The sequence below is a fragment of the Streptomyces sp. NPDC031274 genome (genome assembly GCF_055570235.1).
In genome coordinates, this window is sequence record NZ_JBVIHP010000011.1 from 1 (window position 1) to 57,671 (window position 57,671).

The 57,671-nt window shown below is 70.5% G+C and carries 48 protein-coding genes and 1 pseudogene (1 of these 49 running past the window's edge); 18 read left to right on the forward strand and 31 right to left on the reverse strand.

The features are described from left to right. Positions 1-656 precede the first annotated feature (656 nt). The gene (gene trpS, locus ACZ5CR_RS18835) at positions 657-1,667 is read left to right on the forward strand and encodes a tryptophan--tRNA ligase (protein WP_468858838.1); all 1,011 of its coding nucleotides are present in this window, start codon (positions 657-659) and stop codon (positions 1,665-1,667) included. Positions 1,668-1,720: 53 nt separating this feature from the next. Here the strand turns inward: trpS and proC are convergent, their stop codons facing one another. From proC to ACZ5CR_RS18860, 5 genes and pseudogenes are all read right to left on the reverse strand, one after another. Continuing rightward, positions 1,721-2,533, reverse strand: coding sequence for a pyrroline-5-carboxylate reductase (gene proC / locus ACZ5CR_RS18840; RefSeq protein WP_468858841.1), 813 nt, complete (start codon positions 2,531-2,533; stop codon positions 1,721-1,723). A gap of 90 nt (positions 2,534-2,623) precedes the next feature. Beyond that, positions 2,624-3,361 carry an ABC transporter permease gene (locus tag ACZ5CR_RS18845; RefSeq protein ID WP_468858843.1) on the reverse strand — a complete coding sequence of 246 codons (738 nt, stop codon included), beginning with the start codon at positions 3,359-3,361 and terminating at the stop codon, positions 2,624-2,626. Further along, positions 3,358-4,185 carry an ABC transporter ATP-binding protein gene (locus ACZ5CR_RS18850; protein ID WP_468858845.1) on the reverse strand — a complete coding sequence of 276 codons (828 nt, stop codon included), beginning with the start codon at positions 4,183-4,185 and terminating at the stop codon, positions 3,358-3,360. The genes ACZ5CR_RS18845 and ACZ5CR_RS18850 overlap by 4 nt, the downstream gene beginning before the upstream one ends. A gap of 147 nt (positions 4,186-4,332) precedes the next feature. Beyond that, positions 4,333-4,473: pseudogene (locus tag ACZ5CR_RS18855) on the reverse strand (SAM-dependent methyltransferase); the annotation flags it as partial. A gap of 68 nt (positions 4,474-4,541) precedes the next feature. Then, positions 4,542-5,081, reverse strand: a complete 540-nt coding sequence (locus ACZ5CR_RS18860; RefSeq protein ID WP_468858847.1) for an EamA/RhaT family transporter — start codon at positions 5,079-5,081, stop codon at positions 4,542-4,544. 221 nt (positions 5,082-5,302) lie between these two features. Between ACZ5CR_RS18860 and ACZ5CR_RS18865 the strand changes: the two genes are divergently transcribed. Further along, complete coding sequence (locus ACZ5CR_RS18865) at positions 5,303-7,600, forward strand: serine/threonine-protein kinase (protein ID WP_468858849.1); 2,298 nt, start codon at positions 5,303-5,305, stop codon at positions 7,598-7,600. A gap of 82 nt (positions 7,601-7,682) precedes the next feature. Here ACZ5CR_RS18865 and ACZ5CR_RS18870 read toward each other — a convergent pair whose 3' ends face one another. The 5 genes from ACZ5CR_RS18870 to ACZ5CR_RS18890 form a co-directional block, all read right to left on the reverse strand. Then, positions 7,683-7,976, reverse strand: a complete 294-nt coding sequence (locus ACZ5CR_RS18870; protein WP_468858852.1) for an SH3 domain-containing protein — start codon at positions 7,974-7,976, stop codon at positions 7,683-7,685. A 286-nt stretch (positions 7,977-8,262) separates the two neighbouring features. Further along, on the reverse strand, positions 8,263-10,116 hold the full coding sequence (ilvD, locus tag ACZ5CR_RS18875; protein ID WP_468858854.1) for a dihydroxy-acid dehydratase: 1,854 nt from the start codon (positions 10,114-10,116) through the stop codon (positions 8,263-8,265). A 166-nt stretch (positions 10,117-10,282) separates the two neighbouring features. Beyond that, complete coding sequence (locus ACZ5CR_RS18880) at positions 10,283-10,963, reverse strand: TetR/AcrR family transcriptional regulator (RefSeq protein WP_468858857.1); 681 nt, start codon at positions 10,961-10,963, stop codon at positions 10,283-10,285. Beyond that, positions 10,960-11,784: a sugar phosphate isomerase/epimerase family protein gene (locus ACZ5CR_RS18885; protein WP_468858860.1), complete on the reverse strand. Its 825-nt coding sequence runs from the start codon at positions 11,782-11,784 to the stop codon at positions 10,960-10,962. Before ACZ5CR_RS18885 ends, ACZ5CR_RS18880 begins: the two co-directional genes overlap by 4 nt. 180 nt (positions 11,785-11,964) lie before the next feature. After that, the gene (locus tag ACZ5CR_RS18890; RefSeq protein ID WP_468858862.1) at positions 11,965-12,897 is read right to left on the reverse strand and encodes a Ppx/GppA family phosphatase; all 933 of its coding nucleotides are present in this window, start codon (positions 12,895-12,897) and stop codon (positions 11,965-11,967) included. 71 nt (positions 12,898-12,968) lie between these two features. On the opposite strand from ACZ5CR_RS18890, the gene ACZ5CR_RS18895 reads away from it, so the two are divergent. Continuing rightward, complete coding sequence (locus ACZ5CR_RS18895) at positions 12,969-13,820, forward strand: DUF3109 family protein (RefSeq protein ID WP_468858864.1); 852 nt, start codon at positions 12,969-12,971, stop codon at positions 13,818-13,820. A 193-nt stretch (positions 13,821-14,013) separates the two neighbouring features. On the opposite strand, the gene ACZ5CR_RS18900 is transcribed toward ACZ5CR_RS18895, so the two are convergent. Further along, the gene (locus tag ACZ5CR_RS18900; protein ID WP_468858866.1) at positions 14,014-15,840 is read right to left on the reverse strand and encodes a BACON domain-containing protein; all 1,827 of its coding nucleotides are present in this window, start codon (positions 15,838-15,840) and stop codon (positions 14,014-14,016) included. Positions 15,841-16,107: 267 nt separating this feature from the next. On the opposite strand from ACZ5CR_RS18900, the gene radA reads away from it, so the two are divergent. Beyond that, on the forward strand, positions 16,108-17,517 hold the full coding sequence (radA, locus tag ACZ5CR_RS18905) for a DNA repair protein RadA (protein WP_389901612.1): 1,410 nt from the start codon (positions 16,108-16,110) through the stop codon (positions 17,515-17,517). A 79-nt stretch (positions 17,518-17,596) separates the two neighbouring features. After that, complete coding sequence (disA, locus tag ACZ5CR_RS18910) at positions 17,597-18,721, forward strand: DNA integrity scanning diadenylate cyclase DisA (protein WP_468858868.1); 1,125 nt, start codon at positions 17,597-17,599, stop codon at positions 18,719-18,721. A gap of 148 nt (positions 18,722-18,869) precedes the next feature. On the opposite strand, the gene ACZ5CR_RS18915 is transcribed toward disA, so the two are convergent. Continuing rightward, positions 18,870-19,694 (reverse strand): hypothetical protein, encoded by an 825-nt coding sequence (locus tag ACZ5CR_RS18915; RefSeq protein WP_468858869.1) that lies wholly within the window; start codon positions 19,692-19,694, stop codon positions 18,870-18,872. Positions 19,695-19,879: 185 nt separating this feature from the next. On the opposite strand from ACZ5CR_RS18915, the gene ACZ5CR_RS18920 reads away from it, so the two are divergent. Next, on the forward strand, positions 19,880-20,533 hold the full coding sequence (locus ACZ5CR_RS18920; protein ID WP_468858872.1) for a phosphatase PAP2 family protein: 654 nt from the start codon (positions 19,880-19,882) through the stop codon (positions 20,531-20,533). Between the two features lie 92 nt (positions 20,534-20,625). Here the strand turns inward: ACZ5CR_RS18920 and ACZ5CR_RS18925 are convergent, their stop codons facing one another. Together ACZ5CR_RS18925 and ACZ5CR_RS18930 are read right to left on the reverse strand one after the other, a co-directional pair. Then, positions 20,626-21,279, reverse strand: coding sequence for a response regulator transcription factor (locus ACZ5CR_RS18925; protein ID WP_389901618.1), 654 nt, complete (start codon positions 21,277-21,279; stop codon positions 20,626-20,628). Between the two features lie 76 nt (positions 21,280-21,355). Next, positions 21,356-22,999, reverse strand: coding sequence for a sensor histidine kinase (locus ACZ5CR_RS18930; RefSeq protein ID WP_468858876.1), 1,644 nt, complete (start codon positions 22,997-22,999; stop codon positions 21,356-21,358). A gap of 324 nt (positions 23,000-23,323) precedes the next feature. Here ACZ5CR_RS18930 and ACZ5CR_RS18935 point away from each other — a divergent pair, with 324 nt between their 5' ends. The 5 genes from ACZ5CR_RS18935 to cseC all read left to right on the forward strand — a co-directional run bounded on the left by ACZ5CR_RS18935 (position 23,324) and on the right by cseC (position 28,061). Further along, positions 23,324-24,256, forward strand: coding sequence for an HhH-GPD family protein (locus ACZ5CR_RS18935; RefSeq protein WP_468858879.1), 933 nt, complete (start codon positions 23,324-23,326; stop codon positions 24,254-24,256). A 281-nt stretch (positions 24,257-24,537) separates the two neighbouring features. Continuing rightward, a complete protein-coding gene (locus ACZ5CR_RS18940; protein WP_389901622.1) occupies positions 24,538-25,086 on the forward strand; it encodes a SigE family RNA polymerase sigma factor in 549 nt (182 codons plus the stop codon). Between the two features lie 20 nt (positions 25,087-25,106). Beyond that, positions 25,107-25,727 carry a hypothetical protein gene (locus ACZ5CR_RS18945; protein ID WP_389901624.1) on the forward strand — a complete coding sequence of 207 codons (621 nt, stop codon included), beginning with the start codon at positions 25,107-25,109 and terminating at the stop codon, positions 25,725-25,727. A 9-nt stretch (positions 25,728-25,736) separates the two neighbouring features. After that, on the forward strand, positions 25,737-26,450 hold the full coding sequence (gene cseB / locus ACZ5CR_RS18950; protein ID WP_468858882.1) for a two-component system response regulator CseB: 714 nt from the start codon (positions 25,737-25,739) through the stop codon (positions 26,448-26,450). A gap of 186 nt (positions 26,451-26,636) precedes the next feature. Next, positions 26,637-28,061: a two-component system sensor histidine kinase CseC gene (cseC, locus tag ACZ5CR_RS18955; protein ID WP_468859209.1), complete on the forward strand. Its 1,425-nt coding sequence runs from the start codon at positions 26,637-26,639 to the stop codon at positions 28,059-28,061. Positions 28,062-28,213: 152 nt separating this feature from the next. Here cseC and ACZ5CR_RS18960 read toward each other — a convergent pair whose 3' ends face one another. Continuing rightward, positions 28,214-29,824: an MDR family MFS transporter gene (locus ACZ5CR_RS18960; RefSeq protein ID WP_468859211.1), complete on the reverse strand. Its 1,611-nt coding sequence runs from the start codon at positions 29,822-29,824 to the stop codon at positions 28,214-28,216. Positions 29,825-30,143: 319 nt separating this feature from the next. Here ACZ5CR_RS18960 and ACZ5CR_RS18965 point away from each other — a divergent pair, with 319 nt between their 5' ends. After that, a complete protein-coding gene (locus tag ACZ5CR_RS18965; protein WP_468858884.1) occupies positions 30,144-30,755 on the forward strand; it encodes a TetR/AcrR family transcriptional regulator in 612 nt (203 codons plus the stop codon). Positions 30,756-30,809: 54 nt separating this feature from the next. On the opposite strand, the gene ACZ5CR_RS18970 is transcribed toward ACZ5CR_RS18965, so the two are convergent. Beyond that, positions 30,810-31,472, reverse strand: a complete 663-nt coding sequence (locus ACZ5CR_RS18970) for a M23 family metallopeptidase (RefSeq protein WP_468858886.1) — start codon at positions 31,470-31,472, stop codon at positions 30,810-30,812. A 473-nt stretch (positions 31,473-31,945) separates the two neighbouring features. Between ACZ5CR_RS18970 and ACZ5CR_RS18975 the strand changes: the two genes are divergently transcribed. From ACZ5CR_RS18975 to ACZ5CR_RS18985, 3 genes are all read left to right on the forward strand, one after another. Beyond that, entirely contained in the window at positions 31,946-35,167 is a 3,222-nt protein-coding gene (locus ACZ5CR_RS18975; protein ID WP_468858889.1) for an NACHT domain-containing protein, read from the forward strand. An 18-nt stretch (positions 35,168-35,185) separates the two neighbouring features. Next, on the forward strand, positions 35,186-38,266 hold the full coding sequence (locus ACZ5CR_RS18980) for an NACHT domain-containing protein (protein ID WP_468858892.1): 3,081 nt from the start codon (positions 35,186-35,188) through the stop codon (positions 38,264-38,266). Positions 38,267-38,450: 184 nt separating this feature from the next. After that, the gene (locus tag ACZ5CR_RS18985; protein WP_468858894.1) at positions 38,451-41,015 is read left to right on the forward strand and encodes an NACHT domain-containing protein; all 2,565 of its coding nucleotides are present in this window, start codon (positions 38,451-38,453) and stop codon (positions 41,013-41,015) included. Between the two features lie 143 nt (positions 41,016-41,158). Here the strand turns inward: ACZ5CR_RS18985 and ACZ5CR_RS18990 are convergent, their stop codons facing one another. Continuing rightward, positions 41,159-43,687: an ATP-dependent Clp protease ATP-binding subunit gene (locus ACZ5CR_RS18990; RefSeq protein WP_468858897.1), complete on the reverse strand. Its 2,529-nt coding sequence runs from the start codon at positions 43,685-43,687 to the stop codon at positions 41,159-41,161. A 441-nt stretch (positions 43,688-44,128) separates the two neighbouring features. On the opposite strand from ACZ5CR_RS18990, the gene ACZ5CR_RS18995 reads away from it, so the two are divergent. Further along, positions 44,129-44,722, forward strand: coding sequence for an SCO3374 family protein (locus ACZ5CR_RS18995; RefSeq protein ID WP_468858900.1), 594 nt, complete (start codon positions 44,129-44,131; stop codon positions 44,720-44,722). Here ACZ5CR_RS18995 and ACZ5CR_RS19000 read toward each other — a convergent pair. The 11 genes from ACZ5CR_RS19000 to ACZ5CR_RS19050 form a co-directional block, all read right to left on the reverse strand. After that, positions 44,701-45,039 carry a histone-like nucleoid-structuring protein Lsr2 gene (locus tag ACZ5CR_RS19000; RefSeq protein ID WP_351171837.1) on the reverse strand — a complete coding sequence of 113 codons (339 nt, stop codon included), beginning with the start codon at positions 45,037-45,039 and terminating at the stop codon, positions 44,701-44,703. The genes ACZ5CR_RS18995 and ACZ5CR_RS19000 overlap by 22 nt on opposite strands. Positions 45,040-45,262: 223 nt before the next feature. Next, positions 45,263-45,796 carry an amino-acid N-acetyltransferase gene (locus ACZ5CR_RS19005; RefSeq protein ID WP_383267731.1) on the reverse strand — a complete coding sequence of 178 codons (534 nt, stop codon included), beginning with the start codon at positions 45,794-45,796 and terminating at the stop codon, positions 45,263-45,265. A gap of 9 nt (positions 45,797-45,805) precedes the next feature. Beyond that, positions 45,806-46,330, reverse strand: a complete 525-nt coding sequence (locus ACZ5CR_RS19010; protein WP_468858904.1) for a BlaI/MecI/CopY family transcriptional regulator — start codon at positions 46,328-46,330, stop codon at positions 45,806-45,808. 168 nt (positions 46,331-46,498) lie between these two features. Next, positions 46,499-46,669: a hypothetical protein gene (locus ACZ5CR_RS19015; RefSeq protein WP_365858810.1), complete on the reverse strand. Its 171-nt coding sequence runs from the start codon at positions 46,667-46,669 to the stop codon at positions 46,499-46,501. 14 nt (positions 46,670-46,683) lie between these two features. Continuing rightward, positions 46,684-47,334 (reverse strand): serine/threonine-protein kinase, encoded by a 651-nt coding sequence (locus tag ACZ5CR_RS19020; protein ID WP_468858908.1) that lies wholly within the window; start codon positions 47,332-47,334, stop codon positions 46,684-46,686. Between the two features lie 110 nt (positions 47,335-47,444). Continuing rightward, positions 47,445-47,879: a hypothetical protein gene (locus tag ACZ5CR_RS19025; RefSeq protein WP_468858911.1), complete on the reverse strand. Its 435-nt coding sequence runs from the start codon at positions 47,877-47,879 to the stop codon at positions 47,445-47,447. A gap of 138 nt (positions 47,880-48,017) precedes the next feature. Beyond that, positions 48,018-48,824: a type III pantothenate kinase gene (locus ACZ5CR_RS19030; RefSeq protein ID WP_468858914.1), complete on the reverse strand. Its 807-nt coding sequence runs from the start codon at positions 48,822-48,824 to the stop codon at positions 48,018-48,020. 7 nt (positions 48,825-48,831) lie between these two features. Further along, positions 48,832-49,866, reverse strand: coding sequence for a carboxylating nicotinate-nucleotide diphosphorylase (nadC, locus tag ACZ5CR_RS19035; RefSeq protein ID WP_468858916.1), 1,035 nt, complete (start codon positions 49,864-49,866; stop codon positions 48,832-48,834). 2 nt (positions 49,867-49,868) lie between these two features. Continuing rightward, positions 49,869-51,692, reverse strand: coding sequence for an L-aspartate oxidase (locus tag ACZ5CR_RS19040; protein WP_468858919.1), 1,824 nt, complete (start codon positions 51,690-51,692; stop codon positions 49,869-49,871). Then, a complete protein-coding gene (gene panC / locus ACZ5CR_RS19045; RefSeq protein WP_468858922.1) occupies positions 51,689-52,690 on the reverse strand; it encodes a pantoate--beta-alanine ligase in 1,002 nt (333 codons plus the stop codon). The genes ACZ5CR_RS19040 and panC overlap by 4 nt, the downstream gene beginning before the upstream one ends. Then, positions 52,687-53,622, reverse strand: a complete 936-nt coding sequence (locus ACZ5CR_RS19050) for a Rossmann-like and DUF2520 domain-containing protein (RefSeq protein ID WP_468858925.1) — start codon at positions 53,620-53,622, stop codon at positions 52,687-52,689. The genes panC and ACZ5CR_RS19050 overlap by 4 nt, the downstream gene beginning before the upstream one ends. A gap of 147 nt (positions 53,623-53,769) precedes the next feature. Here ACZ5CR_RS19050 and ACZ5CR_RS19055 point away from each other — a divergent pair, with 147 nt between their 5' ends. Beyond that, complete coding sequence (locus tag ACZ5CR_RS19055; RefSeq protein ID WP_468858928.1) at positions 53,770-54,966, forward strand: threonine aldolase family protein; 1,197 nt, start codon at positions 53,770-53,772, stop codon at positions 54,964-54,966. Here the strand turns inward: ACZ5CR_RS19055 and ACZ5CR_RS19060 are convergent. After that, positions 54,923-55,168: a hypothetical protein gene (locus ACZ5CR_RS19060; RefSeq protein ID WP_468858931.1), complete on the reverse strand. Its 246-nt coding sequence runs from the start codon at positions 55,166-55,168 to the stop codon at positions 54,923-54,925. The genes ACZ5CR_RS19055 and ACZ5CR_RS19060 overlap by 44 nt on opposite strands. 226 nt (positions 55,169-55,394) lie before the next feature. Here ACZ5CR_RS19060 and ACZ5CR_RS19065 point away from each other — a divergent pair, with 226 nt between their 5' ends. Beyond that, the gene (locus ACZ5CR_RS19065; protein WP_468859212.1) at positions 55,395-56,507 is read left to right on the forward strand and encodes a DUF5937 family protein; all 1,113 of its coding nucleotides are present in this window, start codon (positions 55,395-55,397) and stop codon (positions 56,505-56,507) included. A gap of 70 nt (positions 56,508-56,577) precedes the next feature. On the opposite strand, the gene ACZ5CR_RS19070 is transcribed toward ACZ5CR_RS19065, so the two are convergent. Next, the gene (locus ACZ5CR_RS19070; protein WP_468858934.1) at positions 56,578-57,252 is read right to left on the reverse strand and encodes a response regulator transcription factor; all 675 of its coding nucleotides are present in this window, start codon (positions 57,250-57,252) and stop codon (positions 56,578-56,580) included. 115 nt (positions 57,253-57,367) lie between these two features. Continuing rightward, positions 57,368-57,671 carry the end of a sensor histidine kinase gene (locus ACZ5CR_RS19075; protein ID WP_468858936.1) on the reverse strand. 899 nt of this gene lie beyond the right edge of the window, so only the last 304 of its 1,203 coding nucleotides appear in the window; the start codon falls outside the window, past its right edge; it ends in the stop codon at positions 57,368-57,370.

The window sequence follows — 57,671 nt, forward strand, 5'->3', positions numbered from 1 at the left end:
CTTCCCTTCGGTGTTTCATTTTGTTCTTGCTGTTCTTGCGTTTCCGACTCTATCAGACTCTTTCGTGTCCGATTTTCCTCGGTGCCTTTCAGGTTCCCGCTCCAGCCTTTCGGCTTTCGCGTTTCCCTTTCCGGCGAGTCCGACTCTATCAGATCCTTTCGGGCCTGATTCCCAGTCAGCGGGGCTTGTCTTCCCGGCTGTTGGGCCGTTCCGACGAGTGAGACTTTAGCGGAATCCTGGCTCCCGATCCAAATCGGGGCGTCCTTTCGAACGCGGATTCCTCATTTCGCAAAAGCGCATGAAAACGAGCAGACGACGGGACATCGAAGATGACACGGCATCGATCGCTTGAATGGTTCTGTTCTTGCGGAATGGCTGCCCGGGGACCGACCAAGGGTCGACGCTCACGTCGGGCAACTCGGAGAACACTACGTACGCGGTCTTGGCGTGTCAACCCTGGTCCGTGCCGCCCTCCGCTCGCTACTGTAGGAGGCGTGACAACGCATGCGCACACCCAGCTGTGGTGGGCCGCCTGACGGCGGCCGTACACACGCATGTACTCAACGGCTGCCGACTCGGCGGCCGTTCTTGTCTCTCCCCCTGGAGGACCCGGAGCCCGGTCGTCGGGCCGGCGGTCCTGACCAGGAGGTGGAGAGATGACGAGGATCTTCAGCGGGATCAAGCCGACGGGGCATCTGACCCTGGGGAACTACCTGGGCGCCGTGCGCCAGTGGGCAGAGGTCGATCAGCACCGCGCCGAGTCGCTGTTCAGCATCGTCGATCTGCACGCCCTGACCGTGGACCACGATCCCGGTCGGGTGCGCAGGCTCAGTAGGCAGGCGGCGACGCTGTTGCTTGCGGCGGGGATCGATCCCGGGCGGGCCACCGTGTTCGTACAAAGTCATGTGGACGAGCACGCCCGGCTCTCGTATCTGCTCGAGTGCGTCGCGACGGACGGCGAGATGCGGCGGATGATCCAGTACAAGGAGAAGTCCGCGCTGGAGCGGGCCCGCGGCGGGAGTGTGCGGCTCTCGCTGCTCACCTATCCCGTGCTGATGGCGGCGGACATCCTGGCGTACGGGGCGGACCAGGTGCCGGTCGGGGACGACCAGGTGCAGCACGTCGAGCTCACCCGGGATCTGGCCGTGCGGTTCAACCAGCGGTACGGCCATACGTTCGTCGTACCGAAGGCCACGTATCCCAAGGTGGCGGCCAGGGTCATGGATCTGCAGGACCCGACGTCGAAGATGGGGAAGTCCGGCGACGCGGGGGCCGGGATCGTCTATCTGCTCGATGAGCCCGACGTCGTACGGAAGAAGATCCTGCGCGCTGTCACGGACAGCGGGAGCGAGGTCGAGTACGACCGGGAGGCCAAGCCGGGGGTCTCGAATCTCCTGGAGATCCTGGCGTCCTGTGAGGGCGGGAGTCCCGAGGGCCTGAGCAGTGTGTACGAGACGTACGGAGCCTTGAAGAAGGACACCGCCGACGCCGTGGTGGAGGTGCTGAGGCCCTTGCAGGAGAAGCACAAGGAGCTGGTTGCCGATCCCGCGTATCTGGACGAGGTGTTGCGGCAGGGAGCCGAGCGGGCCAGGGGGATGGCCAGGCCGACCGTGGACACCGCCTATCGCGCGATCGGCCTGCTGCCGCCGGTGAGCGAGGCGCCATAGGAGCGGCGGCGGTGTGGAGGGGGCGCGGACACTGCGCGCCCCCTGCCCGGACGTCAGCTGTTGTTGCCGGAGGCCAGTTCGCGGCTGCGGTCGCGGGCGGCTTCGAGGGCGGCGATGAGGGCTGCTCGTACGCCGTGGTTCTCGAGCTCGCGGATGGCGTTGATGGTGGTCCCGGCCGGGGACGTGACGTTCTCGCGGAGCTTGACCGGGTGCTCGCCGCTGTCGCGGAGCATCACGGCGGCGCCGATCGCGGCCTGGACGATGAGGTCGTGGGCCTTGTCGCGGGGCAGGCCGAGGAGGATGCCCGCGTCGGTCATGGCCTCGACCAGGTAGTAGAAGTACGCCGGTCCCGAGCCGGAGAGGGCCGTGCAGGCGTCCTGCTGGGTCTCGGGGACGCGCAGGGTCTTGCCGACGGCGCCGAAGATCTCCTCGGCGTGGGCGAGGTGGGCCGCGGTGGCGTGGCTGCCTGCGGAGATCACGGACATGCCCTCGTCCACGAGGACCGGGGTGTTGGGCATGACGCGGACGACGGGGGTGCCGTCGGCGAGGCGCTCTTCGATGAAGGAGGTGGTGATACCGGCGGCGGCGCTGATGACCAGGCGGTCGGGGGTGATGTGCGGGGCGAGTTCGTCGAGGAGGCTGCCCATGTCCTGCGGCTTGACGGCGAGGATGAGGGTGCCGGCCTTCTTGGCGGCGTCGGCGTTGCTGACAGGGTCGACGCCGTAGCGGGTGCGCAGCTCCGCCGCGCGCTCGGAGCGGCGGGTGGTGACCACGAGGTCGGCGGGGGCCCAGCCGGCCCGGATCATTCCGCTGAGGAGGGCTTCGCCGATCTTGCCGGTGCCGAGGACTGCGACGGGCTGGGGCATGTGTGGGTCACCCTCCAGGTGCGGGGCTAGCGAGTCAGCGCTTCAGCTGGGTGCGCTTCAGCTGGGTGGGGTCATCCTCGCATTGGTGGGTCAGGCCGTGCGGCGGCGGAGGGTGGCGGCGCCGAGCGCGAGTACGAGTACGGCGCAGCCCGCGACGATGACGGCGTCGCGTACGAAGGCGCCGGTGACGGAGGGGTGGCGCAGGACTTCGTTCATGCCGTCCACGGCGTACGACATGGGCAGGACGTTCGAGATCGCTTCGAGGGCGGGCGCCATCTTGTCGCGCGGGGTGAACAGACCGCAGAGGAGCAGCTGGGGGAAGATCACGGCCGGCATGAACTGGACGGCCTGGAACTCGGAGGCCGCGAAGGCGGAGACGAAGAGGCCGAGGGCCGTGCCGAGCAGGGCGTCGAGGAGCGCGACCAGGAGCAGCAGCCAGGCGGATCCTGTGACGTCGAGGCCCAGGGCCCACAGGGCGAGGCCGGTGGCGAGGATCGACTGGATGACGGCGAGGAATCCGAAGGCGAGGGCGTAGCCCGCGATGAGGTCGCCTTTGCCCAGGGGCATCGCGAGGAGGCGTTCGAGGGTGCCGGAGGTGCGTTCGCGGAGGGTGGCGATGGAGGTCACCAGGAACATCGTGATGAGCGGGAAGATGCCGAGGAGCGAGGCGCCGATGGAGTCGAAGGTCGCCGGGCTGCCGTCGAACACGTAGCGCAGGAGCAGCAGCATCACGCAGGGGACGAGCAGCATCAGCGCGATGGAGCGGGGGTCGTGGCGGAGCTGCCGCAGGACACGGGCCGCGGTGGCCAGGGTGCGGTGGGTGTTCATCGGGGGCTCCTGGTGGGGGTGGTCGTGCCTTTGGTGTCTGTGGTGGGGGTGGTGTCGGCGCTCTTGGCTGCGGCGGTGGCCTCGTCCACCAGGTGGAGGAAGGCCGCTTCGACGGTCTCGGAGGCTGTACGGGTGCGCAGAGCCTCCGGGGTGTCGTCGGCGAGGAGCTCGCCTTCGCGCATGAGGAGGAGGCGGTGGCAGCGCTCGGCCTCGTCCATGACGTGCGAGGAGACGAGGATCGTGGTGCCCCGGTCGGCGGCGATGGAGTGGAAGAGGTTCCACAGGTCGCGGCGGAGTACGGGGTCGAGGCCGACGGTGGGTTCGTCGAGCACGAGGAGTTCCGGGGCGCCGAGGAGGGCCACCGCCAGGGAGACGCGGCTGCGCTGGCCTCCGGAGAGGTTGCCCGCGAGTGCGTCGGTGTGGGACGTCAGGTCGACGTCGTCGATGACCCGGGTGACGTGCTCGTGGCGGCGGTGGGCGGCGGGGCCTCGGCCGGGGTCCAGGACGGCGGCGAAGTAGTCGAGGTTCTGGCGCACGGTGAGGTCGTCGTAGACGGAGGGGTCCTGGGTGACGTAGCCGATGCGGGAGCGGAGGCCGGGGGCGCCTGCCGGTTGGTCGAGGACGTTCAGGGTGCCGGTGACCTTGGCCTGGGTGCCGACCGTCGCGCGCATGAGCGTGGATTTGCCGCAGCCTGAAGGGCCCAGGAGGCCGGTGATCTGGCCCTTCGGGACGGTGAAGTCCAGGGCGCGGAGGACTGTGCGGGGGCCTCGAACGACGGTCAGGCCCCTCGCCTCGATGGCAGGAGGTTCGTCGATATTCACCATGTGATGATTATTGCGCGCCGGGTCGCGGGGACGTCAAGGGTGGGCGGGTGTTTTCGGGGGACGGGGGCGCGACGGCTGGTGGGCGGCGGGTGGCCGTCGGGCGGCGGGTGGCGGGCAGCGGCGGGTGGCGGGCAGCGCGAGCGTCCGGACACGGGCGTCGGTGAGGGGGTGGCCCGCCAGGTTCTCGGCGGCGTCGAAGAGGGCGGGCGGACAGGAGGGGCAGTGGGCCGCGTGCTGGGCGGCTGCCGTGTTGAAGGAGTGCGCGCGGCGCGAAGGGGCTGCGGGCATGCGGTTCAGTCTCGGCCCGTGGCCCCGGGGCGCGTCACTCCTTTACTCCGTCCCGCTCCCCACTCCGTTTAGGCCTTCTTCTTCTTGCGGGACGGGTTGCCCGTGCGGCGTGACGTGCGCTTGGCGTACTGCTCGCGGGCCGTCTCGTACTCCTCGCGGTGGAGCCGTTCGCCGGGGGCCTCGGTGAGGGAGCGGAAGAAGTAGGCGAGGAGGACGCCGACGAAGCCGATCGTCATGAGGCCGCGCATCGACGACTGGGACGCGGGGTCGTGGCGGCGGGTGAAGCCCTCCCAGGTGCGGCGGAAGGCGATCGCGCTACAGATCGAGAACATGATGAGGACCAGGAAGTTCACGAACGTCCCCACGTCCGCGATCGCCATGCCCTCGTACGCGAAACGCAGCACGAAGCAGGCTGCCGCGGCGGCGACCAGCGATCCTGCCGCGACACCCGCGCGGCGTGCGCCGTAGCCGTTGTCGTGGCCGACCCAGGTCGTGCCGAAGAAGCGGATGGGCTCGGGCTGCGGACCTGGGGCCGTCGCCGCCGTCGCCGCCGTCGCCGCCGTCGCCGTCGCCGCCGTGCGGTCAGGGGTGCTGGAATCTGCGCTCACCCGTCGAGTATCGCCCGGGGCGGCCTCAATACGGGTGCGGGGCGGGTGCGGGGCGGCGTGAGTACGCGGCGGAGTGGGGGCGTGGCGGTCTGTGGGCGGGCTCGCCCTATTCGTCCCCCGCCTTGCCCCGCACTACCACTCGGCGGCTAGTTTGTGAGGCAGGACAAATACACGGACCCATGCGGGAACTGGTGCACGGGAGGACGGGGAGGTCGGGACGAGTGTCGCTCCGCGGAGGTGACCCAGCTGAGATCGGCGGCTACCCGCTTGAGGCACGGCTCGGCTCGGGCGGCATGGGCACGGTCTTTCTGGCGCGTACGGCATCGGGGCGCCCGGTCGCGATCAAGCTGATCCACCAGCAGTTCGCCGGGGACGAAGAGTTCCGCATCCGTTTCCGGCAGGAGGTGGCGGCGGCGCGGCGGGTGAGCGGCGCGTTCACCGCGGCCGTGGTCGACGCCGACCCGGAGGCCGAGTACCCGTGGATGGCGACGGCCTATATAGAGGGGCACACGCTCGCTCAGCGCATCGCCGAGATGGGACCGCTGACCGGCACCGACCTGCGCACGCTCGCCATCGGTCTGACGGAGGCGCTGCGCGACATCCATCGCGTGGGCGTCGTGCACCGTGACCTGAAGCCCTCGAACGTCGTGCTCTCCCCCGAGGGCCCGCGCGTCATCGACTTCGGCATCTCGCGCGCCGCGGACCAGCAGACGCTCACGATGACGGGCCGGGTCATAGGTACGCCGCCGTTCATGTCGCCGGAGCAGTTGCAGGCGCCGCGTGGGGTCGGGCCGCGGTCCGACGTCTTCTCGCTGGGTACGTTGCTGGTGTACGCGGCGACGGGGCAGGGGCCGTTCGACGCGGACAGCCCGTACATGACGGCGTATCAAGTGGTGCACGAGCCACCGGAGTTGGCTGCCGTCCCGGCCGCTCTGCGCGCGGTGGTCGAGCCGTGCCTCGACAAGGACCCGGACGCGCGCCCGTCGGCGGACCAGCTGCTCGAGCGGCTGCGGGATCTGCCTGTCGAGCTGGGGGACGCGGCGCCGGGCAATCTCACGCGGGACACTAATACGCAGCATCACCGGTCATCGGGGGTTGGGGGCGGGGTCGGGACTGGGGTCGGGACCGGGGTCGGAACCGGAACCGGGACCAGCGCCGGGATCAGCACCGAGGGCGGTTCAGGTGCGCACGAAGGCACCCTCGTCGGCCGTGGATCGCGCCGCCGTTGGCGCCCCGTGCTCGCCGCGGCCGTCGCCGTGGCCGCGCTCGGGGGCGGGATCGCCGCGCTCCAGCTCGGCTCGTCCGGCGCCTCGTCCGGTGACGGCGACGGTGACGGCAGCGACAAGGAACGCACGGTCGCCGCGGCCGAAGCGCCCCTGCCCGACGGCTTCCGGCCGTGGCGCGCGACCGTGCCCAACGACCTCGACATCCCGGACGAGGTGCGCTGCGTACCGCGCAAGGACGCCTTGTTCTGCGGGGGCGGCGGGGTCGTCGCGACCCGGCTTCGGATCTCCGACGGCAAGGAGGTCTGGAAGGTGAAGAGCCCCGGCGTGCCCACGCAGGGCATGCACATCGTGGGCGCCACGAACGACACCGTCCTCGGCTACCGCCTCCCGGCGGAGGGTTCGGGGCAGCCGCAGAAGCTGGTGGCCCTGGACGCCGACACCAGCAAGGAACTGTGGTCCCGGCCGATCAGCGGCCAGTCGACGGCCGTCGCCGGGCGGACGAACGACGCGGTCCTGTCCGGCTCGACCGTCCTGTCCGTCGACACGGGCCGCACAAGGGTCGAGGCCAGGGACGCGCACACCGGGCGCATGCTCTGGTCGACGCCGTTCCCCGCGGGCTCGGAGTGCACGCCGGTCGCGGCCGGTCAGCGGATGTACGCGATGTGCGCGCCGGCCGCCGAAGTCGCGAACGTCGACGTGCGCCACCCCGTCTTCCACACCGTCGACCTCAAGTCGGGGACGTTCGGCAAGGGCATCGCGGTCCAGGGCCCCGTACACCCGGCCGGGGTGAGCCAGGGCAAGCTCGTGCTCCTTCACCAGCGGCGGAACGGGCCCGAGTTCCTCGGGTACGACAAGGTGCTGCGGGTCGACCCGGGCAGCGGTCGCGTCGCGTCCCGGCCGCTGAAGAAGACGTACGACGCGACGCCCGGCATCGCAGACGGCACCGTCTACTTCGCCGAGCAGACGGGGCGGATCAGCGCGGTGGATCCCGCGACCGGACGCCAGAAGTGGACCCGGCAGACGAGTGTGGAAGGGGCTTCGGGGCCGGTGCCCGCCGCGCATGCCGGATCCGGGGGCGGCTCCCTCTACTTCAGCTCCGCCAGCGGGCGGGTCGTCGCCCTCTCCACGCGGAGCGGCAAGCCGCTCTGGAGCACGGGGCCGCGGGCGGACGGGCTCACCGGTGGCACGAGCGCGAGTCCGCGGGTCGCGGTTTCGGGGCGTGTGGTGGTTGTGGCGGCGGCCGAGAACACGGTCTTCACCTTCGACGCGACGAAGCCGCCGAAGTCCGAGTGAACTTCGGCGGCCCGCGCGCTGCTGTGCCTGTGGCCCTGGCTTTGGCCGTGGCTTTGGCCGTGGCCGTGGCTTTGGCCGTGGCTCAGCAGCGGGGTGCCACGTAGCCGCTGCTGCCCGTGCGGATGTACGTGTCGGAGACGTAGCGGCCGCTGCCGACGCGGTCCCAGAGCTTCGATGTGCCGGTCGGGCCCGTGACCTTCTCGCCCGGCTTCTGGCAGAGGATCGTCACTCGGGTTCCTGCCGAGAGGCGGCCGACCTTGCCGTACGACGTGCCCGGGCCCGAGCGGACGTTGACGTCCGCGACGATCGCGTACGTCCTCGCCGCCGCGGCTTCGATCTCCTCCGCGGACTCCGGTGCTATGACGTTCTCGCTCATGCTTCTCTCCCCCGTGAAGCGGCGGCTCGGGGCCGCCTTGGCGCGTTCGCTCACAGGGGTGGACGCGTGGGTGTGCCGGGGCGGTTGCGGGGTGCGGGGACGGTTGCCGGGGGGGCGGGACGGTTGCGGGAGGGGGCGGGGCTGAGGAGTTTCCTCCCCCAACCCCGCCCCTTCCCGAAAACCCGCTCGGCGCGGGGGCCTTGCGCACCGTCATCACCGGCTCCGCCGAGTTCGTCCTCAAACGCCGGACGGGCTGAATGAACCCGGCGGGCGCCAGAGGCGGGCGCTAGCCCAGCTTCGAGACGTCCCGCACCGCGCCGCGGTCCGCGCTCGTGGCCATGGCCGCGTAGGCCCGCAGGGCCGCCGAGACCTTGCGCTCGCGGGACTTGGGGGCGTAGACGCCGCCCAGGGCCTCGCGGCGGCGGGTCAGTTCGGCGTCGTCGACGAGGAGTTCGATGCCGCGGTTGGGGATGTCGATGCGGATGCGGTCGCCGTCCTCGACCAGGGCGATCGCGCCGCCGGACGCCGCCTCGGGCGACGCGTGGCCGATCGACAGGCCCGACGTGCCGCCGGAGAAGCGGCCGTCCGTGACCAGGGCGCAGGCCTTGCCGAGGCCGCGGCCCTTCAGGAAGGACGTGGGGTAGAGCATTTCCTGCATGCCGGGGCCGCCCTTGGGGCCCTCGTAGCGGATGACGACCACGTCGCCTTCCTTGATCTGCTTCTTGAGGATCTTGTCGACCGCTTCTTCCTGCGACTCGCAGACCACGGCCGGTCCCTCGAACGTCCAGATCGACTCGTCGACGCCCGCCGTCTTCACGACGCAGCCGTCCTCCGCGAGGTTGCCCTTGAGGACCGCGAGGCCGCCGTCCTCCGAGTACGCGTGGGCCGCGTCCCTGATGCAGCCGCCCGCGGCGTCCGTGTCCAGGGTCGCCCAGCGCTTCGACTGGGAGAAGGCCGTCGCCGAACGCTCGCAGCCCGGGGCCGCGTGCCACAGTTCGACCGCCTCGGCGGACGGAGAACCGCCGCGCACGTCCCAGGTCTCCAGCCAGTCCTTGATGGACGCGGAGTGGACCGTGTGCACGTCCTCGTTGAGGAGGCCGCCGCGGTACAGCTCGCCCAGGATCGCGGGGATGCCGCCGGCGCGGTGCACGTCCTCCATGTAGTACGTGCCGCCGGGCGCCACGTTCGGGGCGACCTTGGCCAGGCAGGGGACGCGGCGCGAGACGGCGTCCATGTCGGCCAGGCTGTAATCGAGTTCCGCTTCCTGCGCTGCGGCGAGCAGGTGCAGGATCGTGTTCGTGGAGCCGCCCATGGAGATGTCGAGCGCCATGGCGTTGTCGAAGGCGGCACGGGTGGCGATGTTGCGCGGCAGGACCGACTCGTCGTCGCCGTCGTAGTAACGCTTGGCGATCTCGACGACCGTTTCGCCCGCCTTCTCGTACAGCGCCTTGCGGGCGGTGTGCGTGGCGAGCACCGAGCCGTTGCCGGGGAGGGAGAGGCCGATGGCCTCGGTCAGGCAGTTCATGGAGTTGGCCGTGAACATGCCGGAGCAGCTGCCGCAGGTCGGACAGGCGTTCTCCTCGATGCGGAGGATGTCCTCGTCCGAGACGTTCTCGTCGACCGCGTCGCTGATCGCGTTCACCAGGTCGAGTTTCCGGACCGTGCCGTCCACCAGCGTGGCCTTGCCGGCCTCCATCGGGCCGCCCGAGACGAAGACCGTCGGGATGTTGAGGCGCAGGGCCGCGTTCAGCATGCCGGGGGTGATCTTGTCGCAGTTGGAGATGCAGATCAGGGCGTCGGCGCAGTGCGCCTCCACCATGTACTCCACGGAGTCCGCGATCAGGTCGCGCGAGGGCAGCGAGTACAGCATGCCGCCGTGGCCCATCGCGATGCCGTCGTCCACGGCGATCGTGTTGAACTCGCGCGGGATGGCGCCCGCCGCGACGATCGCCTCGGAGACGATCCGGCCGACCGGCTGCAGGTGGGTGTGGCCCGGCACGAACTCCGTGAAGGAGTTGGCGACGGCGATGATCGGCTTACGCCCGATGTCCGCGCCGGGTACACCGGAGGCACGCATAAGGGCGCGTGCGCCCGCCATGTTGCGGCCGTGGGTGACTGTGCGGGACCTGAGCTCGGGCATCGTCGCTCGCTCCTTCTGAGATCTCAGAGACATAGGAATCGACTGTTTTCGAGGGTACGCCGACGCTCCACGATCTGGACAGCCCGTCCGAATAGCGGGATAGCCGTCTCGGTGAGCGGCCGACGAAAAGAGGTGGGCGGCCGACGAAAGGCGGTGGGCGGCGTGGTCAGGGCCCGGTCAGATGCCCCTGCACCACCGGCGCGATCCGCGCGATGATCGCCTCCGGGTCCGCGGAAGCCAGCGGCTCCACCTGGATCACGTACCTCAGTATCGCCGTACCCACCAGCTGCGCGGCCGCCAGTTCCGCCCGCAGCTCGGCGTCCGGCTGATCGATCCTGCGCGCCACCCTGCTGAGCAGCTGCGCCGCGATGAGGCGGCGGAAGACGGCCGCCGCCGTGTCGTTGTTCACCGCCGAGCGCACGATCGCGAGCAGCGGTACACGGGTCGCGGGGTTCTCCCAGACGCCGAAGATGAAACGGGTCAGACGCTCGCCGACGCCTTCGAGCGGGCCCTCGTCGATCGCCGTCGGCGCGTCGAGCGCGGGCGCGAAGGCCACTTCGATCGCCGACTCGAAGACCTGCTCCTTCGTGCCGAAGTAGTGGTGCACGAGCGCCGAGTCCACCCCGGCCGCCTTGGCGATCCGGCGCACGGACGTCTTCTCGTACCCATGGGCGGAGAACTCGGTGCGGGCCGCCTCCAGGATGCGGTCGCGCGTCGCGGGGCCCTCGGCGGACTGCGTACGGGAAGGACGTCCTCGGCGGCGCGGAGCCGCAGCGCCCTGTGCCGCATCAGCATCGCCGTATGAAGCATCGCCGTGTGAAGCGCCGCCCGGTGCCGCCTCCGTCACGACCGGGGCACCTTCACCGCGGACGCCAGGTGCAGCCGCGTATAGGCGAGGGCCTCGGCGAGGTCCGCCTCGCGTTCGGCGCTGGACATCGCGCGCCGCGTGTTGACCTCGATGACGACGTGTCCGTCGAAGCCGCTCGTCGCCAGGCGCTCCAGGAGCTCGGCGCACGGCTGCGTGCCGCGGCCGGGCACCAGGTGCTCGTCCTTGGCCGAGCCCTTGCCGTCGGCGAGGTGGACGTGCCCGAGGCGGTCGCCCATGCGGTCGATCATCTGCATCGCGTCCGTGCGGGCGGTCGCGGTGTGGCTGAGGTCGACCGTGAAGTGGCGGTAGTCGTCCTTGGTGACGTCCCAGTCGGGGGCGTACGCGAGCATCTCGCGGTCGCGGTAACGCCACGGGTACATGTTCTCGACAGCGAAGCGGACGTCCGTCTCGTTCGCCATGCGCCAGACACCGTCGACGAAGGCGTTCGCGTACCCACGCTGCCAGCGGAAGGGCGGATGCACGACGACGGTCGACGCGCCCAGCTTCTCGGCGGCGGTCTGCGCGCGCTGGAGTTTGACCCAGGGGTCCGTGGACCACACGCGCTGCGTGATCAGGAGACACGGCGCGTGGACGGCGAGGATCGGGATCTGGTGGTAGTCGCTGAGTCTGCGCAGGGCCTCGATGTCCTGGCTGACGGGGTCGGTCCACACCATGACCTCGACACCGTCGTAGCCAAGGCGCGCGGCGATCTCGAAGGCCGTCGCCGTCGACTCCGGATAGACCGAGGCGGTCGACAGGGCGACCTTCGCATCCGGGATGCGCACCACTGGTTCTGCCACGAGGGACAGCGTACGGGCCTCACCTGGGCGCCGGGGAGGTGGTCTCCCACACACCCGAGTCCTGTGTGACGTATGTCTACTGGCGGGGGGACGCACGCCTACGCGCCGTCGTCCGTGGTTGTGCCCTACAGCCGCCCTACAGCCGCCCGGCTACCGGCCGACTACTGCCCGACTACCGCCCTATGGCGTCGGAAGATGGTCGAGCCTGCGCAGGATCACGCCCTCGCGCAGCGCCCACGGACAGATCTCAAGGGTCTCGACGCCGAAGAGATCCATCGCGCCCTCGGCGACGAGCGCACCCGCGAGCAGCTGTCCGGCCCGCCCCTCGGAGACTCCGGGCAGTTCGGCACGCTCCACGGTCGTCATCGCGGCCAGTTGCGGGACCCAGTCCTCCAGGGACTTCCGCTTCAGTTCGCGCTGTACGTAGAGGCCGTCGGCGGAGCGTGCGGCGCCCGCGAGCCTGGCCAGCTGCTTGAACGTCTTCGACGTCGCCACGACGTGGTCCGGGGCGCCGAAGCGGCTGAACTCCCCCACCGTGCGGGCGATCTGGGCGCGCGCGTGCCGCCGCAGCGCCTTCACATCGGCGGGGTCCGGCGGGTCCTGGCTCAGCCAGGCGGACGTCAGACGGCCCGCGCCGAGCGGCAGGCTGACCGCGGCGTCCGGTTCCTCGTCGATGCCGTACGCGATCTCCAGGGAGCCGCCGCCGATGTCGATGACCAGGAGCTTGCCCGCCGACCAGCCGAACCAGCGGCGGGCGGCGAGGAAGGTGAGGCGGGCCTCCTCGGCGCCGGTGAGGACCTGCAGATCGACGCCGGTCTCCTCCCTGACCCGGGCGAGGACCTGGTCGGCGTTGCTGGCCTCGCGCACCGCGGAGGTCGCGAACGGCAGCAGGTCCTCCACGCCCTTGTCCTCCGCGGCCTCCATCGCGTCGCGGACGGTGGCGACCAGGAGGTCGACGCCTTCGGGGCCGATCGCCCCGGCGTCGTCGAGGAGTTGGGCGAGGCGCAGGTCCGCCTTGTGCGAGTGCGCGGGCAGCGGGCGCGCGCCGGGGTGGGCGTCCACCACCAGCAGATGCACCGTGTTCGAACCTACGTCGAGGACACCGAGTCTCATATACGGAACGCTACTGCGCGTGCGGCTGTCGCTGGTCCTCGGACCGGGTACCGCGCGCATACCCTGGAGACGTGCCAAAGACGAAAAAGGCGAAGACCGACAAAACGAAGCCGAAGAATAAGTCGGGGAAGCCGGAGAAGCCTGCGAAGGCGGGTAAGCCGGGGAAGGCGCAGCCGGACGAGAAGGGCCTCGACTTCGCCCGCGCCTGGGTGGAGTTCCCTGATCCCGCGGACGACGAGCAGGTCTTCCGCTGCGATCTGACATGGCTGACCTCTCGGTGGAGCTGCATCTTCGGCAGTGGCTGCCAGGGCATCCAGGCGGGGCGCGCGGACGACGGCTGCTGCACGCTGGGCGCGCACTTCTCCGACGAGGACGACGAGAAGCGGGTCGCCGAGTCCGTGGCGCGGCTCACTCCGGACATCTGGCAGCACCACGACATCGGTACGGAGTCCGGGTGGGTGTCGACGGACGACGACGGCGAGCGCCAGACCCGCCCGTACAACGGCTCCTGCATCTTCCAGAACCGCCCCGGTTTCGCCGGGGGCGCGGGGTGCTCGCTGCACATCCTCGCGCTGAAGGAGGGGCGCGAGCCGCTGGAGACGAAGCCGGACGTCTGCTGGCAGTTGCCGGTCCGACGGACGTACGAGTGGATCGACCGGCCCGATGACACGCGCATCCTTCAGGTGTCCATCGGGGAGTACGACCGGCGGGGCTGGGGCCCCGGTGGCCACGATCTGCACTGGTGGTGCACGTCGGCGACGTCGGCGCACGGTGCCGGTGATCCGGTGTACGTCTCCTATCGGCCCGAGCTGACGGAGCTGATGGGCAAGGAGGGGTACGACCGGCTCGCGGAGCTGTGCGAGGAGCGGCTCGCTTCTCAGCTGCCTCTGCTCGCGCCGCATCCGGCGGATCCCTCTCGCTGACGTGCGGATGAGCCCTCTCGCTGGCATCCGGCGGGGCTCTCTCGCTGGCACCCAGCTGAGCCGGGTCTCGCGTGCCGTCGTCACCGGCTCCGCCGAGTTCGTCCTCGAACGCCGGACGGGCTGAGACTCCAGCCCCTCCGGCCTTCGAGGATCGGCGCGGGGGATGAAAGCGGGATGAGAGCGCGGGATGGAACTAGCCCTCGCTCGGGCTCGGGTCGCCGCTGTCGCTGGGCGGGGGCGTCGAGTTTCCCGGGTCCGACGGCGTCGGGGTCGGGTCCGGGGTCGTCGGGGTGGGGTCCGGGGTCGACGGCGTGGGGGTCGGGTCCGGGCTCGACGGGGTCGGCCTGGGTTTGGGTGGGGTCGGGGTCGGCCTGGGGCCGGGGTGTGTCGGGCGGCCCGAACCGTTGCCGTACCCGTCGATCGAGATGATCGCCCCCGAGGGGGCGATGGAGATGCGTGCGCTCCAGTGGCCCGCCGGCTCCCGCGCACGGTCGACGTACACCCGGATCATGGCCGTCTGCCCCGGCGCGAGCGTCCCGGACGACCGGCTCAGGTTGAGCCAGGGCGCCCCCGCGCTCGCCGACCAGTGGACCGGCTCGCCCCCTGACGCGGAGAGCGTGATCAGTGTCGTACCGCCGCTCGACTGTGCCTCGACGGTGAGGCGTCCGGCGCCGGTCCCCGAGCGGGACGGCGGCGATCCGGCGCTGATGACCTCCACGGAGACGTCCGGTGAGTGACTGCCCGCGGTGAAGCGGGGGTCGGGAGGCGTGTCGGCGTTGCCCGCGTTCTCGTAGTCCTCGCGCCTGCGGTCGCCGTTCACCGCGTCGGACCCGGACTCGCTCGCGCTGACCGAGCGGCCGTCCTGGCCCTCACCGGTCAGCGGCGCCCCGCGGTACGCCGCCCAGAGCGCGAGCACCGGCGCGGCCACCACGGTGGCGACGACCGTCGTCGTCACGGCACGCGCGCGCATCCGGTCGCGGCGGGCGGCGTGGTCCTTGGGGTCCATCGGGAATCCGCGCCGGTCGAAGCGCGGACCGCCGCCCCGCGCGCGCGGGACATGCGCCATCGCCACGTGCACGGCGGCCCGCGGGGCCTCGATGACGGGCAGCGCGGCCGGGGACACCGCCGTGCCGGGCCAGGACCCTGATCCGGCGCGCTCGGCGGTGCGGCGGCAGCGCGGGCAGTCGTCCACGTGCCGGACGAGTTCGCGGCGCAGGGCCGTGCCGAGGAGGAGTTGGTTGTCTCCGGTGAGGCGGGCGACGATCGGGCAGGTGCCGGTCTCCACGACGGCGAGTGCGGCCCGGGTGCGCTCCACCTCGCAGGCGGCGGACGCGAGGAGGTCGCGGGTCCTCGCGACATCCATCCCGATGACCGCGGCGACCTCCTGCGGGGAGAGCTGGTGGCGTACGGCCAGCTCCAGGGCCTCGCGCTGCTCGGGGGTCGTGCCCGCGGCCTCGGGCCAGGCGAGCTGGGCGAGTTCACGGCGCCGTTGCCGCTGCGTCTCGTCCGGCTGTGTCGCGGACTCGGTGGAGTCGGTGGAGTCGGTGGAGTCGGTGGAGTCGGTGGGCGCGGCGGTCTCGGGGGACGCGGGGGACGCGGGGGACGTTGCAGACCCGGCGGACCCGGCGGACGCGGTGGGCTCGGCGGACGCGGTGGGCTTCGGGACGCGGGCGGCCGATCCGGAGGCGTGCGCGCCCTGGCGCTTGCGCTTGGCATCGGCGAGAGCACGCAGGCAGACCCAGCGGGCGAGTGCGTACAGCCAGGACTTCAGTTCGGCCTCGCCGACGGGGCCGCGTGAGCCGCGGCGCTCGGCGATGGCGAGCACGTCGCCCAGGGCGGCGGTCGCGGCGTCGTGATCGCAGAGCACGGACAGGCAGTACGTGAACAGGCCGTCCAGACAGGGCTCATAGCGTGTGGGAGGCGCCTGCGGCACCGAGCGGGGCACAACGCGCTGGCGCGCGTCTCGATGCGCCCGGTGTGCGCCGGTTGCTTGCGTGGGGGATTCCGGCCTGCTGCTCATCACCCGTGCGAAGTTAGGCGGATGCTGGCGAGTCCCTCCTCCACCTTGAGCACATTTAATCCTTACGGGTGAATAGATCCCTCATAAGGGGACAGGAACCCGCGATTCCGTGACTCGCGCCGCGAGCCGTTCGGATCGCGTGCGCCACTGCGATCGGTCCCGTGCACCACTGCGACCGGTCCCGTGCACCACTGTGATCGGATCGCGTGCGCCACCGTGATCGGATCGCGTGCGCCACTGTCAGTGGTGCCCGCTACGGTTCAGTTCATGGCTGCTCGTACGAAATCCGGCAAAGACCGGCCGTCCTACCGCTGCACCGAGTGCGGCTGGCAGACGGCCAAGTGGCTCGGCCGCTGCCCCGAGTGCCAGGCCTGGGGCACGGTCGAGGAGTACGGCGCGCCCGCGGTCCGCACCACGGCCCCCGGCCGTGTCACCTCGTCCGCCCTGCCCATCGGCGAGGTCGACGGCCGCCAGGCCACCGCACGCTCCACCGGAGTGCCCGAGTTCGACCGCGTCCTGGGCGGCGGCCTCGTGCCCGGCGCCGTGGCGCTGCTCGCGGGCGAGCCGGGCGTCGGCAAGTCGACGCTGCTCCTGGACGTCGCGGCGAAGTCGGCGAGCGACGAGCACCGCACGCTCTATGTGACGGGCGAGGAGTCGGCGAGCCAGGTCCGGCTGCGCGCCGACCGCATCAAGGCCATCGACGACCATCTCTATCTGGCGGCGGAGACCGATCTCGCCGCCGTTCTGGGGCACTTGGACGCGGTCAAGCCGTCCCTCCTGATCCTCGACTCGGTCCAGACGATCGCGTCGCCGGAGATCGACGGGGCGCCGGGCGGCATGGCCCAGGTCCGCGAGGTGGCGGGCGCGCTGATCCGCGCCTCCAAGGAGCGCGGCATGTCCACGCTCCTGGTCGGCCACGTCACCAAGGACGGCGCGATCGCGGGCCCCCGCCTCCTGGAGCATCTCGTGGACGTCGTCCTGTCCTTCGAGGGCGACCGGCACGCGCGCCTGCGCCTCGTCCGGGGCGTCAAGAACCGGTACGGGACGACGGACGAGGTCGGCTGCTTCGAACTGCACGACGAGGGCATCACCGGCCTCGCCGACCCCAGCGGCCTCTTCCTCACCCGGCGTACGGAGGCCGTCCCCGGCACCTGTCTGACGGTCACGCTCGAAGGCCGCCGCCCCCTGGTCGCCGAGGTCCAGGCCCTCACCGTCGAGTCCCAGATCCCCTCCCCCCGCCGCACCACGTCCGGCCTTGAGACCTCCCGCGTCTCGATGATGCTGGCCGTCCTGGAGCAGCGCGGCCGCATCACCGCCCTCGGCAAGCGCGACATCTACAGCGCGACGGTGGGCGGAGTGAAGCTCTCCGAGCCGGCCGCCGACCTCGCGATCGCCCTCGCCCTGGCCAGCGCGGCGAGTGACACCCCGCTGCCGAAGAATCTCGTCGCGATCGGCGAAGTGGGCCTGGCGGGCGAGGTCAGACGGGTCACGGGGGTCCAGCGCAGACTGTCCGAGGCGCACCGCCTGGGCTTCACCCACGCCCTCGTTCCGGCCGATCCGGGCAAGGTTCCGCCCGGTATGAAGGTCATCGAAGTCGCCGACATGGGGGACGCGCTGCGTGTTCTTCCGACGTCGCGTCGCCGAGAGGCCCCACGGAAGGACGAAGAGCGCCGGTAGACTTTGCCCTGGTCTCGCCCAACCGTACGAAGCAGTCGTGTGGACCGGGGCTAGGACAACCCGCGACCCGAGGAGTGCAGTGGCAGCCAACGACCGGGCGTCAGCTCCCGGCAAGTCCGGTGGAAGCTCCGGCGCCGAAGGGCTGATGCGTGCCTCCCTGAGCGCGGTCGCGCCCGGCACAGGCCTGCGCGACGGACTCGAGCGCATCCTCCGCGGCAATACCGGAGGGCTCATCGTCCTCGGCTGGGACAAGACCGTCGAATCCATGTGTACGGGCGGCTTCATCCTGGACGTCGAGTTCACGGCGACCCGGCTGCGCGAGCTCTGCAAGCTCGACGGCGGAATCGTCGTCGACAAGGACATCACCAAGATCCTGCGGGCGGGCGTGCAGCTCGTCCCCGACCCGAACATCCCCACCGAGGAGACGGGCACCCGGCACCGCACCGCGGACCGCGTGTCCAAGCAGGTGGGCTTCCCCATCGTCTCCGTCTCCCAGTCCATGCGCCTCATCGCGCTCTACGTGGACGGTCAGCGCAAGGTCCTCGAGGACTCGGCGGCGATCCTGTCCCGCGCGAACCAGGCCCTCGCGACCCTGGAGCGCTACAAGCTGCGCCTCGACGAGGTGGCGGGCACGCTGTCCGCCCTGGAGATCGAGGACCTGGTGACGGTCCGCGACGTCACCGCGGTCGCCCAGCGCCTGGAGATGGTGCGCCGCATCGCCACGGAGATCGCCGAGTACGTGGTGGAGCTGGGCACCGACGGCCGTCTCCTCGCCCTCCAGCTGGACGAGTTGATCGCGGGCGTCGAGCCCGAGCGCGAGCTGGTCGTCCGGGACTATGTCCCCGAGCCGACCGCGAAGCGCTCCCGCACGGTCGAGGAGGCGCTCTTCGAGCTGGACGCGCTCTCGCACGCGGAGCTCCTTGAACTGCCCACCGTGGCACGGGCGTTGGGTTACACCGGCTCTCCGGAGGCACTGGACTCCGCGGTCTCCCCGCGGGGCTTCCGCCTCCTGGCCAAGGTGCCGCGCCTTCCCGGCGCGATCATCGACCGGCTCGTGGAGCACTTCGGGGGGCTGCAGAAGCTTCTCGCTGCGAGCGTCGATGACTTGCAGACGGTGGACGGAGTGGGTGAGGCGCGGGCCCGGAGCGTGCGCGAGGGGCTCTCGCGGCTCGCCGAGTCGTCGATTCTGGAGCGGTACGTCTAAGCGGTACGGCTAAGCGCTACGGCTAAGCGCTACGGCTAAAAGGTGCGAGTGGGTGGGTGAGTGGGCGGCGGCTTTCCCGCCCACCACCCGATCGCCCCGCAGTCAGCTCTCTTCGAGTACGAGGACCAGCTCTCCTCGGGTACGAGGATCAGCTCTCTTCGAGTACGAACGAGGCCTGCGCCGATCCAAGGCCGGAAGACTTGGCCTCGACCAGGTACGTTCCCGGCGCCGCGCTCCCCGCCGAAGGCGTCGCGCAGTGGGGCTCGCTCCCCCGGCGGTTCCACTCGACGGTGTGCGTGACGCTCCCGTCGCCCGGCACCCGGAGCAGCAGGCTCCCGCCGCCCGCGGGGCAGTCCTCCGAGGACCAGATCACCTTGTCGCTCTCGGCCTGAGTGATCGTCAGGACCGTCTTCTTGCCGCCGAGATCCGCCTTGCAGGCCTTGCCCGCACTGTTCTGGGCGATGAGCTCGAACTTCGGCTTCTGACCGACCTCGTACCTGTTGTGCACGCTCCGCAGCTTCAACTTCACGTCACCGCTGGAGCAGTTGGGCAGGCTCGACCCGGCGGGCAGCTGTCCGCCCGCACCGCCACCGCCCTTGGCGCCGTCGTCCGAGCCGCTGCCGTCTCCGCCGCCGGAGACCCCCGAGCCGCCGGAACCCGCGGAATCACCTGAGCCGCCGCCCGAGCCACCGGAACCGGAGCCGGAGCCGCCGTCGCCCTCGTCGTCCGACTCGTCGCGCCCGCCCGGCTTTTGACTGATGGCGGGCCCGGATTCGGAAGGTCCGGGTGTGATGGACGTGGCGGGATCGGAACCCGACGGGCCGTCGGCGCCGTTCTTCTGGCCCCCACCCCCCAGGGTGAGCGCCCACACGACTAGCAGAGCCATCAGTCCGATCAAGGACAGCAGAACGGCCCTCCGACGCCAGTAGATACTGGAGGGAAGCGGCCCGACCGGATTGCGCATAGATCCCACGGCCCAAACCTTACGAGAGATCCGCGCCGTGTCCTGCCCCACCCGCCGCCCTGAACAACAAAGTTTACGGATCATCATCACGGAACCGGTGATTCCGCTTCCCGTACCCCTGTCTTTCGTCAGGGGCTGTGACGGGTCGATCGCCGGATGTGACGATTCGGACCTACTCCGTACCGTCCGTAATCATGGACACCATGGACGACGATCTCTATCGCGATGTCACCGACTTCGCCCACGACACCCCTACCTGGTTCCAGCATCTCGCCGAGGTGTGGACGGAGCTCGGGCTGCTGCTCTTCGGCGTGCTCTTCATCGTCGCCTGGTGGCGGGCACGGAGCGGTGACCCCCGCGCCCTCGCGATAGCTGTTCTCGCGCCCCTCGCCACGGCGGTGGCCTACGTGTGCAGCGAGGTGCTCAAGTCCGCGATCACCGAGGAACGCCCGTGCCGTGCCGTCTCCGGGGCGCTCAACTCGATCGTCGAGTGCCCGGCGTACGGCGACTGGTCCTTCCCCAGCAACCACTCGACGATCGCGGGCGCCGCTGCCGTCGGGCTCGCCCTTGCCTGGCCGCGGATCGCGGCCCTCACCCTGCCGATGGCCGTGCTCATGGCGTTCTCGCGGGTCTTCGTGGGCGTGCACTATCCGCATGACGTGGCGGTGGGTCTGCTCCTCGGAGCCGCGCTCGCCTTCCTCCTCGTCCGCCTCGCGACCCGCCCGGTGGCACGGGTCGCCGAGACGATGCGCGGGTCGTCGACGGGCGTCGTCAGGTGGTTCGCGGGCCCGGGCGGCCCGACGCCGAACGCGACGTCGCACCGGCGGCCCACGTCGCACCGCCGCTGAGACGTCCGAGTCGGTGAGGTGCCCGAGATGGTGAGGTGTCCGAGTCGGTGAGGTGCCCGAGATGGTGAGGTGTCCGAACTCTTGAGGCGGCGTCAGAGCCGCACAAGTCCCGCCTCGTAGGCGACGATCGCCGCCTGGACGCGGTTCTTGACCCCGAGCCGGTCGAGGACCGCGCTCACATACGCCTTGACCGTGCCTTCCACCAGATGGAGCCGGGCGGCGATCTCCGGGTTGGAGAGCCCCTCCCCGACGAGCCCGAGCACTTCGCGCTCGCGCGGGGTGAGGGCCGCGGTCCTGGCGCGGGCGTCGGCGCCACGGCCCATACGCTGTGCGCCGTATCCGTCGATGACGTGGCGGGCCACCTTGGGCGAGAGGAAGGCGGCGCCACCGGCCACCGCGCGCACACCCGCGATGAGTTCGTGCGGGTCGCCCGACTTCAGCAGGAACCCGGTGGCTCCGCCGCTCAGCGCCCGCGCCACGTACGCGTCCTCGGAGAAGGTCGTCAGCATCGCGACCGCGGTGCCGGGCACCGTCCGTACGATCTCCTCCCCCGCTGCCAAGCCGTCGAGCCCCGGCATGCGGATGTCGAGCAGCACGACGTCCGGCCGGTGGGCCTGCGCGAGCGCGACCGCCTCTCTGCCGTCACCGGCCTCCGCGACGACCTCGATGTCATCGCCCGCGCCGAGGATCGCGCGGACGCCGGCGCGGATCATCGCCTCGTCGTCGGCCAGCAGTACGCGGATCACCGCACCCACTCCTTCACACCTCGCTCCTCACTCCGCATTCCTCACTCCGCATTCCTCGCTCCTCGCTCCTCGCTCCTCACTCCTTCACGTGCTCCCGCACTTCGCCGACGGCTCCGGCCCCGACCCCGGCCTTGGGGATCACGCTCTTCTCCACGAGGGCCCCGTCGTCGAAACAGACCCTGAAGTGCTCGACCGTGACGAAGAGTTCGCCGCTGGCGCGGTAGTAGCGGCAGTCGGCGCCCTCGGGAGGCGGGGTCGGGGCGCGCTCGTCGGGCGGATCGGACGCGTCTCTGTCGGGCAGCAGCCGTACGGCGTCGGCCTGGGCCTGGCCGACCGTGAGGCGGGCGAAGTCGGCCGGTTCGAGTACGGCGTGCGATCGCGAGTACGCGTACCAGGCGAAGGCGCCGCCCACGAGAAGTACTCCGGTGGCCAGGGCGGCTCCGAAGGCCAGCACGGTGCGGCGTCTCGCGTACGCGGGACCGGTGAGGACCGCGGCGGTGGGTGTCACCGGGAGCGGTGCCTCGCCCTCTGTGGGGAGCCGTGCGACGACCCGGAATCCGTCGCCGTGCGGCCCTGCGTCGAAGGTGCCGCCGAGGTCTTCGACCCTGGCCCGCAGGCCTACGAGGCCGGAGCCGACGCCCGGCCCCGAACCCGGCTCCTTGGCGGGCCCGTTGGTGACGACCACGGCCGCCGTCCGCACCTCGACGGTCACGGAGGCGCCGGGGGCGTGCTTGGCGGCGTTGGTGAGGGCTTCCTGGACGATGCGGTGGACGGTTCGGTCGGTCTCTTCTGTGCGGTGTGGCTCGTCTCTCGGGGGCGGCTCTTCTGTGCGGTGTGGCTCGCCTCTCGGGGGCGGCTCTTCTGTCTGAGGTGATTCCGTACGGTGCTCATCCGCGTCCCCGGCCACGTACCGGACCGGCAGGCCCGAGTCGGCGGCCCGCTCCACCAGGGCCCGTACGCTTTCGCCCGCCGGGGCCAGCGGCGCGACCTCGTCCCCCTCTTCCCTCAGCAGCCCGATGATCTCGTGCAGCCGGTCCGTGGCGTCCGACGCGGCCACGCGCAGATCGGCGGCGGCGCCTCGGTGCCGTTCCGGCAGGTCGGCGGCGACTTGGAGTGCGCCGGCCCGTACCGCGATGAGGCTCAGCTCGTGCCCCAGGGAGTCATGCATGTCCTGGGCGATCCGGGCCCGTTCCCGCAGCCTGGCCCGGTCGGCGACGATGCGCTGCTCGCGCTCGAGCTGGCCTGCGCGGGCCCATCCCGCGGCGGCGAGTTCCCGGCCCTGCCGGAGGTAGCGCCCCGCGAGCCATGGGAAGACGGCGCCGAAGAGCAGGGTGCCCATGAGGACGAGCCACTCCACGACGGGGTCGACCCCGCGTACGACGATCTTTGCTGTGCCCAGCAGGGCGATGGCCCCGAAGAGGAGGAGCGCGGGCCGGACGCGGGTGGCTTTGCGGCCCATGAGCAGGGCGAACACCGCGAGGGCTGTGCCGTACGAGAGCGTGAACAGGGAGGGCGCCGCTGCGAGCTCCAGGCCTGCTGCCGCTGCGAAGCCCGCCTGGGGCCAGCGGCGCCAGGCGGCTGCGGCGAGGCCCAGTACCGCGATGCCCGCTGCCTGTTGCCAGGCCGGGCGGGGCTCGTTCAGGCCCATCCTGTCCACTGTCAGCGCGGGGATGGCCAGCGCTGCCCAGAGGAGGGCGTCCGCCCGGCGTCTGCTTCTCACCTGCGTGACGCTACTTCCCGGGGCCCTGTGGGCGCCCCTGCCGATCGTCAGGTCCTCGGGCCTCGGGGCTGGGGGCTGGGGGCTGGGGGCTCGGGGCTCGGGGCTCGGGGCTCGGGACGAGGGGCTCGGCGCTTGACGGGCATGGCTCCCCCTCCCACCTGCCCGATCACCACGCATCACCCCGTATCCCCCCGCATCGCCACGCATCGCCACGCATCACCCCGCATCCCCCCTCACCGAACAGACCTCTCCACCCGCCCGATCGCCACGCAACCGCCCCGCCTGTCCCGCCCCCCGCCGCCCCCATGGCAGGATCGTCCTGCCATGACTGCGCCCACGAAGCCCATGCCGCCCATGCCGATGTCAGACACCCCCGAGCCCGTCCCCGAGGCCCTGCACGGTCCCGTCATCGCCTGGTTCGACGCGAACGCGCGCGATCTGCCCTGGCGTCGGCCCGACGCCGGGCCCTGGGGAGTGATGGTCAGCGAGTTCATGCTGCAGCAGACGCCGGTCAGCCGCGTCCTGCCGGTGTACGAGCAGTGGATCGCCCGCTGGCCCCGCCCCGCCGACCTCGCCAAGGAGGCCCCTGGCGAAGCCGTCCGCGCCTGGGGACGCCTGGGCTATCCGCGCCGCGCGCTCCGGCTGCACGGCGCCGCCGTCGCCATAACGGAACGGCACGGCGGCGACGTACCGGCGAAGCACGCACAGCTGCTCGCGCTGCCCGGCATCGGTGAGTACACCGCCGCGGCCGTCGCCTCCTTCGCGTACGGGCAGCGGCACGCCGTCCTCGACACGAACGTGCGCCGCGTCTTCGCCCGCGCCGTCACCGGCGTCCAGTACCCGCCCAACGCCACCACCGCCGCCGAGCGCAAGCTCGCCCGCGCCCTCCTGCCCGACGACGAGCGCACGGCGTCCCGCTGGGCCGCCGCCTCCATGGAGCTCGGTGCTCTCGTCTGCACCGCCAAGAACGAGAACTGCGCCCGCTGCCCCATCGCCGAGCAGTGCGCGTGGCAGGCGGCGGGCAAACCGGCGCACCAGGGTCCGGCCCGCCGGGGTCAGACATACGCGGGCACGGACCGCCAGGTCCGCGGCAAGCTGCTCGCGGTGCTTCGGGAGGCCGTGGCTCCCGTTCCGCAGGCGGCCCTCGACCGGGTGTGGGACGAGCCCGTGCAGCGGGCCCGCGCGCTGGACGGGCTTGTCGCCGACGGCCTCGTCGAGCCACTCGCCGGGAACCTCTACCGCCTGCCCCTCACCTGAGGAAGCAACGGAAAAGCAGCTGAGAAGCGGCTGAAGCGACTCAAGCAGTTCCCGCAGCTCCCGCAGCTCCCGCTCCCGCAGCTCCCGAAGCTGACAAACCGTCCGATGAACAGCCTCGCTTTACGCCCCGCCTACATCTGTTACACAACCGACGGAAGGCCGTGCGCCCTCCGCTGGCTGCTCCGCACAGCCTCGTGACAAGCCGTCCGTAGCTTCATTGCTGTACCGCACAGGCAAGGACAGCGGTCGAAGCAGACGGTGGGAACGAGAGGTGGTCAGAGATGGCGCACGGCGAGGTGCTCGAGTTCGAAGAGTACGTCCGCACACGGCAGGACGCCCTGCTGCGCAGTGCCCGGCGCCTGGTCCCCGACCCCGTCGACGCCCAGGACCTGCTTCAGACCGCGCTCGTGCGGACGTACGGCCGCTGGGACGGCATAGCCGACAAGCGGCTCGCGGACGCCTACCTGCGCCGCGTCATGATCAACACGCGTACGGAGTGGTGGCGGGCCCGCAAGCTCGAAGAGGTCCCCACCGAGCAGCTGCCCGACGCGAGCGTGGAAGACTCCACCGAACAGCATGCGGACCGCGCCCTCCTGATGGACATCATGAAGGTGCTCGCACCCAAGCAGCGCAGCGTCGTCGTGCTGCGACACTGGGAGCAGATGTCCACAGAGGAGACCGCCGCGGCACTCGGCATGTCGGCGGGAACGGTCAAGAGCACACTGCACCGGGCGCTCGCCCGGCTCCGCCAGGAGCTGGAGAGCCGGGACCACGAGAGGCCCGCCACCGGCGCGCTCGAACGTGAGGAGCGGGAGCGTTGCGCGGCCTAAGCACTCGGGCTGGCAGGACCATGAGGGCGGGGAGTGCGGCAGGGGCCGCGCTCGCCGCCATAGGCCTTTCGCTCACCGCCTGCTCGACCGGCGGCTCCGGCGCCCGCGACGAGGGTCCCGGCAACAGGGGCGAGGCGGTGATGTCCCCGTCGCCGTCCCCCTCGCCTTCGGAGACGTCCGCGCCCTCGCCGCCCTCCACACGTGAGGCGGTGAGACTCATAGAGGACGACCCGAAGGTCAGCCAGGCGGTCAAGCGGGATCTGAAGCCCTGCGTCGCCGATGAGTACCCGGTGGACGTCTCATACGGCAACCTGACCTCAGGCTCCGCACCCGATGTCGTCATCAACATCATGACCTGCGGCGATGCGGTCGGTACCAGCTCTTTTGTGTATCGCACCGAGGGCAAGAAGTACGAGAATGTCTTCCAGGACGAGGAGCCGCCCGTCTACGCGGAGATCGACCGGGGCAATCTGGTCGTCACCAAGCAGCTGTACGAGAAGGGCGATCCGGTGTCGTATCCATCCGGCGAGGACGTCATCACGTACGAGTGGGCCGCGAACCATTTCCGGGAGACGGACCGCATCCGCAACCGCTACAGCAGCGCGGCGGGCGGCGATACTCCCGCCCCGACGGAGAACTGAGAGCACCCGATGGCAGAGCACACCCATGTCCTGTTCGTCGAGGACGACGACGTCATCCGCGAGGCGACGCAGCTCGCGCTCGAACGGGACGGCTTCGTCGTCACGGCGATGCCCGACGGCCTGCTCGGCCTTGAGGCGTTCCGTGCCGACCGCCCGGACATCGCCCTGCTCGACGTGATGGTGCCGGGCCTGGACGGCGTCTCGCTATGCCGCCGCATCCGCGACGAGTCCACGGTCCCGGTGATCATGCTCTCGGCGCGTGCGGACTCCATCGACGTCGTACTGGGCCTCGAGGCGGGGGCCGACGACTACGTGACGAAGCCGTTCGACGGCGCCGTCCTGGTCGCCAGGATCCGCGCCGTGCTGCGCCGCTTCGGGCACGCGAGCGGGCCCGACTCGGCGGGGCCCACCGCCGGTGAGGGCGGTTCGCTGGACGGCGGCGTGCTGCACTTCGGCGATCTGGAGATCGACACGGAGGGCATGGAGGTCCGCAGGGACGGTGCTCCGGTGGGGCTGACGCCGACCGAGATGCGTCTGCTGCTCGAATTCTCGTCCGCGCCCGGCACGGTCCTCTCCCGCGACAAGCTCCTTGAGCGCGTGTGGGACTACGGCTGGGGCGGTGACACCCGCGTCGTCGACGTCCATGTGCAGCGACTGCGTACGAAGGTGGGCCAGGACCGGATCGAGACGGTCCGCGGCTTCGGCTACAAGCTCAAGGCATGAGTCGACGGACAGGCCGACGGACAAGCAGGCGGACAAGCCGAGGGATGAGCCGACGGATGAGCCGAGGGACGAGCCGACGGCATGGCTGAACTCAACGGCGCGGCCGACGTGGCGGCCGATGTGAACGGCGCGGCGGGTCTCGACGACCAGGCGCATCACGACGACAAGGCGCATTCCGGGGGACATATGAGCAGCAGGGCGGTGGCCGCGCTGCGCGCCCGCCTGCGCACACGCCTTGGCATCCGGCTGCGCACACGCCTCGGCACCCGCCTGCGCATCGGCGTGCGCTGGAAGATCAGCGCGGCGATCGCGCTGGTCGGCGCCCTTGTCGCGGTGGCGTTGAGCCTGGTCGTGCACAACGCGGCGCGCGTCTCGATGCTCGACAACGCGCGTGACGTGCAGGACGAGCGGATCCTGTACGCCCAGCGGATCTACGAGACGTCCGGGCGCACGTCGCAGTTCGGCATGAAGATCGACGACCCGGCGATGCCGAAGGAACTCCTCTCGAAGGTGCTCGCCGGACGCCGCGCTACGTACGTGGCGGACGACGGGGGCGGCGTACCGGACATCTGGGCCGCGGTACCGCTGAGCGACGGCCACATCCTGTCGCTGCACACCCGCTTCACCGACCGCAGCGCCACCGTCATGCGGGACCTCGACCAGGCCCTGGTCATCGGCTCCATCTCGGTGGTCTTCGGCGGCTGCGCGCTCGGCGTGCTCATCGGCGGCCAGCTCTCGCGGCGTCTGCGCAAGGCGGCGACCGCGGCGCAGGAGGTCGCCCAGGGGCAGACAGACGTCAGCGTACGAGACGCCATCGGCGGTGTCGTACGCGATGAGACCGACGATCTGGCGCGCTCGGTGGACGCGATGGCCGACACGCTCAAGCAGCGGCTCGAAGCCGAGCGGCGGGTGACGGCGGACATCGCGCACGAGCTGCGTACGCCGGTGACGGGTCTGCTCACGGCGGCCGAACTCCTTCCGCCGGGCCGCCCGACCGAGCTGGTCAGGGACCGGGCGCAGGCGATGCGCACGCTCGTCGAGGACGTACTGGAAGTGGCCCGTCTGGACAGCGCGGCCGAGCGGGCCGAGTTGCAGGACCTGATGCTCGGCGAGTTCGTGACGCGCCGGATCGCGGTCCTCAACTCGGACGTGCGGGTGACGGTGGTGCACGAGTCGGAGGTCACCACCGATCCGCGCCGCCTGGAGCGCATCCTGGGCAACCTCCTCGCCAACGCGGCCAAGCACGGGAAGCCGCCGGTCGAGGTCAGCGTCGAGGGGCGCGTGGTGCGGGTCCGCGATCATGGGCCCGGTTTCCCCACGGGTCTTCTGGAGGAGGGCCCGAGCCGTTTCCGTACCGGCAGCACGGACCGTGCGGGCGTCGGTCACGGCCTGGGTCTGACGATCGCGGCGGGCCAGGCGCGGGTCCTGGGCGCGCGGCTCACGTTCCGCAACGTGACCCCCGCGGGCGCGGGCCCCGACGACCCGGCGGAGGGCGCGGTGGCCGTCCTCTGGCTCCCGGAACACGCCCCGACGAACACGGGCAGCTACCCGATGCTGCAACTCTCGGACAAGTACAAGCCGGACAAGTACAGGCCGGACAAGTACAAGTAGCGCGCGATGCCGCCGCCGCTGCTGCTGGCTGCCACTGCTGTGCCCCGGATGCCGGGCACGGATGAACAGGATGGACAGGCGGTACGCGCACAGCAACGGGCCCCGCACCAGAAGGTGCGGGGCCCGTTCAGCCGAGGGAGTGGGACCGCAGGTCAGACGGACTCTGCCACCGCTTCCCGCGTCCCGGGCGCGGCGTCCCCAGCCGCACCCCCGGCCGGCTTCTCGGCCCCGGAGCCCTCAGGCTCGGAGTCCTTCGCCTCGGAGTCCCCAGAGCTCTTGGGCTCGGAGTCCTTGGGCTCGGAGTCCTTGGGCCCGGCCCCCCGCAGGGGAACCTCCTTGACGAACAGTGCGGCGATCAACGCCGCGACCCCGATGACCGCGCCGAGCAGGAACGCGGAGTGCGTACCGGCCGACACCGCGTGCTGATACGCGTCCCGCACCGGCGCCGCCAGCTTCCGCAGGCTGTCCGCGTCCAGCTGCGCGGACTGCTCGGTGACCTTGCCGCCCAGCTGCCCGGCGCGCTCGGACATCGTGTGCTCGACCCGGTTGTTGAAGAGCGCGCCCATGATCGCGACGCCGAACGAGGAGCCGAGCGTACGGAAGAGCGTGGCCGAGGACGACGCGACGCCCATGTCCTTCATCTCGACGCTGTTCTGCGCGACCAGCATGGTGATCTGCATCAGGCAGCCCATGCCCGCGCCGAGCACCGCCATGTAGACGCCCGCCATGAACCGCGTGGTGTCGGTGTCCATCGTGGACAGCAGGAACAGACCGAGGACCATCAGTACGGTGCCGGCGATCGGGAAGATCTTGTACTTGCCGGTGGAGGTGGTGAACCGGCCCGAGAAGAACGAGACGACCATCATCGAGAGCAGCATCGGCAGGAGCAGCAGGCCGGAGTTGGTGGCCGAGGCACCCTGCACCGCCTGCTGGTAGAGCGGCAGGAACAGCATCGCGCCGAACATCACGAAGCCGGTGAGGAAGCCGACCACCGACATCAGGGTGAAGTTGAGGTTGCGGAAGATGTGCAGCGGCAGAATCGGTTCCGCGGCCTTCTTCTGCACGATGACGAAGCTGATGAGCGCGACGACGCCGATCGCGATGAGCTCCATGATCACGGTCGAGGTCCAGGCGTACTCGGTGCCGCCCCAGGTGGTGACGAGGACCAGCGAGCTGATGCCGATGGTGAGCAGCGCCGCACCGAGGTAGTCGATGCGCCCCTTCGACTTCTTCTTCGGCAGGTGCAGCACGGCGGTCACCATCGCGAGGGCGACGATGCCGAGCGGCAGGTTGATGTAGAAGGCCCAGCGCCAGCCGAGGTGGTCGGTGATGGTGCCGCCGACGAGCGGTCCGCCGATCATGGCGACCGCCATGACGCCGGTCATCATGCCCATGTACTTGCCGCGCTCCCGCGGCGTGACGAGCTCACCGATGATCGCCATGACGCCGACCATCAGACCGCCGGCGCCGAGTCCCTGTACGGCACGGAAGCCGATCAGCTGGCCCATGTCCTGCGCCATGCCGCTGAGCACCGAACCGAGCAGGAAGATGACTATGGAGGTGAGGAAGACGCCCTTGCGTCCGTACATGTCGCCGAGCTTGCCCCAGATGGGGGTCGAGGCAGCCGTCGCCAGCATGTACGCGGTGACGACCCACGACAGGTGTTCCATGCCGCCGAGGTCACCGACGATCGTCGGCATCGCGGGGCTCACGATCATGTTGTCGAGCATCGCGAGCAGGATCGTGACCATCAGCGCCATCATCACGACGCGCACGCTGCGCGGCTGCGGCGCGTCCTTGGCCTGCCCCTGCGACGCCACCGGTCCCTGCGACTCCACCGGTCCCTGCGACTTCACAGGTCCCTGCGGCTTCACCGGCTCCTGCGGCTTCACCCGCTCCTCCGTCTGTTTCTTGATCTCCGCCATGTTCCCCACTCCCCGGTTCACCCGACTGCCTTCCGCCACTTACTTGCCGACCGGCAAGGTGACTACACTGAGGGAAACTAGACCCCTAACTAGCCGGGCGTCAAGTAAGTAAAATCGGGTCCAAGGATTCGAGTCGAGGGAGCCGAGGAGCACCAAGATGGTCACGGGCACAGGCGCGGGCACGGGTACGAACACGGGCAGCGGCAAGCAGCAGCGCCGCGGGGACACCCGCCAGCGCATCCAGGACGTGGCCCTCGAACTCTTCGCCGAGCACGGCTACGAGAAGACGTCACTGCGCGAGATCGCGGAACGTCTGGAGGTCACGAAGGCGGCCCTCTACTACCACTTCAAGACCAAGGAAGACATCCTCACCAGCATCTTCGAGGACCTGACCAGGCCCATCGACGAGCTGGTGGAGTGGGGCAAGGACCAGCCGCGCACGCTGGAGATCAAGCGGACGATCCTGACCCGTTACAGCGAGATCCTGAAGGACGCGTCCCCGCTCTTCCGCTTCATGCAGGAGAACCAGGCGACGATGCGGGACCTGAAGACGGGCGAGACCTTCAAGGACCGCATGCTCAGCCTGCTCGACATCCTCAAGGAGCCGGGTGCGCCGATGACGACCCAGGTGCGCTGCTTCAGCGCACTGTTCACGATGCACGGCGGGATGTTCGCGCTCAAGGACGTCGAAGGCGACCCCGAGGAGAAGCGCAAGGCCATCCTGGAGGTCGCCATCGAACTGGTGACACGGGCACACGAGGGCCCCTGAGGGGCTACCGGGCCAGAACCGGTCAGAAGCAGGTCATACCCTGCCAGAACCGGATCAGACGTTGACGCCGTTGGAGCGCAGGAACGCGACCGGGTCGACCGCCGAGCCGTAGTTCGGCGTCGTACGGATCTCGAAGTGCAGGTGCGGGCCGCTGGAGTTGCCGGTGTTGCCGGAGGCGGCGATGTGCTGGCCGGTGCCGACGGTCTGGCCGACGCGCACGTCGATCTTCGACAGGTGCGCGTACTGCGAGAACGTGCCGTTGTCGTGCTTGATCACGATGGCGTTGCCGTACGCGGGACCGTCCCCGGCGCCGTTGCCGCCGGCCTTCACGACGGTGCCGTTGTGCACGGCCTCGACGGAGGTGCCGATCGACACCGCGAAGTCCTGGCCGGAGTGCTTGCTGGACCACATGTTGCCGCCGAGCCCGAAGGACGCGGAGAGCGTGTACTTGTCGACCGGGTCCTGCCAGGCGACGGCCTTCTTCGCGGCGGCCTGCTTGGCCTTGCCCGCGGCCTTGGCCTGCGCGTCGGCCTGCGCGGAGATCGAACCGGCAGAGACGCCGGGCAGCGCGCCGCCCTTGGCGTTGTCGGCGGCGGCCGCGACCCCGGACCCGAGAACGGCCGAGGCGCCGAGCCCGACGGTGGCGACGGTGACGACGGCCGTCCGCGTGCGGAGCAGGGACAGACCGGACTGGTTGGACGTGGCGCGCTTCGACATGCGGATGGCCTCCGGGATGGGGAGCGTGTGGCATGCGGCGCATGCCGGGACACAGGGCGCCCGGCACAGCCGGGCATAAAGGGACCCGGCATACGCAGCTCTGCGTCCCGCCGGGTTGGCCATCCCTTGGTAACCCGCACCCCGGCACCCACCCAAACCCCCCATCTACTACCGAAAGCCGTAGCCATCCACCCGACTTTCTCCTCCTTGACACCCCCAAATTAAGACAATTCCCCCTTCAACTAGTTGCCGGATTTACCCGTCAAGGTCGGGTTTAACCCCACTTCGGAACGGCCCTCCGAGCCAGCACCGGCCCTCGCCGGGACCCGGCCGCCCCGACGAGGCGAACGTCCCGGAGCCCGCGGTCCGAAGGTCCTCCCCCTCACCCTGAACAGTCCCACTATTCCGCCTAGTACCGGACATAACGCCTGTGCGTCATGTCACCGGCCCCCGAGATCCACACCCTCCGGAATGTGACCGGCACTACGCTGCGGCGCATGGATCCCGCGGTCATAGGCGCCCGGCTCGCCTCGGGCGTCGTAGCCCCTCTGATCAAGAAGTTGTTCGTACGGGAGGGTCCGGGCGCGGGACTGGTGGACAGGCCGGTACGGCTGTCGGGGCTCGTGTCCTTCCGGGGTGAGAAGCGGACTCTCGGCGAGAAGGACTTCCGCAAGCTGGCGGCCGAGCTGACGCGGCACGCGGCCCATGAGGCCCGCGAGCGGTCTGTGGACGGCATCGAGCTGGAAGCCCTCACCGACGCCCTGGAACGAACGCTCTACGCACTCGCGGACCTGGACCTCAGCGATGTCGAGGCGGTCCGCCTCGGCCAGGGACCGCTGGCGACCAAGCTCTTCGAGCAGGCGGGCGGCACCGAGCGGCTCGTAGGGCACCTGAACCAGGAAACGGCGTCCCTCTACATCCAGCTCCTGGACAGCGCCTGCCTCCACATCCTGCACTTCCTCACGCAGCGCTCCACCTTCATCGCCCGCTCCCTGGTCGAGCAGAGCCGACAGCTGGACGAGCTGATCACCCGTACCGACGTCCTCATCCAGCGCCTCACCTCCCAGTCCGCGCAGGACGCGGGTTTCGAGGCGCGCTACGGGACGTACGTCGCGAAGAGGCACAGCCGTCTCACGATCTACGGCGTAGACCTCGACGAGTGCCGCGACTGGCCCCTCGACGCGGCCTATCTGAGCCTGCGGGCATCCCGGAGCGCGGACCATCGGCCCGACGGCGCCTTCGGGCCGGGGAGCCACGAGGGGGTGCCCCTGTCCGAGCGCTGGGCACCCGCCCTCTCCCACCCCGTCGAGGGAGTGTTCGCGGGCACCGAACGCGTCCTGCTGCGTGGCGCCGCCGGTTCCGGCAAGACCACGCTGGTGCAGTGGCTCGCGGTCACCACCGCCCGCCAGGACCGACTGACGGGCGACCTCGCCCACCTCATCGGACGCGTGCCGTACGTCCTCCCCCTGCGCACCCTCACCCGCGGCGGCGCCTCCTTACCCACCCCCGGAGACTTCCTGAGCGCGGTCGGCAACCCGCTCGCCGGCGCCCAGCCCCCCGGCTGGACGGACCGCGTCCTGTCAGCGGGCCGGGGACTCCTCCTGATCGACGGCATGGACGAGGTCCCGGACCAGGAACGCGAACGCACCCGGCGCTGGCTCTCCGACCTCCTGACCGCCTACCCCGGAAACCTGTGGCTCGTCACCTCGCGCCCGTCGGCCGTACGCGAGGACTGGCTCGGCGCACAGGACTTCACCGACCTCACGCTCTCCCGGATGAGCCGCGAGAACATCACGGTCTTCATCCGGCGCTGGCACGAGGCGGCCGGAGCCGACACGGCCATGGGCGAGACACTCCTGAACGCCGTACGCACCAAACAGGACCTCGGCCGACTCGCCACCAACCCCCTGATGTGCGCCCTCATCTGCGCCCTGCACCGCGAGCGCCGCGGATTCCTCCCACGCGGCAGAAAAGCGCTCTACGACGCGGCGCTCTCCATGCTCCTGGAACGCCGCGACCGCGAACGCGACATGGCCGTGGAGCTGGACGAGGAGTCCCAGATCGAGCTCCTCCAGAAGCTCGCCTACTGGCTCATCCGCAACGGCCGCGCGGAGATGGACCACACGGACGCCGTGCACCAGCTGGAGCGGCTGCTGCCGTCCATGCCGTATGTGGCAGAGCAGGGCACGGCCGGTGACATCCTGCGCCATCTGCTCGTACGGTCGGGCCTGCTGCGCGAACCGGCGCCGGGAGCCGTCGACTTCGTGCACCGCACCTTCCAGGACTACCTGGGCGCGCGGGCGGCGGTGGAGGAGCGCGACTTCGACCTGCTGCTGCGGCACGCGCATCTGGACCAGTGGGAGGACGTCGTCCGCATGGCGATCGCGCACGCCCGCCCGGACGAGCGGGTGGGGCTGCTGCGGGGCGTCATGAAACGCGGGGACGACGAGCCCGAGCACCGCGTACGGCTGCATCTGCTGGCCATGGCCTGCTTGGAGCACGCGGCCAAGCTGGACCCCGAGGTACGGGGGGAGGTGGAGCGGCGGGCGGGGGAGCTGATTCCGCCGCGGAGCTATCCCGAAGCGCGCGAGCTGGCCGAACTCGGCCCCATCGTCCTTGAGTTGCTGCCGGGGCCCGAGAGCGTGCCGAACGACATGGAGGCCGGCTACGTGGTCACCACGGCGGGCCGGATCGGCGGGGACGCGGCGCTGGCTTGTCTGGTGAAGTACAGGGACCGCGCCTGCCCTTCCGTACGCGCCCAACTCGGTTCCCACTGGCACCGGTTCGACACGGAGACCTACGCGCGGGAGATCATCGGTCACCTCTGCCAGAAGACCCCCACGACGATCGTCGTCCATGACACGGCCGAACTCTCCGCGCTCAGCCGCATGGGCGGCCACAGCCGCGTCGACCTCATGGGCGACTTCACGGCGAGGCAGATCACGGAGGCCCTGGGCGGAGTCCAGTTGGAGCAGCTCACCCTGACCGACAACGCTGTGATCGACGGCCTGGAGTTCGTCGGCCGATTCAGGAAGCTGAAGTTCCTCAGCCTGCGGTCGTGCTCCGGCATCGACTCCCTCGCACCGGTGGCCGGGCTCCCCCTGAACCATCTGGTCCTCTTCGAACTCCCGCAACTGCGAGACCTCAGCCCTCTGAGAGAGTTCGATCAGCTCCTCATGGTCAGCGCGCGAGCGGAATCAGAGTGGCCGATCCTCGATCTGCTACCGCGCGAAGCCCCACTGGAATGCGTCTTCCCGCCCAGGAACACCGTCGGACTCACCGGTCTCAGGAAGTTCAAGTCAACCCTGGGCCAGCTCGGCCTGGAGCTGGAGGCCCCGATCTCCGAGGAGGACTGGCGGGCGGTCGCGGACCTGAACCACCTGACCTATCTGAGCCTGAGCCCGCGGGAGACGGCGGACCTGGCGGCCTCCGGAGTCCAGCTGGACACGGTGAGCGAGGTCTCGGTCATGACCCGCCGCGCCGACTGCGACCTGCGGCACGTGGTCACGGCATTCCCCGCGATGACCGGCCTGCACGTGTACGAGCCGCAGTCCCTCGACCTCGCCCCGCTGCGTACGCACACCCGCCTTGAACGGGTGACGGTGACGCAGGCCCACACCGCACCCGACGCCGCCCAACTGCCCGACTCCATCACACTGACGGTCAACGGCCGCCCCGTTGCCCGGACCACATGAGCCATTACGCTCACGCCCATGGACCCCATCGCCATACGACTCGCGTCGGGCGTCGTCACCCCCCTGGTCAAGCGGCTGTTCGTACGTGAGGGACCCGGCGCCGACCTGGTGGCGAACCCCGTTCGCCTGTCGGGCCTGGTCTCCTTCCGTGGCGAGAAGAGGAAGCTGACCGACAAGGATCTGGCGAGGCTCGCGGCGGAACTGGTGCGCCAGGCGGTACGGGCCTCCGGCGAGCGCGCCGTCCCCGCCGACGAGGAGCAGGCCGTCACCGACGCCCTGGCCCGCACCCTGCACGCCCTGGGCGACCTCACCCTCACGGACGTCCAGGCGGTCGAGCTCGGCCACAACGCCCTGGCGCTGCGCCTGCGCCGGACGAGCGGCAACCCGGACCGTCACCTGTCGGCGGACGCGACGTACTTCTACGACAGTCTGCTCGACACGACATGCCTGCACATCCTGCACTTCTTCACGCAGCGGTCCGCCTTCGTGGCCCGCTCGGCGGTGGAGCAGAGCCGGAAGCAGGCTGAACTCATCGCCAAAATAGATGAGTTGATAGCACGCAACCCGCTCCCCGGTGCGGAGGACGTGGCGTTCGAGCAGCGGTATCTCGCGTACGTCGCGAAGAAGCACGGGAAGCTGACGATCTTCGGGATCGACCTGACCCGTACGCCGGGAAAGTGGCCGCTGGACGCCGCGTACATGTCGCTGGAGGCGACGGACCGGACGCACACCTATTCGACGTCCGGCGATGTCCGACGTGACCCCTGGGGTACGCCGATCGCCCCCACGCCCCGCCCCGCCGACCAGTCACTGGCCGAGCACGACCGGGTGCTCCTGCGCGGCGAGGCGGGCTCCGGCAAGACGACCCTCGTCCAGTGGCTCGCGGTCAGCGCCGCGAGCCCCGCCCCGGACGACGACCGCATGACATACCTCTACGACCGCATCCCCTACGTGCTCCCCCTCCGCACCCTCACCCGCCACGGAGAGCGCCTCCCCGCCCCGGCGGACTTCCTCTCGGCAGTCGGCTCCCCGCTGGCGGGCACGCAGCCCAAGGGCTGGGAGTCCCGCGTACTGGCGGCGGGCCGCGCCCTGGTCCTGGTGGACGGCATCGACGAGATCCCCGACACCGAGCGCTCCCGCACCCGCGCCTGGCTGAGCGACCTGATCGACGCCTGTCCCGGCAACCGCTGGCTGGTCACGTCCCGGCCCTCGGCCGTACGCGAGGACTGGCTCGCCGAGGAGGACTTCACCGAGCTCACGCTCTCCCCGATGAGCCGGGCGGACGCGGCGGCGTTCATCAGCCGCTGGCACGTGGCCGCACGCACGGGTGCGGCGGACGAGGACGCGGCGCTCACCTCGTACGAGAGCCAGCTCCTCGACGCCGTACACGCGAAGCCCGACCTCGGTCTCCTGGCCACCAATCCCCTGATGTGCGGCCTGATCTGCGCGCTGCACCGTGACCGCAGAGGCTTCCTCCCCCTCGGCCGCAAAGACCTCTACACGGCGGCCCTGTCCATGCTCCTCATCCGCCGTGACCGCGAGCGCGACCTGGACGTACCCGACCTGCGGGAGGAGCCGCAGCTGCAACTCCTCCAGCGGCTCGCCTACTGGCTGATCCGCAACGGCCGTACGACCATGGACCGTTCGCGAGCGGAAGCGATCATCGCCGACGCGCTCCCCTCCGTCCCGGAGGTGGCGGCGCTCGGCGACGCGAAGACGGTCTTCGAGCACTTCCTCCACCGCAGTGGTCTGCTCCGCGAGCCGGGCCCGGGTGCGGTCGACTTCATCCACCGCACGTTCCAGGACTTCCTGGGGGCGCGGGCGGCGGTCGACGAAGGCGACTTCGGCGTACTGGCACGCCATGCAGCGGACGATCAGTGGGAGGACGTCATCCGCATGGCGGTGGCCCACGCACGCCCCCGCGAACGGACGGAATTCTTCAGCGAGCTACTGACTTTCGGGGACAACCACGCCGAGGAACAGGCGCGGGTTCGCGTGCACTTGCTCGCGGCGGCCTGCCTGGAGCATGCGGCCGAGCTGGCGCCGGAGGTGCGGGAGCAGGTGGAGCTACGGGTGGCCGCGGTGATTCCGCCGCGCGGCCCGGAGGCCGCCCGCGAGCTCGCGGCGGTCGGCCCCATGGTCCTTGACCTGCTGCCGGGCCCGGACGGACTCGACGAGCAGGAGGCCGGTCACGTGGCCATCACCGCGACGAGCATCCCGTCGGACGCGGCGATCCCCTTCCTCGCGCGCTTCGCGCGCCATCCCGCGCTCGCCGTGCACAGCCAGCTCATGTGGGGGTGGAGCCGCTACGACTGCCGCAGGTACGCGGAAGCGGTCATCACCCAACTCGACGACGGGGAAACACACTTCACCCTCCGCAGTGCGGACCAGGTCATGGAGCTGGAGCGGCTGGGGATCCGCCCGAAGCTCCTGGACATCCGCGAGACCGTGTCCCCCGCAGCCGCCTCCCGCCTGATCGCGGCGTGCACCCCTACGTTCCTGAACCTGAAGGTGCCCCCCGGCCGGCTCTCCCCCGAGGCGCTCCACGGGCTGCGCGACCTGGACGAGCTTCGCCTCGTCGGCATCGGAGAACCCTGGAGCCTCGACACGGTCCCCGCCGAGGCGCCGCTGCGTACGCTGGGAGTATCCGACTCCGTACCCGCCGGGGACGACCTGCGGAGCCTGGACAGGTGGCAGGAGTTGGAGTGGGTCCTCTTCGGCGAGAACGACCATCCCGGCTCACCCGCAGCCTGGCACGCCCTCACGCGCCTCCCCCGTCTCGCCCGTCTCGACCTGACATCCCGCTACCTCGACCACGCTCCGGCCGGGATGACCTTCTCCGGCGTGACGGAGCTGTCCCTGTCGCACGAGGGCATCGACTGGATGACGGCGGTATCTCACGTCACGAGACTCTTCCCGAACCTCACGCACCTCTCCGTGCACCGGCTCTCCGTGCCCCGGCTCTCCGTCCGGGTGAAAGTCAGCGTCGCCCCCTTGGCGCGCCTCTCCGCCCTGAGCCACCTGACGATCGACACCCACCAGGTGTCCGACCTCGACACCCTCCCCTCCCACATCGAGATACACGCCCCCTCCGCGTGATCGCCGACGTGACGTCGGCTGAGGGGATCGCAGGAAAGTCCCGCGACACGCCGTGGGAGGGCGGGGTGGGGTGGGATTTTGTTGCAGGGTTCCCCTCGCCCCATCCCCGGCGTCCGGGCGGGAGTTGACCTACCCTTGGCTCTCCACGGCACGCGCACTCCCATCGCAGGGACCCCCTATGTCCATGGAGCCCGTTGTCCGCATCCCCTCGACCCTCGCAGCGCCTCTGGTACAACGGCTCATCCGGCTGCCTCCCCCGCTGCCGCCCGCCGCGCCCGACCTGATCGCCGCCCTCACCACCTGGCGCGGCGCGGACGCCCCGGCGACGCCGGACGACGTGCACCGCACGGCCGCCGACCTCGTCCATCTCGCCGCCGAGTCGCACTCCGCCCCTGCGGTCGAACTCGAGTCCGTGGTCGTCGTGTTGACACGTACGCTGCTCGCCATCGGGGAGCTGGACCTCACGGACGTGGACGCCGTGCGCCTGGGGCCGCAGGACTACGCACGGCGTCTGCGCGGCGCCGTGCAGGGCGCCGACCGCTCCCTCTCCCCCGGCGCCGCGTCGTTCCATGACGAGCTGCTCGTGGCCGTGTGTCTGCACGTCCTGTACCACTTCGTCCGGCGCTCCCCGCACATCCAGCGGCACATGGCCGAGCGGGCCAGCCGCATCCGCCAGCTCATCGACCTGAACGACGCGGAGGCCGCGGCCCGCCAGCCCGAACGGCCGCAGGAGGACAGGGACTTCGAGGCCGCGTACGCCGAAGAGGTCGTACGGCAGCACGGCTGGCTGACCATCGTCGGCGTGGACCTCGCCAACGCGCCGGACCGCTGGCCCCTGGAGGACACCTATCTCAGCCTGGAGGCCGAGGAGAGCAGCGGCAGCGGCGTACCGGGCGAGCCGCAGACCGTGCTGCTCGCCGACCGGGCCCTGGAGGGACACGAGAGGGTGCTGCTTCGCGGCGTCGCGGGCTCGGGTAAGACCACCCTCATCCAGTGGCTCGCGGTGGCGGCGGCGCGCGAGGGCGTCCGCGTGCCCTTCGTCCTGCCCGTACGCCGCTTCGCCCGGGAGGGCTTCCCCGCCCCGGACGACTTCCTGCACGCCATCCGGCACCCGCTCGCCGACCAGGCGCCCGAGGGCTGGGTCGTGCGTACGCTCCTCGCGGGCCGCGCCATGCTCCTGGTCGACGGGATCGACGAGGCCCCGGAGGCGACCCGCGGCGAACTGCGCAACCAGCTGCGTCGGCTGCTGCGCATCTACTCCGGGAACGGGTGTCTGGTCACCTCCCGGCCCTCCGCCGTCGAGGACGGCTGGCTCGCCCAGGAGCGTCTCGCCGAGGAGGGCTTCAAGGAGCTTTCGCTCGCGCCGATGTCACGCGACCAGGTCACCCGCTTCATCCGTGACTGGCACGCGGCGGCGATGAGCGACGAGCAGTGCAAGGAGCAGGCGGAGCGCGACAAGCTCAAGGAGTACGAACAGCGGCTCCTGCACTCCGTGCGGATCTTCCGCGAGTTGCGCCAGCTCGCCACCAACCCCCTGATGTGCGGCCTGATATGCGCCCTCAACCGCGACCGCTCGGGCTCACTGCCCAAAGGCCGCAAGGAGTTGTACGACGCCGCCCTGGAGATGCTCCTCCAGCGCCGCGATCCCGAGCGCGATGTTCTGTACGCGGATGATGTCCGGCTCCAGCAGGGGGCTCGGGAGCTCCTCCTGCGCAAGCTGGCCCACGCCATGGTGGAGGAGGGCGTCTCGGAGCTGCCGCGTGGGCGCGTGGTCGCCATCCTGGACGGCGCGCTGCCCGCCATTCCCTCCGCGCGTGCCGAGGGCGACGGCGAGAAGATCTTCCGTCATCTGCTGCACCGCACGGGGTTGCTGCGCGAACAGGCCGGTCTCTCGGTGGACTTCATCCACCGCACCTTCCAGGACTATCTGGCCGCCAAGGAGATCGTGGCCCGCGGGCAGTTGCGCACCCTCGTCGAGCACGCGCACCAGGCCGAGTGGGAGGAGGTCATCCGCATGGCCGCCGCCCACGCCCGGCCCGAGGAGTGCGCCGACTTCCTGGAACGGCTCCTGGCCGCCGCCCCGAACCTGCGCCGCCCGCACATCAACCACCGGCGCCTGATGGCCGCGGCCTGCCTGGAGCACGTCACCGAGCTCGATCCGGCGGTGCAGCAGCTCGTGCACGACCGCACCAAGAACCTCGTACGCCCCACGACCGAACTGGCCGCCCGCAGCCTCGGCTGGGTCGGCCCCATCGTCCTGGAGCAGCTGCCGGACCCCGAGCAGGTGCCGAGCGACCAGCACGCGCTCCTCCTGGCGATCACGGCGACCCGCGTCGCGGACGACGCCGCCATCGACTACCTCGCCCGACTGCGCCACCGCTCGGCGCTGTCCATCCGGGTCGAGCTGGTCCGCCCGTGGCGGCACTTCGACACGGAGCGGTACGCGCGCGAGATCATCGCCCATCTCGATCCGGTCGGCCTGTACTACCCCGTCGCCGACACCGCCGAGCTCGCGGCCCTTCGGCACCTCGGCGGGCGGCCGTGGATCCAGGTCGTCGGCGTCATGCCCACCGAGGAACTCCTCGACGGCCTGGAGCACGAGCAGCTCACCCATCTGTGGATCACCGCCGAGCTGGCCGACACGGACATGTCCTGGCTCTCGCGCTTCCCGAACCTGAGCGTGCTCCGGGTCAACCCCCGGCTGCCCCGCGTACGGAACGTACCGGAGGGCATCACGATCACGTCGTAGTGCCCCTTGAGGGGCGCGGCGAACTGCGCGACCAGCCACGAGGCACCCGCAGTCAAGAACGCGAAAAGGGGCTGCCCCGAACCGTACGAAACGGTTCGGGGCAGCCCCTGTACTGCTGTACTTCTGTCCTGCGGGCCGGAGGCCTAGGCTTCCTTGCTCAGGTTGGGCCCGGCGCCACCAGCCGCCTGCTCGATCGGCGGGACATCCGGAAGCGCCGCCTTCTCCTCGCCGCGGAAGGTGAACTTGGCTTCGTCGCCCTCACCCTCCGCGCCGACGACCACGATGTGGCCGGGGCGGAGCTCGCCGAAGAGGATCTTCTCCGACAGGATGTCCTCGATCTCGCGCTGGATCGTCCGGCGCAGCGGCCGGGCGCCCATGACGGGGTCGTAACCCTTCTTGGCCAGGAGCTTCTTCGCGTCACCGCTGAGCTCGATGCCCATGTCGCGGTCCTTGAGACGCTCGTCCACCTTGTCGGTCATGAGGTCGACGATCTGGATGATGTCTTCCTCGGTGAGCTGGTGGAAGACCACCGTGTCGTCGACACGGTTCAGGAACTCCGGGCGGAAGTGCTGCTTCAGCTCGTCGTTGACCTTGGTCTTCATGCGCTCGTAGTTCGTCTTGACGTCACCCGCGGCGGCAAATCCGAGGTTGAAGCCCTTGGAGATGTCACGCGTGCCGAGGTTGGTCGTCATGATGATGACCGTGTTCTTGAAGTCCACGACCCGGCCCTGGGAGTCGGTCAGGCGACCGTCTTCCAGGATCTGCAGGAGCGAGTTGAAGATATCCGGGTGGGCCTTCTCGACCTCGTCGAAGAGGACGACCGAGAACGGCTTGCGGCGGACCTTCTCCGTCAGCTGACCGCCCTCTTCGTAGCCGACATATCCGGGCGGCGAACCGAAGAGTCGCGAGACCGTGTGCTTCTCGCTGAACTCCGACATGTCGAGAGAGATCAGGGCGTCCTCGTCACCGAAGAGGAATTCGGCGAGCGTCTTGGAAAGCTCCGTCTTACCGACACCGGACGGGCCGGCGAAGATGAACGAACCACCGGGACGCTTCGGGTCCTTCAGACCCGCACGCGTACGACGAATCGCCTGCGAAAGCGCCTTGATGGCGTCCTTCTGGCCGATGACCCGCTTGTGGAGCTCGTCCTCCATGCGCAGCAGACGCGAGGACTCCTCCTCGGTCAGCTTGAAGACCGGAATGCCCGTCGCCGTGGCGAGGACCTCGGCGATGAGCTCGCCGTCGACCTCGGCGACGACGTCCATGTCGCCGGCCTTCCACTCCTTCTCGCGCTTGGCCTTCGCCGCGAGCAGCTGCTTCTCCTTGTCGCGGAGAGATGCGGCCTTCTCGAAGTCCTGCGAGTCGATCGCGGACTCCTTGTCGCGGCGGACATTCGCGATCTTCTCGTCGAACTCGCGGAGGTCCGGCGGCGCGGTCATCCGGCGGATGCGCATCCGGGAACCGGCCTCGTCGATCAGGTCGATCGCCTTGTCCGGAAGGAAGCGGTCCGAGATGTACCGGTCGGCGAGGGTGGCGGCCTGCACCAGCGCCTCGTCCGTGATGGAGACCCTGTGGTGGGCCTCGTAACGGTCGCGCAGACCCTTGAGGATCTCGATGGTGTGCGGCAGGGACGGCTCCGCGACCTGGATGGGCTGGAAGCGGCGCTCGAGGGCCGCGTCCTTCTCCAGGTGCTTGCGGTACTCGTCCAGCGTCGTGGCACCGATGGTCTGCAGCTCGCCTCGCGCCAGCATCGGCTTGAGGATGCTCGCGGCGTCGATCGCGCCCTCGGCGGCACCGGCACCCACCAGGGTGTGGAGCTCGTCGATGAACAGGATGATGTCGCCGCGGGTGCGGATCTCCTTGAGGACCTTCTTCAGGCGCTCCTCGAAGTCACCGCGGTAGCGCGAACCGGCGACGAGCGCGCCCAGGTCCAGGGTGTAGAGGTGCTTGTCCTTGAGGGTCTCGGGCACCTCGCCCTTGACGATGGCCTGCGCGAGGCCCTCGACGACGGCGGTCTTGCCGACGCCGGGCTCGCCGATGAGCACGGGGTTGTTCTTCGTACGGCGGGACAGCACCTGCATGACCCGCTCGATCTCCTTCTCGCGCCCGATGACCGGGTCGAGCTTGGATTCACGAGCGGCCTGGGTGAGGTTCCGGCCGAACTGGTCGAGCACCAGGGACGTGGAGGGCGTGCCCTCCGCAGGACCGCCACTTGCGCCGGCGGTCTCCTTGCCCTGGTAGCCGGAGAGCAGCTGGATGACCTGCTGCCGCACCCGGTTGAGATCGGCGCCCAGCTTCACGAGGACCTGGGCGGCGACGCCCTCGCCCTCGCGGATCAGGCCGAGCAGGATGTGCTCCGTGCCGATGTAGTTGTGGCCCAGCTGAAGGGCTTCGCGGAGCGAAAGCTCCAGCACCTTCTTGGCACGGGGGGTGAAGGGGATGTGCCCGGACGGGGCCTGCTGGCCCTGACCGATGATCTCCTCCACCTGCTGGCGGACCGCCTCGAGCGAAATCCCGAGGCTCTCCAGGGCCTTAGCGGCGACACCCTCGCCCTCGTGGATCAAGCCCAGGAGGATGTGCTCGGTGCCGATGTAGTTGTGGTTGAGCATCCGGGCTTCTTCCTGAGCCAGGACGACAACCCGCCGCGCGCGGTCGGTGAACCTCTCGAACATCGTTAATCGCTCCTCAGAGCGGTCAGGCAGTAAGGGGGCTGTCCCCTCCCTGTCCTTCCGCAGCTTAGTCCCGCAAGCGGGGACCGCTCATTCCAACTGCCGACACCCGGCCGAGAACAAGAGGTGCCTCCTGACCCCGAACGCCGACAACTGCTCCAACCCGATGGTGCGAGACGATGTTCCCGCAGGCCAAGCACTTACCCTCACCTCAGCTACGCCGATGGCGAACGTGAGACGGCCTCGCGCGTGTGTCGCCCCTCCCCACTAGGGATGTCTTACCCGCAAGGACTGACACTCCATGCGGCGCGCGCCGGTTCCCTCCGCTACGGGCGAACACCCTTGCGCCGCCGAACATGTCCGTACGCCCCTTTTCCGGACACCGCGTGCATTCGTGACGGCACTCTGCGTAACCCGAAGCCCCTCCGGCCGGTTGCTCCGGACATGGCCATCACCGTTCCCCAGCCTCGTGAACCGGTCGAGCAGAGCGATCCGGTCCGGCAGTGGTACGCGAACGAGCTCGGCTGGGCGACGGCCGATCGCCGCCCCGGGCTTCCGGTGCAGCTCCTGACGGGGCTCCGCTTCGATGTACTGCAGCTGCCCGCCGAAGCCGGATTCGCCGCCCTGCGGCATGTCGGGCCGAAGGCTCCGGTGGCTCTGCGGGGCGATTCGATGCGGCTCTTCGTGGCCGCGGGGAGCGCCGACGAACTGCCGGGGCTCCTGGAGTGGCTCGAATGGGGTGACATCGCGCTGGACCTCACGGCCATCGGAGCGGACGGTCTCGTCGACGCGCCCACGCCTCCGGGGTGGTCCGGCACGCAGGGGGCCGCCGTGTGGCTGCGACCCCCGGAGCCCGGGTGCGAGGTGGAGCCGACGCTGCCGGCACTGCCTTCCCTGTCCTGCGTGGGGGGTGGCACGGTGTCCCACAGCGATCCCGCCGTGGGCTCCGGTCTCGTACGACTTGTGGACACGGCGGCAACGCAGTGCCACCGGGTCCGGTTGAGACGAACCCGTCGTCAGCCGTTGGCCTTCTCGTAGGCCTCGCGAATGGAAGCGGGGACGCGGCCGCGGTCGTTGACCTCGAAGCCGTTGTCCTTCGCCCAGGCACGGATCGCCGCGGTGTCCTGACCGCCGCTCGTGGCAGAGGCACGGGCTTTGGCACGCCCGGCCGAACCACGGCCACCGGTACGACGACCACCCTTGAGGTACGGCTCAAGAAGACCGCGGAGCTTGTCCGCGTTCGACGTGGTGAGGTCGATCTCGTAAGACTTGCCGTCCAGCGCAAACGTCACGGTCTCGTCTGCCTCGCCACCGTCGAGGTCATCGACAAGAAGGACCTGAACCTTCTGTGCCACCGGATTTCCTTTCATCGATAACTTCGGGCCGGATCGAACGGCGCGAGCCGCTGAATCGCCGCCCCCTGTTATATGCAGTACTGCAGTACGTCGGAAAGCAAACCGCTTTTGCTGGAAAAACACAAACCCCCGGGAGAGACCGATGACCACGGGAACCCAGGAAACATGCGCGTTTCGGACATAGGGAACCCGGGCAGCGGACAGCCCGGAATACCGGCGACGATCACAGATGCAGAAGCATCCGACTGTTGCCCAAGGTGTTCGGTTTCACTCGTTCGAGGCCGAGGAACTCCGCGACACCCTCGTCTTTGGAACGCAGCAGCTCGCTGTAGACATCTCCGTCGACAGGTGTCTCACCGATCTCCACGAACCCGTGCTTCGCGAAGAAGTCGACTTCGAAGGTGAGACAGAAAACCCGTCGGACTCCGAGCCAACGAGCGGTCTGCAGCAACTTCCCCAACACCTGATGACCCACTCCGGCGCCCTTGACATCGGGGTTCACCGCGAGAGTGCGTACTTCCGCGAGGTCTTCCCACATCACGTGCAGGGCACCACAGGCGACGACGTCGGCGTTGTCGTCGCGTTCCGCCACCCAGAACTCCTGGATGGACTCGTAAAGCGCGACCGTCGCTTTGTCGAGCAGGATCCCCTGGCGGGCGTAGGAGTCGAGGAGGTTGCGCACGACCGGCACATCGGCTGTGCGCGCCCGGCGTACGGAGACTGCTTTAGCGCTGAGTTCAGGGGGTTCTGCTGGCATGAGCGGACGCTATCGCTCTGCTTCGGGCTCAGCCGCGCCGGGGTTCTCCAGAGCTTGGCCGAGGTTCTCCGGGGCTTGAACGGGGTTCTCCGGGGCTTGAACGGGGTTCTCCGGGGCTTGAACGGGGTTGCCCGGGGCTTGAGTGACGGCGCCTTCGGAGAGAGGGGCTTGAGCGGCCGGGCCGATGATGCGCATCGCGTCACTGAGTGCCTCACGCTGTTCCGCCGACATCATCCCGAAGAAGGCGACGAGAGCGGCGGCGGGGTTGTCACTCCTCGACCATGCTTCGTTCATCAGTGCGGCGGCGTAGGCGGCCCGAGTGGAGACCGCCTCATATCTATAGGCGCGGCCTTCCGCTTCACGGCGCACCCAGCCCTTCTGATGAAGATTGTCCAAAACGGTCATGACGGTGGTGTACGCGATGGACCGTTCCTGCTGAAGGTCTTCCAGGACTTCTCGAACGGTCACGGGGCGGTTCCACTTCCACACCCGTGTCATGACTGAGTCTTCGAGTTCTCCCAAGGGGCGAGGCACACCAGAACAATAGTGGGAGATGTCACTAATCCCATGACGGACGTGGCGGAGGGGGCATTTCCCCAACAAAAAGGGCGTACGACTCGGAATGTGAGCGAGTCGTACGCCAAGAGTGTGCGGGTGGTGACCTCGGGTCACCGGCGATCAGGGCTGGCCAGGGCTGGTCAGTCAGGCCTTGGGGGTCTGCTGGGCGCCTTCGGCGCGGGCGATCACGGCGTCGACGGCCGCGTCTTCCTTGGCCTTGTTGGCGCCGCCCTGGGTCTTCACGATCGTCACGATGAGACCGCCGAAGAACACGGCCATCACTACGGGGGGCAGGAGCGCGGAGACGTATTCCATGCCCCCCAGAGTAGCTAGCCCGCGGCGAGCTGGTGCGGCGGGTCCGTCGGTCTGCGCTTGGGCGGGAAGACCTCGGCCGGGGTCGGCACGGGGCGGGGCGGTTCGGGAGCGGCCGGCTTCGTCGGCGGGGCGCTCGGCGTACCGGGCTTCGGCGCCGCCCGGTCATCGCGCTCGCTCCGGCCGCCGGGGAGGGCGAGCAGGCGCGTGCGTGAGGCGGGAACGAGGGGGCGGGGCGCCGGGGCGGACGTGGCGGACGTAGGGGACCGGCCCGCCAGGCGGTCGCGTACGGCCCGTTCGGCGACGGTCCGGCAGCGATCGAGGAGGGCGGCGGCGACCGGGTTGCCGCGCAGGGCGCGCAGCGCGGCGAGGTCGTCGGGGCCCGGCTGGTAGCCGGAGGCGAGGACGTCCTCGAGGAGTGCGAGGTAGCCGGTCGTGGTGCCGGGCAGGGCCGCCCGGTAGCGGGCGAGGTCGGCCAGCAGGAAGGCGCGGAGCCTGGCGCCCTCGCTCACCGCCTCGTCGACGGCGTCGGCGAGGCGGTGGCAGTCCTGGATGTCTTCGGCGGAGGCGGGTCTTGGATGCAGGGCGAGGGCCAGAGCGCGGCGGAGCACACGCAGCTCCTCCGTACCGAAGGCCATGCCGCCGCGAGATCCATATGGCGTGGGCATGAGCCGAAGATACGTGTTAAACGGACAAAATCCGCTTAACGCCAATATGTGGCGTGGCTACCGCTCGGGTGGCTGCCGCTCGGGTGGCAACGCCTCGCGTGGCTGCCGGTTCACTCCGAGCGGCGGCGGATCATCGCGAAGACGACCGCGCCGACCCCGAGGGCCCCGGCCGCGCCGACCGTGATCCAGGGGAGCACGCCCGCGCCGGTGTCCGCGATGGTGCCGTCAGGGCCGTCGGCGGGGTCGTCCCGGGCGTCGGCCGACGTGCTGGAGGTGGCCGTGGTGGTGGGGGCGGCGGACGGGGACACCGTCGCGGTCGAGCCGCCGGTGGAGTCGTCCACCGCGTACGTCACCGCATGCGTCCCCGCGTACATCCCCGCGTGCGTCACGGTCCGCGTCACCGCGTACGTCACTGTGTGCGCCGCACGACCGCCCCCGGGCCCGCCGTCGAAACCGGTGACCGCGCACGCCGCCGTGGCCGGTCCGGCGAGCCCGGCCAGCACCCCGGCCGCCACTGTCGCGGCCAGTCGTCCCCTACGCCCCATTATCTCCACGCCCGCTCGAACCCGCCCAAGTCCCGTCCCTGCGCAGACTCTTGTATGGCGCGCGGGGTTGTGCGCGCAAGCCCCGCTTATGAGCCGCCAGTTATGAGCCGCCGACCTCAGAGGCCGCGACCGGAGCGCTCAACTCCGGGCGATGTTCCGCTCGTAGACCAGGCGCAGGCCGATGAGGGTCAGCCACGGCTCGTGCTCGTCGATGACCGACGCCTCGCCCAGGACCATGGGCGCGAGGCCGCCGGTCGCGATGACCGTGACGTCGTCGGGGTCGCCGCCCGGACCGGCCAGTTCGCGGGCCATGCGCTGCACGACGCCGTCGACCTGGCCCGCGAAGCCGTACAGGATGCCCGACTGCATGGCCTCCACGGTGTTCTTGCCGATGACGCTGCGCGGCCGGGCCAGCTCGATCTTGCGGAGCTGGGCGCCCCGCACACCGAGCGCCTCGACGGAGATCTCGATGCCGGGGGCGATGACGCCACCGGTGTACTCCCCGCGCGCGGAGACCGCGTCGAACGTCGTCGCCGTGCCGAAGTCGACGACGACGGCGGGGCCTCCGTAGAGCTCGACCGCCGCGACCGCGTTGATGATGCGGTCGGCGCCGACCTCCTTGGGGTTGTCCATGAGGATCGGTACGCCGGTCTTGATGCCGGGTTCCACGAGGACGGCGGGCACGTCTCCGTAGTAGCGACGGGTGACCTCGCGCAGTTCGTGCAGGACGGAGGGGACCGTCGAGCAGATGGCGATCCCGTCGATTCCGTCGCCGAGCTCCTCGCCGAGGAGCGGGTGCATGCCCATCAAGCCGTTCAGGAGCACGGCGAGTTCGTCCGCCGTGCGGCGGGCATCGGTGGAGATGCGCCAGTGCTCGACGATCTCTTCGCCGTCGAAGAGGCCGAGGACGGTGTGGGTGTTTCCGACGTCGATGGTCAGCAGCATGTCGTCGTCACTCCGCGCCATCGGAAAGCGCGCGAAGCGCTTCCTCGGAAGAGTGGTGGGAGACGGACGGGCGCAGGTCGAGGCCGATGTCCAGGATCGGCGAGGAGTGGGTGAGGGAGCCCACCGCGAGGAAGTCCACGCCCGTGTCCGCGTACGCCCGGGCGTTCTCCAGGGTGAGGCGGCCCGAGGACTCCAGGATCGCGCGGCCCGCCACGATGGCCACGGCCTCCTCGGTCTCGCCCGGCGTGAAGTTGTCCAGGAGGATCAGGTCGGCGCCCGCGTCCACGACCTCGCGCAGCTGGTGGAGGGTGTCGACCTCGACCTCCACGGCAAGGTCGGGGAAGGCGGCGCGCACGGCCTTGAAGGCCTGCTCCACGCCTCCCGCGGCCACCACGTGGTTGTCCTTGACCAGTGCCGCGTCGGAGAGCGACATGCGGTGGTTCACGCCGCCGCCCATGCGCACCGCGTACTTCTCCAGGGCGCGAAGACCGGCCGTCGTCTTGCGGGTGTCGCGGACCTTGGCGCTCGTGCCGTCGAGTGCGTCGGCCCACGCGCGCGTGGCCGTCGCCACGCCGGAGAGGCGGCACAGGAGGTTGAGCGCGGTGCGTTCGGCGGTGAGCAGGTCGCGGGTGCGGGTGGTGACGCTGAGCAGCTTGGCGCCCGCCTCCACCCGGTCGCCGTCCTCCACGTGCCGCTCGACCTCGAAGGTGTCCGTGCAGACGAGGGAGATGACGGCTTCGGCGACGCGCAGACCGGCGACCGTGCCGGCCTCGCGCGCGGTGAAGTCGCCGGTGGCGACGGCCTCTTCGGGGATCGTGGCGACCGAGGTGACGTCAACGCCGCCGTCCAGGTCCTCCTCGATCGCCATGTGCGCGATGTCCTCGACCTGTACGGGGTCGAGCCCCGCGTCGGTCAGGAGCTGCGCGAGGGCGGGGTCGAGGCCGCACTCCAGGGGGTCGTACGCGTCGTCCGAGCCGCAGCCGCAGGCATCGCCGCAGCCGCCGCCTGTGGGGGCGAGAGGGAGGTCGTCGGGGGTGCTCACGGTCACTTCTCCTGGGGACTTGGGCGGCCCGGACTCGGGCTGAGGCTGGAGCTTGGACTGGAACTGGAGCTTGGACTGGAACTGGGGCTGGGGCTGGGGCCGGGACTGGTCGGCGGGAAGTCGGAGGACTCTGTCGTGTGCGCCGCCAGGGTCCGGTCCGCGTTCAGGCGTACGACGATGTGGCGCCGCCAGGCCTCGTCGTCGCGGTCGGGGTGGTCCTCGCGCCAGTGGCAGCCGCGGGTCTCCTCGCGGCGCTGTGCGGCGGCCACCAGGACGCGGGCCACGCACAGGAGGTTGGTGGTCTCCCAGGTGTCGACGCCGGGCTCGGCGGTCTTGCCGTCCTCGGCGAGCGCGCCTGCCGCCTCGGCGTGGATGCGGGCGAGGCGGGCCGCGGCGTCGGAGAGGGAGTCGGCGGACCTGAGCACTCCGGCGCCGTCGGTCATCACGCGCTGGATGGCGAAACGGGCCTCGGGGGGCAGCAGGGGGTGCGCGGGGGTGTCGGGGTGGGTCACCGGTGCGGGGGTCGGCACGGGGACGGGAACCGCCGCGTAGAGCGCGGGGAGGGTCTTCTCCGCGTGCCGTGCCGCGATGTCCGCGGCGATGCGCTCGGCGTAGACCAGGCCCTCCAGGAGGGAGTTGGAGGCGAGGCGGTTGGCGCCGTGGACGCCGGTGCAGGCGACCTCGCCGCAGGCGTACAGGCCCGGGACCGTGGTGCGGCCGTGCGGGTCGGTGCGGACGCCGCCGGAGGCGTAGTGCGCGGCCGGGGCGATGGGGACGGGCTCGGTCACCGGGTCGATGCCGTGGGCGCGGCAGGCGGCGAGGATCGTCGGGAAGCGGTTCTCCCACATGTCGGCGCCGAAGTGCCTGGCGTCCAGGTACATGTGCTCGGCGCCCTTCTCCTGCATGCGCCGCGTGATGCCCTTGGCCACGATGTCCCGGGGCGCGAGCTCCGCGAGTTCGTGCTGGCCGACCATGAAACGCACGCCGTCCGCGTCCACGAGGTGGGCTCCCTCGCCGCGCACCGCTTCGGAGACCAGCGGCTGCTGACCCTCCGCGTCGGCGCCAAGGAAGAGCACGGTGGGGTGGAACTGCACGAACTCCAGGTCGCTCACCTCGGCGCCCGCGCGCAGGGCGAGCGCGACGCCGTCGCCCGTCGACACGGAGGGGTTCGTGGTCGCCGAGAAGACCTGGCCCATGCCGCCGGTGGCGAGGACGACCGCGGGAGCGTGGACGGCGCCCACGCCGTCGTGCTGGCCCTCTCCCATGACGTGCAGGGAGACACCGGCCGTGCGTCCTTCGGCATCCGTGAGGAGGTCGAGGACCAGGGCGTTCTCGACCGTCGGTATGCCACGCGCGCGTACCGCTTCGACCAGGGCGCGGGAGATCTCCGCGCCGGTCGCGTCGCCGCCCGCGTGCGCGATGCGGCGGCGGTGGTGGCCGCCCTCGCGGGCCAGCTCGATGTCGCCTTCGGGTCCTGTGTCGAAGTGGGCGCCGGTCTCGATGAGGCGGCGCACGGCGTCGGGGCCCTCGGTGACCAGGGTGCGCACGGCCTCCTCGTCGCAGAGCCCGACGCCCGCCACGAGGGTGTCGTCCAGGTGCTGCTCGGGGGTGTCGCCCTCGCCGAGCGCCGCGGCGACGCCGCCCTGGGCCCAGCGCGTGGAGCCGTCGTCCAGGCTGGCCTTGGTGACCACGACGGTCTTCAGGCCCGCCGCCGAGCAGCGCAGGGCAGCGGTCAGTCCGGCCACTCCGGAGCCGACGACGACGATGTCGGCGGCCAGGGACCAGCCGGGGGCGGGGGCGTGCAGACGTATTCCGGTGGCACTCATGCGGTGGCTCCGAACGTGAGCGGAATGTTGTCGATCAGACGGGTCGCGCCGACCCTGGCGGCTACGGCGAGGACCGCCTCACCGATGTGGCCCGGCTGTACGTCCGTGAAATCGGCCGGGTCGACAAGGGCCAAGTAGTCGAGCTCCAGCGGGGGTTGGCGGCGGGCCGCCTCGTCGAGGACCTGCCGGGCGGCGGCGCGGACGGCCGCGGGGCCGCCGGGCACGGCCGGCGTGACGGACTGGGCCAGGGCGTGGGTGTCGGCCGCGGCGCGGGACTCCCCCAGGGCGTTCAGGGCATCGGCGCGCGCGTGCGTGACGGGGGCCAGCGCGGCCCGCGCGTGGAGGGCTTCCTGCGCGGCGTGCCGGTCGCGGCCCGCGAAGAGAGCACCGGAGAGCGCGAGTGCGGTGCGCCGCTCGGCCGGGGAGAGATAGCGGTTGCGGCTGGAGAGGGCCAGGCCGTCGTCCTCGCGCACGGTGGGTACGCCGACGATCTCGACGCCGAAGTTCAGGTCCCGCACCATGCGGCGGATGAGGGCGAGCTGCTGGGCGTCCTTCTGTCCGAACAGCGCCGCGTCGGGCCGTGTGAGGTGCAGCAGCTTGGCGACGACCGTGAGCATGCCGTCGAAGTGCCCGGGGCGGGTTGCCCCTTCGAGGAGGGTGCCCATGGGGCCCGCGCTGATCCGGACCTGCGGTTCGCCGCCCGGGTAGACCTCCTCGACGGACGGGGCGAACACGAAGTCCGCGCCTTCCTGTCCGGCGATCTTGAGGTCGGCGTCCAGCGTGCGGGGGTAGCGGTCGAGGTCCTCGCCCGCGCCGAACTGGAGGGGGTTCACGAAGACCGTGACGACGACTTCGCCCTCTTCGCCGGCTATGCGGCGTGCGGTGCGGATCAGCGTGGCGTGGCCCTCGTGCAGGGCTCCCATGGTCATGACGACGACCCGGCGGCCCGCACGCGTGCGCGTGCGCAGTGGTTCGGCGGTGTGCACCAGGCTGGTCATCGTGTCCCTCCCCCGGCGCCGCTCCCGTCCCCTCCGTCGGCCAGGACTCCCAGGAGGTCCTCGGCGAGCTCGGGCTTGAGCAGTCCGTGGGCGAGCGCCCGGTCGGCGGTCGCGCGGGCCATCGCCAGATATCCGGCGACGGTCTGCGGCGCGTGCTTGCGCAGCTCGGCGACGTGCGCGGCGACTGTGCCCGCGTCCCCGCGCGCGACGGGTCCGGTGAGGGCGGCGTCGCCGGAGCGCAGCGCGTTGTCCAGGGCGGCTCCGAGCAGCGGGCCGAGCATCCGGTCGGGGGCCTGCACGCCCGCGTCACGGAGCAGGTCCATGGACTCGGCGACCAGCGTGACCAGGTGGTTCGCACCGAGCGCGAGGGCCGCGTGGTAGAGCGGGCGGGACTCCTCGGCGATCCATTCGGGCTCGCCGCCCATCTCGATGACCAGTGCCTCGGCGGCGAGGCGCAGCTCCTCGGGGGCGGTGATGCCGAAGGAGCAGCCCGCAAGGCGCTGCACGTCGACGGGGGTGCCGGTGAACGTCATAGCGGGGTGCAGGGCGAGCGGCAGGGCGCCTGCTCGCAGCGCGGGCTCCAGCACCTTGGTGCCGTACCGCCCCGAGGTGTGCACCATGAGCTGGCCGGGGCGGACCGCTTCGGTCTCGACGAGGCCTTCCACGAGGCTCGGCAGGGCGTCGTCCGGCACGGTCAGGAGGACCAGGTCGGCGCGCTCCAGGACCTGGGCGGGCGTGACGAGGGGGACGTCGGGCAGCAGGAGTGCCGCGCGTCTCACGGACGCCTCCGAGACTCCTGACGCGGCGACCGGGCGGTGCCCGGCTAGCTGGAGTGCCGCGGCGAGCGCGGGGCCGACACGGCCCGCTCCCACGACGCCCACCGTGAGCCTCGCGGGGCGGTCCCGCGGGTCTGGCTGATGAGGTGCGTTCACGCGATGACGCCTTCCCGTTCCAGTCCGCTCGGGGTACCGGACGATTTCTCGTCATGCTAACGCGATTGGCCCGCGCCGCGTCCTGCGCTGTCCACAGGCTGTGGGTATTGATATGACCGGCGGCCGACCGCACGGCATGCTCGGGGGATGACGTCACACGACGAAGCACCGGGGCCGGAGCAGCCGGCGGACGGCGACGGAGCCGAGGCGAGCGCGGAGGACCTGCTGGCCGCCCGCCGCCGGGCCGCGGGATTCGGCGCCGACCGGACCCTCCACCGCTGGTCCGCGCACGCCCCGCTCGCCACGCGGCTCTCGGCACTCGCGGAAGCGGCCTCGGAGGTCGTGGGTCCTGACGAGCCCGTCGACCTCTACGGCAACGCCGTCGTCGGCCGCCTGGAGGACGAGGTCGCCCGGCTGCTCGGCAAGGAGGCCGCCGCCTTCTTCCCGACCGGCACGATGGCCCAGCAGGTCGCCTTGCGCTGCTGGGCGGGCCGCACGGGCGACGCGACCGTCGCCCTGCACCCGAGAGCCCACCCCGAGGTGCACGAAAGGGGCGCCCTGCACGTGGTGAGCGGCCTGCGCACGGTGCATCCGACGAGCGAGCCGCGGCTGCCGACGGCCGAGGAAGTACGGGACTTCGAAGAGCCCTTCGGGACGCTGATGCTCGAACTGCCGCTCCGGGACGCCGGTTTCGTCCTGCCGTCCTGGGAGGAGCTCGTAGAGGTCGTGGAGGCGGCCCGCGAACGCGACGCCGTGGTGCACTTCGACGGTGCGCGCCTGTGGGAGTGCACGCCGCACTTCGGCCGCCCCCTCGCGGAGATCGCCGGGCTCGCGGACACCGTGTACGTGTCGTTCTACAAGTCCCTGGACGGCCTGAGCGGCGCGGCGCTCGCGGGCCCGCGCACCTTGATCGACGAGGCGAAGACCTGGCGGCACCGTTACGGCGGCCTGGTCTTCCAGCAGTACCCGGCCGCCGTCGCCGCCCTGCTCGGACTGAGGAACACGCTTCCGCGCCTGCCGGATTACGTCGCCCACGCGCGCGTGGTCGCCGACGCGCTGCGCGAGGGGTTCGCGGCCGCCGGGGTGCCCTGGTCGCGCGTGCACCCCGAGCAGCCGCACACCCATCAGTTCCAGGTCTGGCTGCCGTACGACGCCGAGGTCCTGACCGAGGCCGCGCTCGGGCAGGCGGAGGAGACCAAGACCCACCTGTTCAGCCGCTGGTTCCCCGACGGGCCGCCCGGCCTCTCGGTCACGGAGGTCACCGTGACCGAGGCGGGCCTGGAGTGGACGCCCGACGACGTCAATGATGCGGTCGCGGAGTTCGTACGGAGGATCCCCGGCTGAGCCCGGCGCGGGCGACGAAGCCGGCCAGGGCGGCGCGGAACCGTCCGTGGGCGGGGCGTTCCTCGACGACGGCACGGAAGCGTCCGTAGTCGCGCACCTCGCGGACGACCTGCCAGTCCTGCTGACCGGGGGCGGGCGGGGTGCGTTCGTCGTGCTGGGCGGCGCGGTAGCTGTCGAGAAGGTACTGCTGCGTGATGCTCATGACGGGTTCGCCTCTCAAGACAAATGGTACTTATCGGGCACCCATGGGACGACGGGAAGCAGAGTCGGCGCAGGAGTGGCGGGAGTGGGTCGCGATGGGCCGCTGTGGATGCCGACCCGGTCACCACAGACTGCGCCCGTCACCGAGCCGCCGTCGCGCCGATTGACACCGGCCGTCAATCGGCGGCTGGGATGTCAGTGGCGCGGTGCACGATGGCTCCATGAGCGTGCACATCGAGATCGCGGGCCTGCCGCAGGAGCGGATCTTCTTCGACCCTTCGCCCCTGGCCGAGCTGGGCGTTGCCCTGCACGCGCTGTCCGAGCCGGGACACCATCCGGGTCTGCACGGCTGGGCCACGGCGACCACCGCCTGTCTCAAGCCGGACCTCGCCGACCGGCTGTGCGAGGCGGACTTCCTGTGGCGGAACTCCTTCTCGGACGTCTTCATGCCGTTCGCGGGCCTCGTGGACGGCGACGGCAGGCCGGGAGCGACGCTCGCCGAGGAGCTCGACCTGCTCGACCGCCTGGACGACGAGCGATTCGTCATGGCGGCCCTGGAGTTCACCTGCGGCACGACGTACAACGAAGGCGGCCCTTCGCCGCTCACCGACCCCGTCAGGGGCGCCCGCGCCCTGGAGCTCGCCGCCACGCGCGGCACCCGGCAGCTGGACTTCGCCGAGCGGCTCCTGACCGATCCGCACGCCGTCCGGGCCTGGCTGCGCCGCCTCCTGGAGGACTGCGACGAGGCGTTCTTCGCCGACACCTGGCGGCGGGTGCGTGTCCAACTGGCCGCAGACGCCCGGCACAAGACCGAGATACTGCGCCACAAGGGCCTGGCCGAGGTGCTCGCCTCGGTGTCGGCGGCGCTCTCGGTGGACGCCGATGGACGCCGCATCACCGCGGACAAGCTGGTGCCGGGCTCCACGACGGCCCTGGACCACACCCTGGGGGCGGGGCTCACGTTCGTGCCCTCGCACTTCGCCTGGCCGCACCTGATGGTCCTGCACGCCCCGGGCTGGCGCCCGGTGATCCATTACCCCGTGTCCACCCCTGACCTGGCCAAGCCCACCTCCGTGGAGACCCTGGAGCGGCGGCTGACAGCCCTGGCCCACCCCGTGCGCCTGCGGCTGTGCCGCGACATGGCCCGCGCGCCCTTCAGCACCGGCGAGCTGGCCCACGCCACCGGGCTCACGGCGCCGGAGGTCTCCCGGCACCTCACGCTCCTGAAGAAGGCGGGCCTGGTGACCACGGCACGGCGCGGCCGGTACGTGCTGCACCAGCTGGACGTCACCGTGGTGGCCCGCCTCGGCAGCGACTTCCTGGAGGGCATCCTGCGCTGACTCCGCGGCTCCCCTAGGTCGAAGACCCCGCACAGCCGCCCGCGATCAGGGCAGTCCGTCAGGACAGCCGTCAGGCCGCCCCGCCGCCCGCCCGCACCAGACCCGTCTCGTACGCGAGGACCACCACCTGCACCCGGTCCCGCAGCCCGAGCTTGGTCAGGATGCGCCCCACGTGGGTCTTCACCGTGGCCTCCGACAGGACGAGCCGCGCCGCGATCTCCCCGTTCGAAAGTCCCTGGGCGACCAGGATCATGACCTCGCGCTCGCGGTCCGTGAGCCGCTCGAGCTCCTTGAGCTGCGGCTGCCCGCCCGCGTTCGGCAGCATCGGCGCGAAGCGGTCGAGGAGGCGCCGCGTCGTGGACGGCGCGACCACCGCGTCACCGCTGTGCACGGAGCGGATCGCGGCGAGCAGCTCCCCCGGAGGCACGTCCTTCAGCATGAAACCGGAGGCGCCCGCCTTGAGCCCCGAGAAGGCGTACTCGTCGAGGTCGAAGGTCGTCAGGATGAGGACCTTCGGCGGGTTCTCGTCCTGGCAGATGCGCCGGGTCGTCTCCACCCCGTCCAGTTTCGGCATGCGTACGTCCATGAGCACCACGTCGACCTCGGTCGTCCGCAGCACCTGGAGCGCCTCGACACCGTCGCCCGCCTCCGCGACGACCTCCATGTCGGGCTGTGCGGCGAGAACCATGCGGAACCCGGTGCGCAGCAGCGCCTGGTCGTCGACGAGCATGACGCGGATCGACATCAAGGGCCCTCTCCTGAATCTGTTCTGGATGTGTTCATGAGCGAATTCACGGGCGAATTCATGAGCGAATCGGTGTGGCCACGAGCCTAGGGCGTGGACAGATCGGTGACAGGTGTCAATGTGCGGGCTTGAGCGGGAGCAGCGCACTGATGCGGAAGCCGCCGCCCGGGCGCGGACCCGCGTCCAGGGTGCCGCCGACCATGCCGACGCGTTCCCGCATGCCGATCAGGCCGTGCCCGCTGCCGTCGGCGCCGCCGTCCTCGTACAACTCGTGCGGCGCGCCCTTGCCGTCGTCCTCGACGAGCAGCCCCAGGCCGTCGTCGAAGTAGACCAGGCGCACGCTCGCGCCGGTGTTCTCGCCGCCGTGCTTGCGGGTGTTGGTGAGCGCCTCCTGCACGATGCGGTAGGCCGTGAGCTCC

Coding starts and splice junctions, on each gene's coding strand:
- ACZ5CR_RS18920 (WP_468858872.1), top strand. CDS start 19,880: ATGGACACCATGGACGACGATCTCTATCGCGATGTCACCGACTTCGCC.
- ACZ5CR_RS19020 (WP_468858908.1), bottom strand. CDS start 47,334: ATGCCCACGCCATATGGATCTCGCGGCGGCATGGCCTTCGGTACGGAG.
- ACZ5CR_RS18965 (WP_468858884.1), top strand. CDS start 30,144: ATGGTCACGGGCACAGGCGCGGGCACGGGTACGAACACGGGCAGCGGC.
- ACZ5CR_RS18985 (WP_468858894.1), top strand. CDS start 38,451: ATGGAGCCCGTTGTCCGCATCCCCTCGACCCTCGCAGCGCCTCTGGTA.
- ACZ5CR_RS18980 (WP_468858892.1), top strand. CDS start 35,186: ATGGACCCCATCGCCATACGACTCGCGTCGGGCGTCGTCACCCCCCTG.
- ACZ5CR_RS18900 (WP_468858866.1), bottom strand. CDS start 15,840: ATGAGCAGCAGGCCGGAATCCCCCACGCAAGCAACCGGCGCACACCGG.
- ACZ5CR_RS18990 (WP_468858897.1), bottom strand. CDS start 43,687: ATGTTCGAGAGGTTCACCGACCGCGCGCGGCGGGTTGTCGTCCTGGCT.
- ACZ5CR_RS18945 (WP_389901624.1), top strand. CDS start 25,107: ATGAGGGCGGGGAGTGCGGCAGGGGCCGCGCTCGCCGCCATAGGCCTT.
- panC (WP_468858922.1), bottom strand. CDS start 52,690: ATGACCAGCCTGGTGCACACCGCCGAACCACTGCGCACGCGCACGCGT.
- ACZ5CR_RS18890 (WP_468858862.1), bottom strand. CDS start 12,897: ATGAGACTCGGTGTCCTCGACGTAGGTTCGAACACGGTGCATCTGCTG.
- ACZ5CR_RS18970 (WP_468858886.1), bottom strand. CDS start 31,472: ATGTCGAAGCGCGCCACGTCCAACCAGTCCGGTCTGTCCCTGCTCCGC.
- ACZ5CR_RS18960 (WP_468859211.1), bottom strand. CDS start 29,824: ATGATGGCGCTGATGGTCACGATCCTGCTCGCGATGCTCGACAACATG.
- ACZ5CR_RS19030 (WP_468858914.1), bottom strand. CDS start 48,824: ATGCTGCTGACCATCGACGTCGGAAACACCCACACCGTCCTCGGCCTC.
- ACZ5CR_RS18845 (WP_468858843.1), bottom strand. CDS start 3,361: ATGAACACCCACCGCACCCTGGCCACCGCGGCCCGTGTCCTGCGGCAG.
- ACZ5CR_RS18995 (WP_468858900.1), top strand. CDS start 44,129: ATGGCCATCACCGTTCCCCAGCCTCGTGAACCGGTCGAGCAGAGCGAT.
- ACZ5CR_RS19025 (WP_468858911.1), bottom strand. CDS start 47,879: ATGGGGCGTAGGGGACGACTGGCCGCGACAGTGGCGGCCGGGGTGCTG.
- ACZ5CR_RS19055 (WP_468858928.1), top strand. CDS start 53,770: ATGACGTCACACGACGAAGCACCGGGGCCGGAGCAGCCGGCGGACGGC.
- ACZ5CR_RS19040 (WP_468858919.1), bottom strand. CDS start 51,692: ATGAGTGCCACCGGAATACGTCTGCACGCCCCCGCCCCCGGCTGGTCC.
- ACZ5CR_RS18935 (WP_468858879.1), top strand. CDS start 23,324: ATGACTGCGCCCACGAAGCCCATGCCGCCCATGCCGATGTCAGACACC.
- ilvD (WP_468858854.1), bottom strand. CDS start 10,116: ATGCCCGAGCTCAGGTCCCGCACAGTCACCCACGGCCGCAACATGGCG.
- radA (WP_389901612.1), top strand. CDS start 16,108: ATGGCTGCTCGTACGAAATCCGGCAAAGACCGGCCGTCCTACCGCTGC.
- cseC (WP_468859209.1), top strand. CDS start 26,637: ATGAGCAGCAGGGCGGTGGCCGCGCTGCGCGCCCGCCTGCGCACACGC.
- proC (WP_468858841.1), bottom strand. CDS start 2,533: ATGCCCCAGCCCGTCGCAGTCCTCGGCACCGGCAAGATCGGCGAAGCC.
- ACZ5CR_RS19060 (WP_468858931.1), bottom strand. CDS start 55,168: ATGAGCATCACGCAGCAGTACCTTCTCGACAGCTACCGCGCCGCCCAG.
- ACZ5CR_RS18850 (WP_468858845.1), bottom strand. CDS start 4,185: ATGGTGAATATCGACGAACCTCCTGCCATCGAGGCGAGGGGCCTGACC.
- ACZ5CR_RS18870 (WP_468858852.1), bottom strand. CDS start 7,976: ATGAGCGAGAACGTCATAGCACCGGAGTCCGCGGAGGAGATCGAAGCC.
- ACZ5CR_RS19015 (WP_365858810.1), bottom strand. CDS start 46,669: ATGGAATACGTCTCCGCGCTCCTGCCCCCCGTAGTGATGGCCGTGTTC.
- ACZ5CR_RS19005 (WP_383267731.1), bottom strand. CDS start 45,796: ATGCCAGCAGAACCCCCTGAACTCAGCGCTAAAGCAGTCTCCGTACGC.
- trpS (WP_468858838.1), top strand. CDS start 657: ATGACGAGGATCTTCAGCGGGATCAAGCCGACGGGGCATCTGACCCTG.
- ACZ5CR_RS18940 (WP_389901622.1), top strand. CDS start 24,538: ATGGCGCACGGCGAGGTGCTCGAGTTCGAAGAGTACGTCCGCACACGG.
- ACZ5CR_RS19070 (WP_468858934.1), bottom strand. CDS start 57,252: ATGTCGATCCGCGTCATGCTCGTCGACGACCAGGCGCTGCTGCGCACC.
- cseB (WP_468858882.1), top strand. CDS start 25,737: ATGGCAGAGCACACCCATGTCCTGTTCGTCGAGGACGACGACGTCATC.